This window comes from Fischerella thermalis PCC 7521 (genome assembly GCF_000317225.1).
In the GTDB taxonomy this organism is placed as follows: Bacteria; Cyanobacteriota; Cyanobacteriia; order Cyanobacteriales; family Nostocaceae; genus Fischerella; species Fischerella thermalis.
The window spans coordinates 1-57671 of the sequence record NZ_AJLL01000081.1 but is presented as its reverse complement, the minus strand read 5'-3'; the positions used below and the strand labels follow the sequence as shown (position 1 = coordinate 57671).

Here is a 57671-nt window from a genome sequence, read left to right as displayed (position 1 = left end):
TTACAATTTAACCTAATTATTTAGACAAGGCGTGTATCTTCGACGCTCACCCAGCTAGGAAAGAATCACAGAATCAATTTCCTTGCATAAAGGAAAAGGAGCAGAAATTATGAGAGCCAAGCATATTATGACTCAAGATGTAGCTACTATTCGTGGTTCGGCTACTGTAGCAGAAGCAGTCAAACTCATGAGGCTCAAAGAATTACGGGCGTTGATTGTAGAACCTCGAAATGACGCAGATGCATACGGTATTGTGACTGAGACAGATATTGTATCTAAGGTGGTTGCTTATGGAAAAGATCCCAAAAAGGTACACGTCTACGAAATCATGAGTAAGCCTTGCATCGTCGTCAATCCCGATCTTGATGTAGAATACGTAGCACGACTATTTGCTAATACGGGTGTTTGGCGTGCGCCTGTCATTCAAGGTGAATTACTTGGCATTATTTCTGTTACCGACATTATTACCAAAGGTGACTTCCTGGAAAAACCCAAATTAGCTTTCTTGCAAAAAGAACTCCAAAAAGCCATATCAAATGCTCGCTCAATTTCCAGTAACTACGGTGCGGATTCCAAAAAAGCTGTAGAAGCTTGGGATTTTGTAGACGAACTCGAAGCAGAAGCATGTTTTTATGGCGCACCCAAGCCAGAAAAACCAGCAAGACAACTATTCTCTAATGGATGTCATCCAGTGAGCGTAGGTTAATAAATAGAAACTATGTAGCTATTATGAGGTGCGTTAACGCGGTGTAACGCACCCTAAAAATTTAAGATTTACTTTATTAATAAGCTTTTAGTGTAATTATCTTTGATAAATTTTCTCAAAACTATTTTTATAAATTAATAGTCAGTTTTTATAAGCAAAAGGCTCTTGACTGAGCCTATTAAGGTGTGGTTTTCAAAAATAGACAGTGTAGCAGTTTACTTTTATGATTTAGAACTTGAGAATTATTTTCTAACATAGATATAAAAATCCATTGATATTAACTTGGAGATCATTATTTTACCCAGCAATAGTATCAATGGATTCTTTTTTTTAATTATTTGTGTTTATTATAAATCTAGCTGGAACTATAGAAGCCTGAAGTATTGCTTTGTAGATAGAAAACATCAATAATCTATGTAAACTTGCTGCTTCAGCCTTAATCCAGACACAAATCTAAAATAAATTTTAATTTTAACGTCAGTACAACGAACCCCTCCCTCCGCTCTCCTACTCCTACAACATAGGAATGGAATAGTCAAAAATTAGGTCTGTTAGTCTCTCAGACCATGAAAATGGTTTAACGAGAGGTAAATCTATACCCTTAAAACTCACGTTAATTTTAATATATTTACTCTTGCCATCTAGAATGACTGGAGGTTTTAATGTAACCGTTGAGAGTAATAAAAACCGTAATTTCAACCATTGTGAGTGTAAATTCTATATAGTCATTAAGAGAGAAGGAGATGAATAAGGAATTTTTACCAAAGGATGATTTTCACCCTCTTCAGCTAACTTCAGCAGACATTATATTGCGCCAACAACTAGAAAATTCTATTAGTAGTTATTTTTTTAATGCTTGCGATCGCACTATTCAAAACTTATTATCTAGTTGTCGTTGGTACATTCTTAGTCATGCGAATACTTTGACTTTAGTAGTCGAATGTCCCGACCAAATTACTAACTGGCGTGTTCTGCAAAAAATCGTGCCAATGGCAGCAGTGTTAGGCAACATTATTAGTAGCGCCAAAATTCGCATTTGTCCGCCCAAAAAAGAGGGAATGCCTTTTGAGATGAGAGTAGATGAGTTATCGGTTTATCGGGATATGGCGTAGTGGTTCTTAGTTGTTTGTTGATCGATAGACACTAACTACTAACCACTAACCCCCTATTCAATCATTGCCTTAATTTCTGCAAAAACCAAGTCGGCAGAATCTTTAACAGCAGGACTCAACTCCCAACCAAAATCAAGATTCGCCGCTTCAATTAAATAAACTATCACCTCTTGGGGAAAATCATTCTGAAAGATTTTTCTGCCTGCGGCTAAAGCATTATCCCAACGAAAATCATGCAAATTATAACTTGCTTCTGGCAGGGTCTCTAGTTCTTTTCCTGGAACTTTAAATACAGCACCCGGTTCGGAACCTGTTGTACTTGCATCAATAATAATTAACTGCTTACAACCTCTTGCTTGAAACATCACTTCCATACCAGCAGTACCACAATCATAAACTTGCACATGAGGATGGGGATGTTCCGCAAGATATTGCTGTAGGCGTTGAGCGACTATGACACCCACAGCATCATCACTGCGGTTAACATTTCCGCAACCAATAATAGTTATTTGTCGTTTGTCAATTCTCATTTATCATTTGTCATTTGCTATTCGTTGTTCTTAAAGTCAGTTGGGTGCATTAGGCAAAACAAGTCTAATGCATTATCTTTTCCAAAACTCTTTCAGCACTATAACAAACGTTGAGCAAGCTAACACTGTGTTAGAGCCGACTGACCTGGAGTGACCTATGAGAAAATCGCCATTGCAGAGAAAGCGGGATGAGTTTATTTCCTCTATCAATGAAAAAACTTAATTCTTGGCGTTCTTGGAGTCTTGGCGGTTCATTCTACCCTGCGGCAAGCCGCTAGGCGTCTACATCCCCATTTTATGCAATGCCAGAAAATCAGAGAAAGCTTATAGGTGTGTTATTTTCCTAAGAAAAGCAATAAAATCTAATTCGTATTATACCATTATTTTTAATAAAAATTACTGAAAAATACTTTTATTAACTCGCAAAATTTTTATATTAATGCATTATTAATAATAGTTCACTATTCACATTTAGCAATTACAATTCTGATTAAAAAATACATTTTTTAGCTTTGTTTAAGAATATTATCGTTGTATGCTAATTATTAAGTTTTGAGTCTAAAAGTTATACTAAATTCATCCTATTCTACAACCAAGCTAACTCTTAATTAACCAGATTTCGCCGCACAGAAATTATAACCAAATTGGTTAGGTATGAATGCTGGTAATGATATTTTGAAATGCCAATCTTGGAACTTGAGCTTATATGCAGCAGATATACCCAGGAGAATTTTATGCTTGAGTATCTAACGCGTTTGAACGACCACAATCTACCCTATCCAGATACGATTCATCCAATTGTTGTTCACTTTGTCATAGCAATGGTGTTGTTTGCCTTCTGCTGTGATGTGATAGGTTATTTTACCCGCAATTCCCGGCTATTCGAGGTCAGCTGGTGGAATATGTGTCTTGCTACCGTCGCCATCTTTGTGGCGATCATTTTTGGTCAGTTTGAAGCAGGTTTGGCAAAGCCTTATCACCTAGCAAAGTCAGTACTGAATATGCATACTCTGATTGGCTGGTCACTTTCAGGAATTATTGCTGCAATCACAGCTTGGCGTTATGTAATTCGTACGCGCAACCCCCAGAAATTACCCATTGGATATTTAGGAGTAGGACTACTACTAGTGACCATCGTTGGTATGCAAGTGTATCTGGGAGATCAACTTGTTTGGGTGTATGGACTGCACACAGTACCAGTAGTTGAAGCAGTAAAGGATGGTATTTTGCGATGAACGCAGAACTGATTGATCAATTGGGGGCTAAACTAGGCGCAAACGGACTACCTTACACCATTCCTATTCATCCCAACTTAGTTCATCTGACCTTGGGTCTGTTCATCATTGGGATTCTCTTTGATATTGTCGGTGTATTTTTCCCTCTACATAAATTCGTCTACAAATATTTAGCATTACCAGTTGAACGCGCGAACTTCTTTGATGTTGGCTGGTATAACATGCTGGCTTCAGCCATTATCACTTTTTTTACAGTAGCAGCAGGCTTTTACGAAATCATGCTTGCAGAAGCACCAGTGGATGTTAAAAGTGCCTGGGGTATGCAAGCAATGGAAACAATGCTGTGGCATGGTGTGGGTGGTGTTTTACTCTTAGCGCTAATCGTTGGTATGACTGTTTGGCGCGGATTCCAGCGCTTTATTTGGCGCAAAGACGAAGATAGACAAGTGCAGCTGAGTTATCTCGCTGTCGGAATGGCAATCATGTTTGTGATGTATATCCACGGTACTTTGGGAGCGCAAATGGCTGCGGAATTCGGCATACACAACACCGCCGATCAATTGCTCAGAGTCGGTCAAGACCTCAACGCAATTATAAAAGGTTAGTGGTTAGTAGTTAGTGGTTAGCAGTCAAGCAATAACCACCAACCAACCATCAACAACTAACAACCAACTCTTGTATTGCTATGAAAATCCAGAAATTACTCAAAATTCTCACCTTTGCAACGAGTGCGATCGCACTCACAACTACCAGTCTCTGGATTGGGAAACAAGCTTACTCCTGGCTTCCTCCCCAAGCGGCTGCGGAATCGCGACTCGTTGATGATTTGATTAGCTTCTTGGTAACACTCGGAGCTTTTATCTTCCTGGGTGTCACCGGAACTCTGATGTATTCCGTAATTTTCCATCGAGCGAAAAAAGGTGAAATTGCTGATGGTCCACCCATCGAAGGAAATATCACCCTCGAAGTCGTCTGGACAGCCATCCCGATTATGCTGGTGCTGTGGATTGCTGGTTACAGCTACCAAATCTACGAACAAATGGGAATTCAAGGGCCAAATGAACACGTCCACTTCCATATGCCGATGGGGATGGAATCAGCTTATGCAGCACCAAAAGACGCACCTGTTGACACCACCACTGAACCCATAGAAAAAATCGACGTCCTTGCCAAACAATGGGCTTGGGTCTTCCACTATCCAGAAAAGAATGTTACTAGTAGCGAACTGCACCTACCTGCTAACAAAAGAGTGCGTTTAGCATTACAATCTGAAGACGTTCTGCATGGCTTATACGTACCAGCCTTTCGCCTCAAACAAGACATAGTTCCCAACCAAACTATAGACTTTGAATTCACTCCCATCCGGCTGGGTAAATATCAACTCACTGATTCTCAATACAGTGGTACATATTTTGCAACCATGCAAGCCGATGTTGTAGTTGAATCACCAGAAGATTACCAGCAGTGGCTGACCAAAGCTGCAACCCGCAAACCTTCTCCAGCCAAAAATCAGGCAGTTTCTGAATACGCTCAAGCAGATGGCTGGACAACCGTCGCCCCTGCTGCACCTCCTCTGGTTAATTATCCTGGCTAAAAGGAAACAAAGCGATGACCAACATTACTATTGAAAGTATCGGTATCGCAGGTGAACAAACCCATCACCCCAGTCCCGATAACTGGAAGCGATACTTCAGCTTTAGCACCGACCACAAGGTCATTGGTATCCAGTACCTTGTTACCTCATTTATCTTCTTCCTAGTTGGCGGTATCTTTGCAATGATACTGCGGGGAGAACTCATCACCCCGGAATCAGATTTGATTGACCGCACCATGTACAACGGTATGTTTACCATGCATGGTACAGTCATGCTGTTCCTGTGGACATTTCCATCCCTAGTTGGTATAGCTAACTACCTTGTACCTCTAATGATTGGGGCGCGGGATATGGCATTTCCTCGCCTCAACGCTGCCGCTTTTTGGATGGTTCCAGTCGTGGGAATTCTATTGATGGCTAGCTTTTTTGTCCCTGGTGGCCCAGCTCAAGCCGGCTGGTGGTCTTACCCACCCGTCAGTCTCCAGAATCCCACAGGTAACTTAATTAACGGACAAGTCATCTGGTTGTTGGCAGTAGCCATCTCTGGTGTGTCTTCGATTATGGGAGCAGTCAACTTTGTTACTACGATTGTGAAGATGCGCGCCCCAGGCATGACCTTCTTTAGAATGCCCCTATTCGTTTGGGCTGTATTCAGCGCTCAAATTATCCAACTTTTCGGACTCCCAGCCTTGACAGCAGGTGCAGTCATGCTGTTACTTGACCTCACCGTTGGTACTGGCTTTTTTAACCCAGCCAATGGCGGTAATCCAGTCATGTTCCAGCACTACTTCTGGTTTTACTCCCACCCTGCTGTGTATGTGATTATTCTGCCCATCTTTGGGATTTTCTCAGAGATATTCCCAGTTTACGCTCGTAAACCTTTATTTGGTTATAAAGTAGTCGCTGTTTCCTCAATCTTAATTGCCGTAGTCAGTGCGATCGTCTGGGTACACCACATGTATGTCAGTGGTACTCCTGGTTGGATGCGGATGCTTTTCATGCTGACAACCATGTTTGTCTCTGTACCTACTGGTATTAAAGTATTTGCTTGGGTAGCAACAATTTGGGGCGGTAAACTGCGCCTCACTACACCCATGTTGTTTGCTTTGGGTGGATTGGTGTTGTTTGTCTTCGCCGGAATTACAGGAATCATGCTTTCCTCTGTCCCTGTAGATGTCCACGTCAACAATACCTACTTTGTCGTTGGTCACTTCCACTATGTCCTTTACGGGACAGTAACTATGGGGATGTATGCAGCCATCTACCACTGGTTCCCCAAGATGACAGGCAAAATGTACTACGAAGGCTTGGGTAAGTTGCATTTTTGGTTAGCTTTCATTGGTACTAACCTCAACTTCTTCCCCATGCATCCCTTAGGATTACAAGGGATGTTGCGTAGAGTGGCTTCCTACACTCCAGAGTATGAGTTATGGAATATTGTTGCTAGTGTTGGTGCATTTATGTTAGGTATGTCTACTCTACCTTTTATTCTGAATATGATTAGTGCTTGGATAGGTGGCGAACCAGCATCGGCTAATCCTTGGCAAGCTATTGGATTGGAATGGGAAGTCTCTTCACCACCACCTGTAGAAAATTTTGCAGAGATTCCTGTTGTGATTAGTGAGCCTTATGGATATGGAAAATCAGAACCATTAGTTGCTCAAACTAACAGCCATAACTATTAAAACTTGGCGTTCTTGGCGACTTGGCGGTAAAAAATAACTATTGAACCGCCAAGACGCAGAGAGCGCCAAGAAAGAGAAAGAGAGTAAGGAGAATTTCAGGAATGGATGGTTATATGATTTCAGAAGAGTTGCATCTGCATCACGCAGAGCATACTCACGATGAAGAAGGCAATAAAATGTTTGGCTTCGTCGTGTTTTTGCTATCTGAAAGTGTTATTTTTCTCAGTTTTTTTGCAGGGTATATTGTTTATAAACTCACAACTCCTAATTGGTTACCATCTGGAGTTGATGGGTTGGAAGTGGTAGCCCCTGCTGTTAATACGGTGGTTTTGGTTGCTAGTAGTTTTGTGATTTATTTGGCAGAACGTGCTTTACAAAATCACAATTTGTGGAGATATCGCCTGTTTTTGTTGGTAACGATGGCGATGGGAACTTACTTTTTGGTTGGACAGGCGATTGAGTGGAGAGGTTTGGAGTTTGGTTTTACTTCTGGCGCGTTTGGTGGAATGTTCTACCTGCTTACTGGTTTCCACGGTTTGCATGTTTTTACAGGTATTCTATTACAGTTGATTATTTTGGTGCGTTCTTTTATTCCAGGTAATTTTGAGTCTGGTCATTTTGGTGTGAGTGCAACTTCACTTTTCTGGCACTTTGTTGATGTGATTTGGATTGTGTTGTTTGTGCTTCTCTATATTTGGCAGTAGATGTAGATTGTCAGAAAGTTAATGTTTTATAGCTGATATTGAGATCACCTCAAAATCAAAATCAACTATGAACCGTCTTGAGGATAGTTATACTCTCAAGCGGTTTATTTCAGTTTTGCTTTAAGTGCGATCGCTCCATACACAACTTTACATAAAGCTGGTCGGTTGTGCCATAATATGACTGCTCGTCGCCTATGGTTTTCTCCAATTAGAGACCAAGGTTCACTGAATTCATGCACAGCATTTGCGGCGATCGCTTTATTAGAATATTTGGGAAATAGAAATTTTGGTAAGTTTATAGTCAGATCCCTGACTTTTCCAAAAAGTCAGGGATCTTGCAATCCATCAAAACTAAGTGCAGAACACTAGTTTAACCTTAAAAAGTTTCGTAATGAGCGCTGAAGCGCTCACTACGAACTGCTAAAATTTAACCCAAATCAAACAACAAGATTTCTGCACCAATATCAGTGCTTATCTCTAGTTGTTCTTCACCATCCATTTGCACACCATCACCTGCGCGGAGTTCTTCACCATTTAATTTGGCGATCCCATTAGCAATTTGCAACCAACCATAACGGTTAGGTAGAAGATGGTAATTCACAACATCACCTGCTTCCAAAACAGATGTGTACAAATCAACATCTTGGAAAATTTTCACAGCACCATCACGCCCATCTTTGGCAGCAATTAAGCGTAATTTACCCTTTCTTTCTTCAAGAGGAAAAGCCTTTTGATCATATCTGGGTTGCAGTCCTTTTTGGTTGGGAAGAATCCAAATTTGTAAGAAGTGGCCTGGTTCAGTTTGAGATGGGTTAAATTCACTATGTAAAATTCCAGTTCCAGCACTCATAATTTGTGCTTCTCCTGGACGAATTACTGAACCGTTACCCAAACTATCTTTATGTTCTATGGCTCCTTCTAGCACATAGGTGAGAATTTCCATGTCTTTATGACCGTGAGTAGGAAAACCTGCACCAGGCGTAACACGATCATCATTAATTATACGCAAAGAACGAAATCCCATACGATTAGGATCATAAAAGTTACCAAAAGAAAATGTATGGTAACTATCGAGCCAGCCTGTTTGGGTGCGACCACGTGCATTTCTATCATGAATGAGATGGGTTTTAGCGTTGGAAACCATAGTCTAATCCTTGGAATTTATGTATTTGTATGAATTTATTTTTTTGAGTTTGATAATTAGCAAGCTACGGTGATTTACATGAATAATTGAAACTTTGCAAACTGTTATTTTGCTAAAAATTCATCTGTTTACATATATTTCACCAGAGGTTAAATTGCCTTTAATCAAATATCAATAAAGCAAGCATGAATTGATGATTTATTTTTACCCTGGTTTTTTTACCTATTTCAATATTAGAGTATATGTCTTCAAAATGAAAAGTAGATACTTAAAAGTAAGGAAGTTACCAAAAAGTTACTATTCTCACATTAAATTACAATCAAAAGTTAAAGTATAAAAAAGGGTACGTTGTATTGAGCATAACGTACCTAAAAAATTTGTTATTTGTTGATTTTTGGCAATTATTTACTACATATGCCACATAACTACTTACTACTAACTAATAACTACATTGTCTTAATTATTTAGCAGCAACTTTTTCTTTGGTTTTAGCAGTTGTAGTACCATTTTCTGATTTTACTTCTGCTGGTTGCAAATGAGCTTCTAAGAACCACAGTCGCTTGTCAATAGTGCGAGATACTTCGGTGTAAAGATCGGCTGTATCTGCATCACCTAAATCATCAGTTGTGTTGATCGCTTGTCTGATGTGTTTAGCATAAGCTGCAAAGCGCTCTGCCAATGCGGTAACATGCTGCATACCATCCAAAATGTCAACTGGATATTCTGGCAAAATTGAATTAGCTGCTGCCATCCGAGCTGTACCACAAGCATAACCACCTAAAGCGGTGATTCTTTCTGCAAACATGTCAACATACTCTTCTAACTCATCTGCAATTTCATCAAACAATTCATGCAGTTGGTAGAAGTCGGTTCCTTTGACGTTCCAGTGCGCCTGTTTTGTCTGAGTTTTCAAATCTGTTGTTGCGGCTAAAGTTTGATTGAGAAGTTCAACAATTTTGACGCGTGTATCAGCAGGAAGGTCAATGCGGCTGGGGTAAAGACGTGATGAAAGCTTATCTGCCATAGTTCTAACTCTCTTTGTTCTGGTTCTGTTGTTTTTGAACGACAAGACAAGTCTACAGATTGTACCCTGCCGTACGAAACTCTCTGGCGATAGATAGTATTTTTCTTTTGTGGATATACAATGAGCTAGAGTTGATGGTTGTTTGTTGGTGGTTAGTGGTTTATTAGTAACTAATGACCAATGACCAACGACCAATAACTATGAACTACTACGTAATCTACGATGGAAATTGCAATCTTTGCGTTACCTTGGTGCAACTACTGGAAAATCTAGACCAGGGAAACCAATTTCGCTACATCCCTATGCAAGATCAGCAAACTCTTCAACAATGGGGAATTACACCCCAAGATTGTGAGTTGGGTATGATTTTGATTAATGCTAATGCGCCAGAACAACGTTGGCAAGGTAGTGCTGCTGCTGAAGAAATTGGCGGTATATTACCATTTGGTAGTATTTTTGTGGATGCGTATCGGGCCTTACCAGGGGTGAAATGGGCAGGCGATCGCATTTACGAACAAATCCGCGACAATCGTTATACTCTGTTTGGTAAGCGTCCTAGTACATATCAATCAGTATATTGTGCTGAAAATAATTGCAAATTTTGAAGTGAGTTATCAGAGGGAACAGAGAACATGGAATTGTTATCTGTTCCCTGTTTCCTGTTAACGTTTAGAACGCTGTTGTTGATAATAGCTAACTACCTGCTGTACATACTTACCAGTAAAACCACTGTTGCAGCCTGTGTAATGACCAGTCATCCACCAACAAGCAGCCCCACGTACAGCACCAATTTCATTATTTTTGTTAGCTGCATACTGAGTATTTAACTCACGCCGTACAATACACGAAACAACTTGACGGGCTAATTGGGGACTATTTTCAAATTGTGTTGGTGTCACTTCTTTTTTCAAACAATATCTAGACCAACCTTTGAGGGTTTCTGGTTTGACTTGCCAGTCGCTGTAGTAGCCATCGTTGGCTTTACCTGTATTGGGTGCAGCTAGTCGTAATGCTTCTACCATCGCCGCAACTTGGGCATCAGATACCTGGTTTTGTGTCTGCGCTAAAACTGGCAATGGTAAAATTCCTAAGCTAGCAATGACTCCACACAGTAGAAATCGCATGTTTCTCCTCATCAATCCATCTACTTTTGCAATGTAACAAATTATGACTTCTTTATATGACGAGTTCCCTACTCCCTGTTCCCTGTTAACGACCTTTTAGTTTGTTCAGGTCATCACCACTAATAAAGTAAGCCGCACCAAAACCAATTACAAAGCGTCCCTCTTTGGGAGTGAGCTTAAACATGCGAAAATCTTGTAAGCCGCTCAATACTTCCATAATTTCACCAAAACGAGCGTGAAAATTATTCATGATTTCCCGCCACTTATCGGAATCACGCTCAATCAAAGCTGCTGTACACTCAAAAGTTAGACGACGACGGGCAAAAATTTGCTCTGTCTTATCCTCGTCCTCAATCAGCATCACACTAGCATGAGGATTAACAACTAAGTTTTGGGTGTGAGTTGACAGACCACTGATATAGATATAGATATTCTTAAACTCATCAATTACAAACGGAGCATAGCTAGCATTCGGTATACCTTGCCCGCTCGCTGTGGCAATCATAGCACTTTGAAACATTTGCATAAAAGCTTCATATTCCGCCTGGGCTTGTTCTAGACTGTTCATAAAACAATAAGGGATAAACTAATTAGCTTCCCCCTCATGTTGCCATTTCCTTTGCTTCCACTTCAATTGACTTTTACTGTTAACTGATACATGTTCCGATTTTTTAGAAAGATAAAGATCCCCAACTTTTTAGAAAAGTCGGGGATCTTACCTGAGTTGCGCCTCGCCCTGAGTACGCCTTGAACTGAAGTTCAACCCTCATAGCCCAAGTCCGTTAAAACGGACTCAAATGTATATCCAGTAAGCTTTAGCTTACTTGAGCTTTGAGCCTTTGAAATTTATTTCTTGGCGGACGAAAAAGTAGGTGCAAGATCTAAGGGATCTTTATAGTTCATGCTACTTTTTGCGTCCTATGTGGTTCGTTTCTAACGAAAGCCAAAATTAACCAATCAAATCAGCTGGTTCAACTAACTCTTCCGTTTCTCCTGACTGTTTATTAAATGCCAACCGTAAGAAAGGCGGTGCTAAAAAGGTCGTGAGAATTACCATGATGATAATCGCTGCTTGCAGAGGTTTATCGATCGCACCACTAGCTGCACCAATACCAAGGAACACCAAACCCACTTCACCCCGAGGAATCATCCCGACACCAATCGCCAAACGGTTAATTCCGGGCTGACCAAACACTGACCAACCTGTGACTACCTTACCAATAATTGCCACTACTACCAAAAAGATCGCAATTATTAATCCTTGTTGATTTTCAGGAACAATGGGATTGAGGACACCTAAATCAACCCTCGCACCCACAGTCACAAAGAAAATCGGCACTAAGATATCAGCAATGGGAATCACTTGTTGATCTAATTCTTTGCGTTTATCGGTTTCATCTAAAACTAATCCAGCAGCAAACGCGCCTAAAATTGCTTCTAAATGGATGGCGTTGCCAATAAAAGCCATAAAGAATGCAAAGATAAATGCTGGAATGATTAGTTTCCCGCGTGTTTGCAGTTTATCAGCAATAGTAACAAAAGTTTTATTAAAGAATTTGCCCAGAAGAATTGAACCAATCAGAAAAACAGTAGCGCTGACAATCAAGTAAATCACGTTCAAAATATCTACTTCGCCAGTTTTAGCCAGACTTGCTACTACTGCCAAAACAATAATTCCCAAAACATCATCAATTACAGCAGCGCCAACAATAATTTGACCTTCTCGAGATTTGAGATGTCCAAGTTCTGATAAAACTTTGGAGGTAATACCAATGCTTGTAGCGGTTAGTGCTGCACCAGCGAAAATAGCAGGAATTGCTGGGGTGTGAAAGAAAAACATCAGTCCCACAGTACCGACTGCAAAAGGAACCGCGACCCCAACACATGCTACTATTGCTGCTTGATACCCGACCTTCTTTAGTTCCCGTAAGTCTGACTCCAAGCCAATTTCAAATAAAAGAACGATTACACCCAACTCGGCTAGAATCGAAATCGCCTCACTTTGGCTTTGAAAAACAGATGTTACTGCCTCCGGACTAAGATTGCCGATGAATTGCAGTATATTCATGATTACTGAGTCTGTCGCGATCGCACCGCTTTCAGGAAATACCAGCAGATGCAAGGCGGAAGCACCAACTACGACTCCACCAACCAATTCCCCCAAAACTGGCGGAAAGTCCATCATCCTTGATAATTCACCACCGAGTTTACTGGCAAGATAAATCACAACTAAACTCAGTAATACTCCAGTAAGGACAACAGGAGCATATTCTGATTCGCTTGCTGTTGCTAGAACAGGAAACTGTAAATCAGAACTCCAGGAAGATACCCAAGTAACTGAATTAACTATTAATTCTGGAAAAATCATTTTTTATATCTCTGTAGCGACTCACTCAGGTTGCGAATGCAGGTATGGTTTTACATTTGCTAGAGACGTTGCATTCAACGTCTCTTTTTAGTTAGTTACTGCTGGACTACAGCAGTGTCACCAAAATCGCTTCGGTATGTGGTGCTTGTTGCAGTGTTCGTATCGGCTACGTAACCATTAACCAAAATAAGTGCTTGTTGCAGTGCTTCTGTACGATTCATTAGTAAGTGATGTGGAGGTAACAATTGCATAATGCCTAATTTTTCTAGGCGTCGCTTAATTTTGCCAGTTGCACCAACTATGAATACATGGCGACCTTTTTCAACTGCTTCTCTGATGGCATTTTCAATTGCCAGTGAAGCAGTAACACCCAACAAAGGTACGTCACTCAAGTCCATAATGACAACATCGCAGTCTTTGATGGCATTATGTTCACGAGCGATCGCTTTGGAAACTCCAAAAACCATCGGTCCACTCAGGTAGAACAGCAATACCCGTCCGTTGGCTTGATCTAACAACTGCTTTTCTTGTGCGTTCAAAACAATGGCATCATCAGCGTCAGTAATGGTTTTAACTTCTTGTGATTGCAAGCTAGAAAGACGTTCAATGGTCAAGATATTAGCAATAAACACCCCAACGCCCACAGCCACAATCAAATCCACAAACACTGTCAGGAACATCACCCCGTACATAATGATTGTTCCCTTCAGGGATACTTGATGAGCGCGTTTGAGGAAACTCCAATCGAGAATATCAATACCGACCTTGAGAGCAATACCTGCTAACACCGCCATGGGAATAGTTTCGGTCAAATTCGCAGCCCACAAGACCACCACTAGCAAAATAATCGCGCGAGTTATACCAGATAAAGCTGTTTTGGCTCCTGTTTGAATATTGACCACAGTTCCCATTGTGGCACCCGCCCCAGGTAGCCCACCACATATACCAGAAACCAAGTTGCCAATACCTTGACCAATCAATTCCTTGTCAGATTTGTGTTCGGTGCGAGTCAAGCTATCTGCAATTACCGCAGTTAACAAAGTATCAATACATCCCAGCATCCCCAACATTGCCCCATCAATGAGCATGACGGTGATTTGTGATGGAGTAAATGTAGGCACTTGCAATTGTGGCAGACCCATGGGGATGTCATTGATGCGTCTGATATCTGCATTCCCAAAGAAAACCAGTGAAACCACAGTACCGACAATTAATGCCACTAGTTGGGGAGGAGCATAGCGCTTCAATTTCGACGGCATTAAGAAAATAATTGCCAGTGTCAGTACTCCCAAAAGGGTTTCTATGGGATTGATATTTGATAACAACTGAGGCAGGTTTTGCACCATCCCCAGTACACCACCTTTGGGATTAGGCTGTCCCACAAAAGGAGCAATTTGCAGAATAATCAAAATTATGCCAATTCCAGACATAAAGCCTGAAATCACGCTGTAGGGCATGAGGGTGATGTATTTGCCCAGCTTGAATATGCCAAATAAAATTTGAAATATACCTGCTAGCATCACCACGGTAAATGCCATGGCCAAGCCATTCTCTGGGTTATTTGCAGTCATCGTGGCGACAATCCCAGTCATGACTACGGTCATCGGCCCAGTTGGCTCAGAAATAAGGGTCGGTGTACCTCCAAATAGCGCCGCAAAAAACCCGACACAAACAGCGCCATAAAGACCAGCCACAGGCCCAGCACCAGAAGCGACTCCAAAGGCTAACGCCAATGGTAAAGAAACAATTGCGGTTGTTAGACCACCAAAAAGATCACCACGTAAATTTCGCAAATGGATAGTATTAGTCAGTTGCATGGATGGGGATGTAATCACAACAGAACTGTGAATTCACAAACTTTCAGCCTGGATTTAGCATTCAAATACGCCAAAACATGCACCTGCCTCAAACCTCAAAAACTTGCTTGCTTAAGTTCACTGCTATCATGCTACACTTAGGATTAAATAGATATTTTTGTGCAGCAATGAATAGCCGACTCACCTGTGCAAATAATAATCTGTTTTTGAGGTAAATAGCAGTTACTATTTTGAGATATTTTTGGCAAATATGAGCTTAATACAAGATATATGAAGACATTTGTATCTAGAAAAACTTCTTCAACCTTGTAAAAACTGCTTTGTTATACAACTTTAGTTTGCCAAAACATCTTAATTGAAATATTTGATTGTGCTATTTCATTGGTCGTTCCAATCTCCACAAAGCTGAAAAGCAGGAATTGTATTTATTGCAAGCAAAACGTTACAAGAAATAAATTATATTTCTTGCTCCAGATAGCTTGTTTCCAATACAAGCGCAGCTTGCGCTGAGTTAAGCTTAAAAAGCAGACTCCCGCAATTTTATAAAATTAGCTGATGTTCGCAAAAACCGCTTTATGCGTAAAGCGTATTTAATTTTATAAAAATAGCATACAACTTTTATTGCCTAAAAAGTTAACCTTTAGGCAATAATTCTTAAATAAAAATTAGATAGCTTTGATAAGTAATTGCTTATGGTTCCTCAGGAAATGATGCTCTAAGAGTATATGCATAGATAATTATCTATGATACTCATGAATGAAGCTGAGGATAAATACTTCTTTAGCCTCTATAAACCAAAAAGACATTCAGCACATAAAATTAGTTCCTTTTCAAACGATGAAAAAATGCAACATAGAAGCGAGTTTATGCAATAGACGTCTCCAGGAATTAATTATGGGTTATGTCAAGTTCGTATGATTATCCCTGTTCTGTCACTCTCGGAAAACAATAATCTCAGCCAACTTCTGAGACTTTGGTTTCATCCGGGTTTGAGGCTTTATTTTCTAACAGAAACTAAAATTTATAGACGAAAAGTGGAAACTAAAGCCCCGTAACTATTTGAGCGATTGGATTCTCCCAAAGTGACAAATGAGGGTTATTTATAATTCCCGTTTACCTCACCCCGCCTTCGGCACCCATCTCCTTAGCAAGGAGAGGGGCTGGGGGTGAGGTTTTTGATTATAAGTGATTAACCGAACTCAATATTACCTGGAATCCTTGTAGAGACGGAAAATTTCGTGTCTCTAGATTCTTTTTCAACAAATGTCTAATTAATAGACTCTTTAGATAAACCTGCCCTATCCTACGTCATCGTGAGCATAGCGGTTAAATAGGAAATCTAGGGCATAGTTACGCAATTTGTAGTATTGCGGATCTTCCATAATCCGGAGTCTATCACGGGGACGGAGAAATGGAATCTCCATGACTTCGCCGATTTTAGCGCGGGGACCGTTGGTCATCATTACCAACTTATCTGCTAAAAACAGCGCTTCATCAATGTCATGGGTAATCATCAACACTGTACAGCGGTTTTCATTCCAGATTTTCAGCAGTTCTTCCTGTAACTCTTCTTTGGTAATAGCATCTAGCGCCCCGAAAGGTTCATCCAAAATCAAGACTTTCGGACGAATTGCTAAAGCACGGGCAATAGAAACCCGTTGTCTCATACCACCAGACATTTGAGTGGGTTTCTTGTCCATAGCATCTGCTAACCCCACCATTGCCAGGTGTTCCCTGACAATTGCTGACTTTTCTGCTTCCGGTTTGTTAGGATAAACCGCGTTGACAGCTAGGTAGATATTTTCAAAAGCAGTCCGCCAGGGTAGTAGAGCATAGTTTTGGAATACCACCATTCTGTCTGGCCCAGGTTTGGTAATGGGTTTCCCTTCTAGCAAAACTTGTCCATTGGTTGGTTGGTTAAACCCAGATACCATGTTGAGAAGAGTAGATTTACCACAACCAGAGTGACCAATTACACAAATAAATTCTCCTTCACCAACATTGAGGTTGACTCCATCTAATACGGTAAAAGGGCCATTTTTTGTGGGATAGACTTTGCTAACATCTTTAATTTCTAAGTAAGGTTGACGGTTGGAAGTTGCAGTTGCTAGGGGTCTTCCCAGGGCATTTGCAGTAGTGTCGGTAATTGTAAAATTGCGATTATGCATGGTGGATAGGTAGGAATAGGGGATAGTGTAGGGATTAGGGGAGGTGGGAGATAAGGATACTGTCTATAATTGTCTTCTTTGTCCTCCTTCCCTTGTCTCCCAAATTAGGCTACTCTCCTGACTGGTGTGTCAAGAATAACTTCCGCAACTGAAAAATCACGTTTAATCTTGAGGCTGTTAAGATAGGCGATCGGGTCATCAGCATTGAAGCTAGTGCCATCAAACAGTTTGATTGGTTGACGGGTATAACTAATATCCATACCCAATTCGCGAGCAGCAGTACTAAACACACCAACTCGACATACTCGTTCGACAATTTCTACCCAATTTCGGGGGAAAGGCACTTCACCCCAACGCGCTAATTGCGTCATAATCCATATCTGTTCTGTGCGACTGGGGCGGTTAATGGCAGATTCTCCGTAAAATTGGTGATGGGCATATTCCCGCATGGGGTGATCTAAGTCACAGGTGCCGTTATTTGGATCGTCAATTTGGATATACTCCATATCAGTGCTGACATATTCCCGTCGTGCCAAAATCTGGCGAATTTCTTCAGCGTTTTCTGGGCGTGAACAGTAATAGCAAGCTTCTAGTAAAGCTTTAGTCAATGCTATATAGGTGTTGGGATAAGCTGCTGCCCAATCTTCCCGTACACCCAACACTTTACCTGGGTGTCCTAACCAAACTTCTAAATCTGTGGCGATGGTAAAACCAATACCTTCGGAAGCAGCGCGGAAGTTCCAGGGTTCGCCTACACAATAACCATCAATACTTCCGGCTTGCAAGTCTGCTACCATCTGGGCTGGGGGAATGGTTTTAATATCGACATCTACGTCAGGGTCAACACCTCCTGCTGCTAGCCAGTAACGCAACAGTATACTGTGCATTGAGGAAGGATGTACTACTCCCATGATGTGGGGTTCGGTACGGGTACTTTTCAGATACTGTTTAAATTCAGCAACGGTTTGTATCCCTTGGTCGTAAAAGCGTTTTGCTAAAGTAATAGCGTTACCGTTGCGTGTCATGGTGAGGGAGGTAACAACAGGTAGAGGTCGGTCACCATTTCCTCCCAGAGTTAACCACATCGGCATTCCAGAGGGCATTTGGGCTGCATCTAAATATCTGTCACTTATACCATCGACAATACCACGCCAACTGGTTTCGCGGACTAAGTTGACATCATCTAAACCGTGTTTAACGAAAAAGCCTTTTTCTTTGGCTATTGCTAAAGGGGCGCAAGCTGTAAGCGGTACAAAGCCGATCTCAAGATTGACTTTTTCTAAACCGTGTTTGGAGACAATTGTAGTTTTGCGCGCCCGAATTTTTTTGATGCGTTTTTGTTGATTGAGGAAGTAAATCATTTCACTCCGCAAGCTGTAGTAGCTGGGATGTTCAACTACTTCCATCCGTTTACGGGGTCTAGGAATATCTACTTCCAAAATGCCACCAATTTTTGATTCTGGCCCATTGGTGAGCATGACTATTCTGTCAGAAAGTAGCACTGCTTCGTCTACATCGTGTGTCACCATGACGGCGGTGACTTCGTTTTCTTCGCAGATTTGCATTAATTGTTCTTGCAAGTTACCCCGTGTGAGGGCATCCAATGCCCCAAAGGGTTCATCTAATAATAGTAACTTGGGGCGAATAGCTAAAGCGCGGGCTATAGCTACCCGTTGTTTTTGTCCTCCTGATAACATTCCGGGTGGTTTGTCTGCATGGGGACGCAAACCGACCATATCTATATGTTTTTCGACAATAGCCCGACGTTCTCCCGCAGGCAAATGTGTCATCACAGAATCTACTGCTAAGGCGATGTTTTCTCTGACTGTTCGCCAAGGTAATAGAGAATAGTTTTGAAACACCACCATTCGATCTGGACCTGGTTTGGTGATGCGTTTTCCTTCTAAGGTGACTAAACCTTCTGTTGGTAAATCCAAACCTGCAATCATATTTAATAAGGTGGATTTACCACAACCAGAGTGACCAATTAAGGAAACAAATTCGCCTTTTTTAATTTGGAGGTCAATTCCTTTAAGGGCAATATATTGACCGCCGCCAGTGAGATTAAAAACTTTATCAATTTGGTCAACAGCAACAAAAACAGACATAATTCTTGAATTCCTAAGTGATAGAGTGATGGGGTAATGGGGTGTTATTCTCCCTACCTCCCCATCTATTTTTGTTCTGCTGGCACAATTAGAGTTTGAATCCAAGCCATGAGTTTGTCCAGCAACAGACCGACAATACCGATATAAACCAGGGCTAGTATGACTTCGCTGACGTCGTTGTTTTGATAAGCATCCCAGATGAAAAAGCCAATTCCCACAATCCCGGACATCACGATTTCCGCAGCAATAATTGCCAACCAAGCAAGACCGATCGCAATTCTTAAACCAGTGAAAATGTAGGGCAAAGCAGCAGGAATGAGGATATTAAAAAAGTAATCTTTTTTATTGAGTTGCAGAACTTTGGCGACGTTGTTGTAGTCTTGGGGAATTTGAGTCACACCTACATAGGTATTGATCAAGATTGGCCAAATAGCGGTGATAAAAATCACGAACAATGCAGCAGGTTCGTTTTGTCTTAAAGCTGCCAAAGAAATGGGAACCCAAGCTAAAGGTGGTACGGTTCGTAATAACTGAAATAGAGGATCCAATGCTTTGTAAATTGTTTTATTAACACCGATCGCAATCCCCACTCCAATACCAACGATCGCAGCTAAAGTGTAACTAATTGCAACCCGTTGCAGACTTGCCCAAATCTGCCAAAATAGTCCCTTATCGATACCACCTCTGTCATAAAAGGGATACATAATTAACATCCAGGTATCTTGAATAACCTGGATTGGGCCAGGTAGTGTTGCCCCCGGAAGCCAAGAGAAAGCCTGCCAAGCAACAAGAAAGATAATAAGGGCGATCGCAGGAGGTATCAGATCAGGAAATTGTTTTTGTAAACGGGATATTAAATTATTATCAAAATTTGTATTATTACGGCGTCTGCTGGCTACTGTCATTGCTCTTTTCCTTTATGTGGTGGTTGATGCTTGGGGGATAGTAAATAGTGGTTGGTGGTTGATGGTTGATAGTTAGTTCCAAACAACAAACAACAACCAACTAAACACTGACTTTCTTGATTTGCAAACTCTTTAAATATGCTTCTGGTTGTTTGGGGTCAAACTCAACGCCATCAAAGAATTCTTCTACACCACGAGATGTACTGGTGGGGATATCAGCCGCTGCTATGCCTGCTTCTTTTGCTGCTTCTTTCCAAATATCTTCACGGTTGACTTTATCAATTAATGCATTGGCTTTTGTTAAATAATCTTTTGGTAAGAAACCCCAACGAACGTTTTCGACGATAAACCACAAATCATGGCTCTTGTAAGGGTAAGAAACGCTTCCTTTTTCATCTTTCCAGTAGTAAGGAGCCATTGATTTATCATCAATTGTGCGACCATCTCCCATGTCGTACTTGCCTTGGAATGGGCCTGCAAGAATTTCTTCTGGCAAATTGAAATAGTTGCGTCCCGCCAGAATTGCAGCGGCTTCTTTACGGTTGTCAAAGTTATCCAACCACTGCTGTGCTTCCATAACGCCTTTAAGCAGTGCTTTAGTCGCTTTCGGATTTTTATCAACCCAGTCTGCCCGTATGGCAAGGTACTCTTCGGGGTGATTCTTCCAAATTTCTGCTGTTAATGCTGCCATGAAGCCAATTTTATCTCTAACAATTCGATAAGGCCAGGGGTCGCCTGTACTGAAGGCGTCCATTGTTCCTGTCTTCATATTGGCGACTGTTTGGGCTGCTGGTACTGTCAGCAGTTTCACATCTGCATCTGGGTCAATTCCACCAGCAGCTAACCAGTAACGAATCCACAAATCTTGATTGACGTGGGGGAAAGTAAATGCTGCGGTGAAGGGAGTTGACGATTTCAGTTGCGTAAACAGAGATTTAGCACTAGCAAGTTGTAAACCAATGCCCTTTCCTTGATGCTTGCTAGCAACAGCAATTCCATTCCCGTGGGTAATTAACTGTGCTAATACATACATGGGAATTTTTTGATTGCCTTTGGTAATTAAACCTTCTGTAATTAAATGTGGCATTGGCATTTGCCATTGACCGCCATCAATACCGCCACCAGCAGATCCAATTTCGACGTTATCTCTTGCTGAACCCCAAGAAGCTTGCTTGGATAGTTCAACATCAGTCATGCCATATTTAGCAAAAAAGCCTTTTTCTTTAGCAATAATTAAAGGCGCTGCTTCCACAATTGGGACATATCCCAATTTGACAGTTTTCGTTTCTGGTGTTTGTTCTGGGCTAATATTGGCAACTGGCTGTGCTCCTGATTGGGTTTGAGCGCTACCTCCACCTGTTTCTGGTGGATTACCCAAACAGCCCTTGAGAAATACTGCACTCGCAGAAGCAGTAGCTGTAACTATAAACTTGCGGCGAGAGATTTGATGAAAAAATTCTGACATAACATCTCCTTTTAGTGAATTTCATCTTTATACCCATGAAAACTAGGCACAGGAAACACTGGATGTTTCTTGCACAAAAAAACCTGTTTAAAACTATGCATGGCGATTTACATTAGCCCATATCATTCAAAGAAAGGCGACGGAAATCCCTTGTAAAAACTTTGCGTTTGCAAGTACAGTCGTGTGTATCTTACTGAAACAATCATTAAACAATCATTAAGCCTGTTGAAAATAGCTTACAGCTTTTCCCATCAAAATGGTTGATTTATAAACCATTTTTCTTAAAAAAATATTGGATTAATTAGATAAGAAAAAGTTTATATATACAGTCAAACCATAGTTTGAGATGTATTGAATATTTAAAAAATTATGATGTATATAAATTAGAGTCTATGCTTAATCCAAAGCTCAGTAAAATCGAGGTTCAGAGATAAAAATCAACAACATGCACAGTCTTGAGCAAATTAATAGATTTGTGGATTGTAGATATTAAGAGATATGAAGTTAAGTAGCGATCGCGCACATAAACTGCATATTTAATTTTGGCAATTCTGAAAGTTGTTGAATTTAATATAGTTTATGAAAAATCTATAGTAATAAGAGATTTTTTCTATGAATTAGGTAAGACTAAAAAACCTACCTCTTTGAGAGTGTGTTATAGTTCTTGACCTCCAAACTCAATGGTGATCACACTGATAAATTTGCATGATAACTCTTGTGCATCATCACTTCAATCAGGCGGTCACCAACCTTTATGACGACAAATTAATGTTTTGGAAATTGACCACCGATCTAGACGCGACACGAAGCGGCTTGTTGTAGATGGGTGAGATTTAGTTATTCTTTGTCAATTGTTTGCCAATAATATTAATGGCGTTGACGACTGCTTGCGGCTGGGTTTGGGGAATGGCATGGCCTGTGTCGGGTAAAATAATCAATTGCGAGTGAGAGAGGCGATCGCGCAATCGGTAAGAATTTTCTTTAGCAGAGACAAAACTATCACTGTCACCCACAACAATCACAACAGGAACATCAATCTCGCTGTAGCGCTTTTTCATTTCCTCTAAAGCTGATGGCAAGTTTTTACTGTCTTCTAGGGAAGCTTGAATTTGAATTGGTCTTGTCCACAAAGCTTGTGCTGCTTTGAAATAATCTACATTTGGGGACTGTGGTAAAAATCCTTTATTTAAGTGTGCAAAAAGAAAATACCCTACCAAACCAGGTGGAATAAACTTGAGCAAAAATTCCAATAATGAGGACTGGGCAAAATTAGCTAGCGGTAAAAGTGCATGATCAGCCTTATAAGCTATTGCAGAAAGGAGAACAATACCCGCAACCTCTTCAGGATAACGCAGTGCATAGGTAAGAGCGATCGCGCTACTCCAAGAATATCCAACTAATATAGGTTTCTCGATACCAATTTTTTGCAAGGCGCTACGCAGTAATTGAGCTTGTACAAGTGGTGTGGCTATAGCTGGACGGTCACTGTAACCATGTCCAGGCAGATCAAAAGCATAAACACAATATTCTTGAGCAATGCGATCAATAGTTTCGGGTGGGTAATCTTGCACAGAACCAGGATTACCATGTAACAAAACCACTGCTTGCTCAGAACCTTTGCAAACATAGTGTAATCTTACTCCAGCCACTTTCACATATTTTCCCTGGGGAGGAAAATCAGCTTCAGCTTGTCGGATAGCTCGGTCGGTGTAAAAAGAACCAGCGATCGCAACTGCTATCAAAATCCCCAATAGGGGTATCATAAGTATCAGCCAGAGCATTGATTTACCTTTGCAAATTTTCTGCTTTCAGCTCCAGTCTACTCCCTTAAAAAACTATCTTGCAGCAATGCAACTACACAGAAAAAATAAGTAATACTTTTTTTACAAAAACCTAGCTCCACACAACAAAAGTTAACCAGTCAGACTCATCAATCCACCGAATCAACAGTAATTTGATCATCTCTGTCTCTTCGTGTCTTAGTGCCTTAGTGGTTCAAAAAAATCAAAAAAATTTTTACCACAAAATTACAAAGACACCAAGTCTTTTCATCAGCTAGACTGGTGATCGGGTCTATGACTATTCCCCAGATGTGATAATTAAGCGATGAAAGCTGATGGTTTGACGATCAAAGAACTCACTGAAGCAGTCGGGGGTGGGATTACGCCCCGGATGGTACGACATTACCATCAGTTAGGATTATTACCCCAACCCATGCGATCGCACAGCAACTATCGTCTCTACACAGAGACAGATGTCATTCGGTTGCAACGGATTGTGGCGTTAAAGCAACAGGGTTTTCAACTTAACCACATTCGCCAAATTCTAGAAGTCGAACCACCAAACAATCCCAATACCAATTTGATGTTGCAACTACAACAGCAATATCGAGCAGTTATCCAGCAAATTTCCCAGCTGCGGCAAACTGCATCAGCATTAGAGGGTTTGTTGGGACGCGATCGCGATTGTCAAATTATCCAAGCTGAAGTCCTTGCCCAACTTAAGTTAATCGAGGTAGAAACAAAAGTCGGACTAGGAGAGTTAGAAAAACTCTGGAGTGGTTTAGACGCCCAAATTCATGCTCACCCAGAAGATTTTCATGAATCATTAAAGCATGTATTACCAGATTTATCGGCTCGTTCTGAAATTGAACAAGACCTGATTTCTCAACTAGTGTTAGCGTGTGGAGATGTGAGTTTAGCCTCGTTTGTCAAGTTGAGTCAGCAAGCGATCGCAGCAAGTCGTGATGCTCTCAAATTAGGATGTGAGATTATTGCAGATATTCCTACGGTCGCAGCTGCTTTGGATCAAACCCGACTATTTCATTTGGGATGTCGTATCGAAACCTTAATTGATAATCCTCACGTTACTACTGCTGTTGAGGCAGAACAAGCTTTTTGGCAGCAGCAACAATGGCGGAAAAAGTTACAGCAAGTAAAAAAAGGTTGCATTTTTGTGGTTGGCTATGCACCTTCAGTATTACTATCTATCTGCCAAGCTATCAAACAACAGCAAATTCAACCAGCATTAGTTATTGGTATGCCTATCGGCTTTAGCCATGCACCTGCTGCCAAACGGCAACTTATGCGAACAAACGGTGCTTGGATTGTGGTTGAGGGAACTATCGGAGGTGGCTTGTTAGCAGCTACTGCTCTCAATTCCTTGGTTGAGTCAGTGATTGAGAAACCTGATTGTCATTGTTATTTGAGCCATTAGACTTGTTGCAAAGGTCAAATTAACCCCCATTTAAGGGTTACGGTGTACACACAAATCTGAATTTTACGCCAATACAGCAATGTAGAGACGTGCCATGGCACGTCTCTAACGTCTGGTTAAATAACGAAAAATCGTTCAATGAAGGGTGTCACCCCTGATTTGCCAGCTGCATCTTGTAAAGGGTAGGAAACTGGACTCTGGTAAGTATTTATTACAGACTGATTGACAACTTGGGCTACACAGATAATATGTTAATTTCAATACAAAAATTTTGTTAAACATATTGCTATACAAATGTATCTTGATAAAAACCATTACACTGGCATAAGTTGACAAAGTATGCTTTTTAGCAAAAAATTCTGTTTAGCCACGCCAACAATCAAATATTCTAAAAAAATTTATTTTTAAAGGAGAATGTCTCAACTATAATACAACCCAAAAATCATATGTCAAATAACTCTCGACAATCAGGCATTATCTGCAAAAGTCACTCAACAAGTATTTAATGAGATTGTCTGATATCCTGGTATTCGTTTAAAGTAAAGCCTTAAGCATTGAATACAATTCTCCGCTCAGAAGTATAATTAGCGCCTTTACTCTACCTAGTTTCCTCTAACTACTTGATCAGAGGGCATATGTGGCAAAAAGAAAAAAAAGATAACTCAATAGTCAGCTTGGTGTTATTGCTAACATTAGCAACAACCCCAATGGCGGCTTCTGTTGTAGTGTCCGACTTAGCACTGGCACAATCTAATGATGTTCCGTCTTTTGAACTGCCCAAAGCAGTGCAACGCGGCACTACAGTGCGGATTGATGGCTCGAGTAGCTTGTATACAATTAATCAAACCATGAAAGAACGGTTTGAGCAGAAGTTTCCTGGTACGAGAGTGGAAGCTGCTGCTAATGGTGCGGATGTGGCTTTAATAGCTTTGAAAGAAGGATTAATAGACATAGCAGCAATTGGTCGTGGTTTAACGCCAGAGGAAAAAAAGCAAGGTTTAGAACAACTGCGCTTACGTCGAGAAAAGATTGCGATCATAGTTAGCGAAGAAAATCCCTTCCAAGGAAACCTGACTAACCAGGGATTTGCCAGAATTTTTCGAGGAGAAGTTACAGATTGGTCAGAATTAGGAAGAGCTAGTGGTAAGATTCGGGTTATAGATCGTCCGCTTAATAGCGACACACGCGAGTCTTTTCGCAGCTACCCAGTCTTCAAGAATGCCAAGTTTGAAACCGGTGCAACTGCTGTTCAGCTCAATGAAGATAGCCCAGTTGAAGTAATCAAACAGTTAGGCAGAGACGGTATTGGTTATGTTTTAGCCCATCAGGTATCGAAACTCCAAGGTGTGCGTGTCCTGAGGGTGAGTCGAACCTTACCAGACAATCCCAATTATCCTTTTTCCCAGCCTTTGGTGTATGTCTACAAAAAAAATCCTGGTGTGAATGTGGCTGCTTTTCTTGGCTTCGTCACAAATGCACCAGGACAGGAGGCTATAGAAGCAGCAAGAACAACAGAAGCAGAAGCGATCGCAGCTGCAATGACTGCTGAGTCTCCAACAGCAACCACAACTGACACCGCTACTACTTCACCCAGTGCCGATATTACATCTGCTGCTGATAGTTATACGTTAGCGGCTCCCACCCAAAGCAATCAAACAAGCCAAGATCACAAATTGCTGTTGTGGTCAATTTTGGCAGTATCAACTGTAGCTATTTTCGGATTATTATTGTGGTTTTTACGTAAAAAGCGCCCAACCGACAGCAAAACCACAGATACTACGATTAAATCTAGTCCCCCCGATTCTCCTGTAGATGCAAGTACACCACAGTCAACAGCGAATGTCAGTTCTGCTACGCAAGCAACACCTAGTGATCTTACACAAGACACAACTATTGTCCCATCTGAGCAAAATACAGCCAAACATTTGACTCCTACTATAGCTGCTAGCGTTGCAGGTGGCGCTGCAATAGCAGCAGAAAGCACATTAGTATCAAAATGGTCTGAAAAAAATTCAGAAATCACGGCTGAAGATCAGACAGAGGTAAATCATTCATCTTCTGTGCAAGTTCCATCAACTGATGGATCTCCATTAGACTTAGAAGCACCAGTAACGGTTGTTAATGCTCCCTATCCGCAGGTGTCGGATAGTTTTCATGCTTCTAATCCGGAAGCAACATTATTGCAAGACAATACTCAGATATTATCTGCCCATCACTCAGATGTCACAGATCACCAGACACCAGCAAATGTTGATGTCACCGAAGTGCAAGCCCCACCAGCAGGAACGGAAAATTCATATTCTCCACTGCCAGATCTTTGGGAAGATGCAACCCAAGTACAAATACCGTTAGCATCAGCATCACAACCTGAAATTACCGAAATCACATCTACGGAAGAAACACCAACTATTCCCCAGCAGCCAGATTTAGAGTTACCTGAAATTACCGAAATCACATCTACGGAAGAAACACCAACTATTCCCCAGCAGCCTGAGACAAATCAAGCAGCTTTGGATTTAGAAACGCCGCCGACAGTCGTAAATACTGTATATCCTCCACTTCCAGATGTTTGGGATGATACACCCACCCAACAAAATAATACTGTTGTCCCAGATGGAGAAACGACCCCAGAGCAACCACAGGTATCCGGAGAGTCATTAGATGTGGTAGCGGATACAGCCGAACCTACTGTTAATTTAACGGAGGAAGTAGCCCAAACTACCCCAACAGCAGATTCCTCTGTAATTAACTCGCACCCCCCAGAACAAGCAACTCCATCGACAGGTGCAGAAATTGGTACATGGGCTACTATTTATGGGATTAGCAACAATCAAAACTTAAATGCTGACTCACCACAAACACATAATATTGTGGATGAAGCTACCCCAGCCACCACAGCAACTGCCAAACCAAAAGATGTAGAGTCAGAAAATATTATTGTTCTCACACCGCGTACTCCCAAATGGGCTTATGTTTCTTGGCAAGTGTCTGATGATGCCAAACAAACACTGCGATCGCAAGGTGGATCGCAATTTACACTGCGACTATATGATGTTACTGACATTGACCTGAGTTATCAAACTCCTGTACTTGTGCAGCAGTATGAATGTGAAGAGATAACAGAAGACCGATATGTAGCAATTCCGACGAGCGATCGCAATTACATGGCTGAGATTGGTTATACTACAGCAGATAATAATTGGTTATTACTTGCCCGTTCAGAAATTGTTCGTGTTTTCAGTCGTCCAGAGAAAGATTTCTGGTTTATTGCTGACACAGAGTTAATTATTCATGGGGCGACTGAACCTGGTTCAAGTGTTGCTGTTGCTGGTCATAACATTAAACTCAAACCAGATGGTACTTTCCACCTGCGTATTCCTTTTACAGACAGCTTAATTGACTATGTGATGACTGCAACAGATGCTGATGGTCAAAATGCTAAAACCATTCGTATACATTTTTCTCAGGATGATCCCGAAGGTTGAAGAAGGCAGGAGGCGGATAATAAATAGTTATAGTTCCCATGATTACTTAATAATTCCCGTTTAACCTCACCCTAATCCCTCTCCGCGAGTTCGGAGAGGGGTGCTGAAGGCGGGGTGAGTTTTTTTATTATTAAGTGATTAACCAAACTCGATATTAATTGTTTGCTGTATGCATCCTCTAGGCGCAAAGCGCCCTATGAACAATCAACAACCAACTTCCAACACTAACATTTTTGTGTTAACTCCAGATAAATATGCTCTAATCTGATTGGCTGTCGTGAAATAGAGTCAATATGAATGCCATCAAAACGTGCAATAATTTCCTTTAATTCTAAATGCTCTGGTAGCCAAAAAGATAAATCACTACCATAACGCCGGGGTGTAAAACCACATGCAATTGCTCGTGCGATCGCTTTTTCTGCTTCTGAAGTTTGCACCACTAAAATTTCTTTAGCTGGAATACAAGTACGTAACTCCTCAAGGCTACCTTCTGCTAAAATCTGACCATTTTTTAAAATACCAATTTTATTACACAGGCGCTCTGCTTCATCTAAAAAATGAGTAGTTAATAAAATAGTAATTCCTTGATTTTTTAATTGTCTAATTAACTCCCAAATCTCATATCTTGCTTCAATATCTAACCCTGTAGTTGGCTCATCTAAAATCACTAACTTCGGCTGATGCACCAAAGCTACAGCTATATTTAGGCGTCGTTGCATTCCCCCACTGAGGGTTTCTACTGGACTTTTGGCTCTATCTAATAAATTTACAGCCTTAAGAGTTGCCTTAACTTGTTTTTGTCTTTCTATTCTGTTTAAACCATAAATTTTGGCAAAAAATTTGACGTTTTCCTCACAAGAAAGACCTCTGTATAATAAATTTTCTTGTGGGGCGATACCGATGATTTTTTTGGTTGCTTCTGAAACTAACTGATGATTAACTTTGACTATACCGCTATCCGCTTGTAATAAATTACAAATAATATTGATTGTAGTAGTTTTTCCTGCTCCATTTGCACCTAGTAAACCATAAATTTCTCCAGGGGCAACATATAGTGTTAAATCCTGAAGGACTTGCCTATCTTTAAAAGACTTATTGAGCTTTTCTATATACAGCATATTTAATTTAATAAGTAGCTCTAAAATAACTGCTTACACTTTTGATCCTTCACCCCTTCACAGCCTTTTTTCTAGCATTACCATCCTTCGATAAGAAAACCATCCACCCAAGATCATCATCAAAGTAAACCCTGATAAAAATTGGAAGTGAGACGCAATATCTTGTACATTATCCCCCTGGGTTGATACTGCTAAAAGAGCTTGATTCATGTGATAAATAGGATTTATTTTGGCAAGTTCAAGTAGTGTTTCTGGTAAAAAACGAATTGGGAAAAAAGCTCCCCCTAAAATCAACAAAGGTACACCAAAAGCAGCTACCAGAGAATTTACATCTTCAGTACGGCGTGCTAATTGAGTACCCAAAATAAAGCCTAAACCAACATAAGCGACAATACTCATTAAGATAATAATTGCACCCAAAAATACAGAACCTTTAAACGTAGTACCCCAAAAAGCAGCAATAGTATAAATAATTAGTGTTTGCCCAAAACCAATACAACTATGAGCTAAAAAAATCCCCAAAAAATAGGATGTACCACTTAAAGGCGAAATAAATAAGCGTTTGAGAGTTTGCTGTTCTCGTTCTGAGACTACAGTGGCGACACTACCACCCAAACAACTAAAAAATAGTGCTGCTCCTACCAAAGTTGAGGGCGCAGCATATGCAAAACCCTCTTCTATGGATAGCTGCATACTTTCTGCTAACACATATCCATTGATCAGCAGAATAGAGATAGGGAAAATAATCCAAAAAATTAAACTGCGTCTTCGCCGCAAAAGTTCAATTAAAATACGCTGAGTTATAGCGATCGCTTCACGCCAGAATTTCATATTCTTAATTTATTTGCAACAGTATCTAGTTAACAGTTCAATTTACCAGAGTACCAGTCCCCTATCTGACACTACTTTGCTAAGTGTTTTTGTGATTAATAATACTAAGTACTCTGGTTTTGCCTGAGCAAAACCAACTTTTTTCAACTAGATACCCTCAACTTAACATAAATGTTAAGTAATGTTGCCTAGGCTTTTTTGTAATACCAAAATAAAGTAGTAGTCCGCTATGCAAATTATAAGAGGTCATAGATCCCCGACTTTTTTAAAAAGTCGGGGATCTGAACACCCGCGACCTGTCAAAATTTATCGGGTGGAGTAGTAGTGGTCTGTGTCATTAGTTCTGAGGGGTAAAAAAGAACCGCAAAGACGCCAAGTACGCCAAGAGAAGAGGAGAGGAAAAGGGTAATTTATAAAGTTATTTAACCCAGCAAAATTAATGGGACAGACCAGTAGTGAACTGACACAACTAAATTTCTGCAAACATCTCTTTTTCTATCTCTGTGTTCTCTCTTGCTTCATGCGGTTTATTAATTCATCGAATCTAAATCGAGGGATTGCATTCCTCGCCGTTCCACGAAAGACATCATGCTTCCTAACTGGAACCATACTAGCAGTGAAGTCAAAATAGTTACTGGTATACCGACTGCATAAGCAAGCAAGGGTGGAAAACCAAATATTTCAAACCCAGAACACATAAATAACGTCACACCGACAGTTATTCCTAGAAATGGTATAGATAACTGTTTAATTGACAACTGAGTACTGGATTTCTCTGCGCCATCACTCTGCCATTTGTTTACAATTACCTTTAGTGTTCCGGCTAATGCCAAACCAGAGGTTAATGCAGTAAATAAACCAATAATGAGTAGTAAATATGGCGGTTGTGAAGGATAGTAGTACATAAAACTCCTGATTGGTATGGATTTTAAAAGGTAAAAGTGCAGATTAAAAAGTCAAGAGTCAAATATTGACTTTAAATTGTTGACTCTTGACCCTCGAGTGTCTTTCTGTATAAGGGTTTTTAGCGTTTCATGCCAAAAGTGGTGATCGCAGTTACTGAAGGTAATATGGCTGCAACTCTCTGTTTGGATAAATCTGTCAAAACTCCGATCGCCACATCTAATAATCGATTCGGTTTTAAATCATCTTTGACTAAGTTCCACAAACTTTGAACTTCTTCGGTATGTAGGCGATCATCTTCGGTAAGAGCTAATATCAGCTGACGCCATAGATATTTACCTTCATCAGATAGGAGGTATTGCAGCCCCAGTTTAGCTGTAGGTAAGACATCAAAATTCTCATCGGTACGGGCGATCGCAATTAAATTTTCTAAGCGCTGCCATTGGAATTTACCATCTTTGAACAGCACGTCTAATAACCGTCGGCGTAATTGTGGAGATTCGCCTGTCAACAGACGCCTTGCGACGTAGGGATAAGCTACTTCCACAATTTTAAAGTTGGGGTTGAGGCTGAGGGCAATACCTTCTTGAGTCACCAAAGAACGAATAATTAAAGCAAACTTAGCGGGGACTCGGAAGGGATAATCATACATCAATTCTGAGAATTGATCGGTGATGGTTTTAAAGTTAAAATCTCCGACATTTTTGCCGATCGCATTGCCTAATGTTGCTTCTAGGGCTGGTACTATAGGACGAATATCTGTGTCTGGTGTTAAAAATCCCAGCTTGACATAATCTTTGGCTAGATCGTTGTAATCTTTGTTAACTAAATGTACAACTGCATCTACTAGAGTTTCCTTAATGTTTTCATCTAGCTGATCCATCATGCCGAAGTCAATGTAACCCATTCTGCCATCTGGCATGGCAAATAAATTGCCGGGGTGGGGGTCAGCATGGAAGAAACCATGTTCTAATAATTGTTGTAGACCTGAAGTCACGCCGATTTCGATGATCGCTTCTGGATCTAAACCAGCTTCCTTGACTCTTTGAGTATCGGTTAACTTAAATCCATTTAGCCACTCTAGAGTCAGAACTCTGGTGGAAGTATAGCGCCAATAAATAGCCGGAACTTTGACACGTGGATCGTTGCGGAAGTTAGTAGCAAATTTTTCGGCGTTGCGACCTTCGTTGAGATAATCTATTTCCTCAAATAATTTGGTGCCAAATTCATCCACGATCAACCTCAGATCGTGACCAAGATTCAGAGGTAGCCAAGGGGCTAACCAACCCGCCGCCCACCGCATTAAATAAAGATCGAGGGTAATAACTGGGCGTAGGTTAGGGCGTTGTACTTTCACTGCTACTTCTTCACCAGTGTGCAAACGACCCCGGTAGACTTGTCCCAAGCTAGCAGCAGCAACGGGACTAGGTGACAGTTCGCTGTATATTTCCTTGACTGGACGACCGAGTTCGGTTTCAATCAATTGGTAGGCGATCGCATTATCAAACGGCGGTAACTGGTCTTGCAATTTCACCAGTTCTTCTAAAAAATCTTTACGTACTAAATCTGGTCTTGTCGATAAAGCTTGACCTACTTTAATAAAAGTTGGTCCCAGGCGCGTTAGTAACTGACGTAATTGGGCTGCGCGTTTTGATTTGTTCTGTTCAACTTGATTTTGCCACTCATCCCACTTCAAGCTAAATATAAACGCAGCAAAAGACCAAATGATGTTCAGCGCCCGCGCCCAAGCTAGCCAAGGACGATAGCGGTAATAACTAGCGATCTCATCGGGATCGTAACGTCGATTGTTTTGTATAGGGGTTTGCAGGCTCACTCCCTTATTTACCTCTTCATTTAAAATAAGAATTTACCTCTTTCGAGGTCAACAAATATCTACCTGACTATTTCTCTGTAGCTTTATAGAATTTAGTCAAGCTTTACTAAAAGTTACTTTCTTATCTTTTATTTTATATTACTACATAAAAGTATATATACTTATTGCGATAGAGAAAATTTTTGCTGTTAGTCATCTCAAAAATCAATACAGTGATAATTTTATCCTGTATGTCGGCCTGGAATCATAGAAATATGGCTCAATTAGCCTATTTGCAAAACATACTATCTTTTCAAGATAGTATGTATAATTAATGACCTAATATTAAAATATTCAGTAATTACACCAAAGCATTCGATTCATCGAATATATTGATATTTCCTGAGCCATGAATTTAGAAGGTTCAGGGATCAAAGTTAAAGTTATAGCTATCAAATTAATCTAAGTAGCTACTTAACAACAAATATAAGCGTTTTCAAGCTACGAGAATCAAACTTGATTTACTTAGATTAAATGTATATTTAAAGTTTTATTTAGAAAAATTGCAATTTAAAAAGTAATTGTTATTGAACTACATAATCCCAATAAGTATAAAGACGCCAAATTACTGTTGCGAGTAATGGGGAAAAACACCAATTACCCATTACCCATTACCAATTACCAATTACCCATTACCCATTACCAATTATGGTTGTTTTGTATACACCTAATTTTGTAGTAAATACACTACAAATAGAATCATAAGCTACTGCAAGTAATATCACCTCAGCATTTAATCAGAGATAATCTTTAAACCCTTAAAAAAATTATGTTAAGTATCTCTATAAATAAGCACTTACCAAGCTCACCTTACTTAGCTACTTCTTTACCGGGACCGCGTGCGAGAGAAATTATCGAACGCGATCGCGCTGTGACTTCTCCTTCCTATACCCGTGACTATCCCTTAGTTGTGAGTCGTGGTGAAGGTTGTATGGTCGAAGATGTAGATGGCAATGTCTTCTTAGACATGACGGCGGGAATTGCTGTCACCGCCACAGGACACGCCCATCCAGACGTTGTGCAAGCTATCCAAACACAAGCCAGTAAGTTAATACACATGTCTGGTACGGATTTTTACTACAAACCGATGGTAGAACTGGCGGAAAAGTTAGCTGCACACGTAGAATTTCCTGGCGGTGCGAGAGTATTTTTTACCAATTCTGGCACGGAATCTAACGAGGGTGCAATCAAACTGGCTAGATACTACACCAAACGTTCCCTAATTATCGCCTTTTTAGGAGCATTTCACGGGCGCACCTATGGAGCAATGTCTCTGACTGGTTCCAAAGCTGTACAGAGAGCAGGTTTTGGTCCTCTCGTTCCAGGAGTGACGCATATTCCTTATGGGACTCACGCCAGTTTAGATTACCTAGAAAAACAACTATTTCCCGCCATGCTACCACCCCATGAAGTAGCAGCAATTGTCGTTGAACCCATTCAAGGCGAGGGTGGTTATGTTGTACCAGAGGATGGATTTTTACAAAGGATTCGGGAGATATGCGATCGCTACGGCATTTTGATGGTAGTGGATGAAGTGCAATCGGGAATGGGGCGTACGGGTCGATTGTTTGCGATCGAACATTGGGGCGTCACACCTGATATTATTACTACTGCCAAGGGTATCGCCAGTGGTTTACCTCTAGGTGCAATTCTTGCCCGATCAGAAATCATGACTTGGCCACCTGGTTCCCATGCTACTACTTTTGGTGGCAACCCTGTTGCTTGTGCTGCTGGGCTTGCGACTTTAGAACTATTGGCAGGCGGCTTGATGAGAAATGCTACCGAAATGGGAGAGTTATTGCAAGCTGGCTTAGTAAAGTTACATCAACAGTTTCCCAGAGTTTCCTTACCTCGTGGTAAGGGTTTGATGGTGGCAGTAGATTTATTAGATGATCAAGGAAGTTTGGATCGGGAGTTACGCGATCGCATTTTACAAGCAGCTTTTTTGCGAGGTTTATTATTGCTTGGTTGTGGGAAAGCAGCAATTCGCTTTTGTCCACCGTTAGTAATTGATAGTGAGCAGGTTGAAACTGCTTTGGAGATTTTCGCTAGTGTATTAGCAGAGGTTTAATACTGTAGAAATCGAACACCGATGGACGCAGATAGATCATGCGTTAGTGGTTAGTGGTTAGTGGTTGGTTTTTCTTCCTTTTCTCCCTTGTCCCCCTTGTCTTCCGCAGTTCACAAAGTCTGATATGAATCCTGAAATTGCTTGTCATCTATGGGAATTACTTTGGCGAGAATATAGCAGTAGGGTAAGTTATGCTCAAACCTACGCACAAATGATCACTAAAGCAGGCGGTACTGTTGCTAATGATCACATCGCCTTTCGGTCTTTACGTATGACTGTGGATAGTCCACAGGGTAAAGTCAATTTGGGAATTGAGTATTTGGGGGAAGTTGCCGAAGCTTTAGGTTATGAGGTGGCTGGAGAGTATAGTTTTAGTGAAACCCATCTCTATGCTCGTCATTATCGCCATCCGCAACAAGAAGAATTTGACTTACCCAAGTTGTTTATTAGCGAGTTGATTGTAGATCAATTGCCAGAAGAGACTATTCAACTCATTCAACAAACGGTAAAAGGTGTCAATTTACTCAGTCCTTCGGCAATATTTAAGAATTTTGATGATAATATAAAACGTCTTGCCAAGGAACTGTGGAAAATTTTTACTTGCCCTTGGCAACCTCCCCGACGTTCTGTAGTAGAACAGGTGAATAAAGTCACTCAATATGGTGCTTGGGTATTATTGCACGGTTACGCTGTGAACCACTTTACAGGCTATGTGAATCGCCAAAATACCCCAGAATATCCAGACATTGATACTACCGCCCGTCGTTTGGAGAATTTAGGCGTACCGATGAAACCAGAAATTGAAGGGGATGTTGCTTGTGGTTTACGACAAACAGCAACGCAAGCAGTAACGGAGATAGTAACAGTATTGGATGAATTGACTGACACAGAAATTCAGATTCCTTGGACTTACGCCTATTATGAAATTGCCCAGCGCTACATGGTGGAAGAATCAGGTAAACAAGTATTGTTTGATGCTTTTTTAGGCAGAAATGCCCAACAGTTGTTTGAAATGACTCGAATACAGAATTAGTTTGTTGTTGGTTGTTTGTTGGTTGTTGTTGGTAAAAATCACCAACAATTAACTATTTTGATCTGGAATTTTATCTTTTGATAGTTGATACGATTCCAAAATGCCACTGCGAATTATTAATTGTGGCCAGATTAATAAGAAAAAACCCATCCATGTAAGCACAGGAATGGCAATCAGAACTGTTAGCCACACTGTCTTGAATATTACCCAGCTTGCACTAATTAGCATTGTACCTGTGAGCAGGATAGACCAAGGCTGACACCACCAAGGTTTGAATTTCCAGGGACTTATAGATTTGCGTTCAGACATTTGCTTCAGTTCTCAGTTCGGTAAGACTGGGAATTCACTGTTGCTGGTAATGGGTAATAGGGAAGAAAACTACCAATTACCAATTACCAATTACCAATTACCAATTACCAATTACCAATTACCAATCACTGATTTAATTGGGTTTCCATTTTTCTAAGGTTACGTATTCATTCTGGATGATATCTAAAACTTGGATATCACCACTCGGACTTAAGACACGAAACCAATAAATCGTATCAATGTAATCTACATGATTTTCATATACTTGAACTGTGTAGTAGGGTGCTTCTGGAGTTGGAGAACCATCAACCATCGCTGCAACACGTATTTTTCCCTTTGATAGTCTTTCGATTTCTCTGGCTTTACGTTGTACTTGTGGCAGTTTCCAAACTAAATTGAGGGCTGTTTTTTCGTCAATGGCTTGAGTAGCCTGAGAAATCTTGATAGGTTGAGGGGGTTTTTGCTTAAGCTGAAAATATTTACTGTGACTCTGAGCAATGGTTGAATTACACGTTAACCCGATGAGCAAGGAAGCCATAAAAGGATAACATAGCGATCGCTTGATGAAGTTACCCATAAGCACAGTTGTTTGCTGTTGTTAAAAGTTGGTTTTAATTCGTAACATTTCTATTTTCCTCTATTTTTCTACTATTTCCCGCACTAACTGGGCTAATTTCTCTGCACTATCAGCAGGTGCAATAGTTTTAGCTTTTTCTCCCATTGCTTTTAACTCTTGTGGTGACTGTAACAATCGCAAAACTTCTGTTTGCAATTTCTCAACTGTCAATTCTCTTTGTTGAAACATCAACGCTGCACCCACTGAAGTAAATACTTGGGCATTATAGGTTTGATGATCTTCCGCTGCAAACGGATAAGGAATTAAAATTGCAGGTGTGCCGCACACTGCTAATTCTGTTAAACTACCTGCACCAGAACGACTGATGGCTAAATTTGCCCGTTGCAGTAACGCCGCCATGTTGTTATAAAAGGGCAGAGAAATATACTGCGGATGTTTTAAATTTTCTGCATCTGGATCTTTATCTCCAGTCAAATGCACAACCCAAGCACCAGCATCAAACCAAACTGTTGCACACTCACGCACCAACTTGTTAACAGCGACTGCGCCTTGACTACCACCAAAGACGACGATGACAGGTACATTCTCTGGAATACCTAAATCTAGTGATGAGGCGACACCCGGTTCTAAAAATTCCGAACGTACCGGAGTACTAGTGTAAATCGTCTGGGCGCGGGGTAAATACTTCGCAGCAACTGCAAATCCTAATGCTACTGCATTGCACCAAGGACCGAAAAAGCGGGTGACTTTTCCTGGGAAAGCATTTGCTTCGTGGAGAATCACGGGGATACCTAGCGATCGCGCCGCAATCACCGCCGGTCCAGCAATATATCCTCCTGTGGTAAATACTCCCTGAAATTGACCATTTTGTAAAATCTTTCTAACTTTAAGAACGGAACCGACTAGTTTACCTAACGTCAGTAGCGATGATATACCAAAACCTTTTTGAAATCCTTCAACAGAAATAGTATTCAATTTATACTGTTGGGGGACAAGCTGAGTTTCTAGCCGATTGGGTACACCTAACCATTCGATTTGATAATCTGGCAATTCTTGCGCCAATGCGATCGCTGGAAATAAGTGTCCACCAGTTCCACTTGCTGCTATCAATAATTTTGTTGCTGCGTTTACCATCTACCCACTACCATGTCAACGCTTAGTTTCACTAAGATAAAACAATTTCCCTACCTTGTTGTAAACTGTTTCGGAAATTAATCTGCAACAGCTTTACATTCATGGGTTTGATTTTAAGATGGAAATTTCTTTTGTAGTCAAACTACCAACCTAATACCAATGCGTAGACTGATTCTCCTACTCTCGAAACGCCAATCACGCTTTGCATCCAGCCATTGGCTACTTTTGCTACTACTGACTCTCGGTTTTACTGCTGGTTGGAAATGCGCCCAAGCTAGTACACCCACTAACGCACCCCCCCAACTCAAAAACCTCTTGACGCAAATTGATACAGCAGCAAACCAGCGTAATGTCAAAGCGGTAATGCAATTCTACAGCCCCAGTTTCAAGCACGGGGATGGATTAAACTATCAAACCATGGAACAAGCTTTGAATGCGCTTTGGAAACAATATCCCCAGCTTAGATACAGTACACAATTGCAATCGTGGAAACCTCAAGGTAATGTGATCATTGCCGACACAGTCACAAAAATAACCAGCCTACCTTCCCCAAACAATAATAATATAGCTCTATCAGCCACAATTACCTCACGACAGCAAGTTTCTGGGGGAAAAATCCTTCGTCAAGACATTTTGTCCGAACGTACCCAAGTTACTTCTGGCAGTAAACCACCCCAAATTGATTTTAAATTGCCACAACAGGTAACAATCGGTCAGCAATATAACTTTGATGCGATCGTCCAAGAACCCTTAGGTGAAGATTATATTTTGGGAACAGCTTTGGAAGAACCAATCCAAGCAAACAAATATCTCAGCCCTACACCCGTAGACTTAGAATTACTTTCATCTGGTGGACTTTTCAAAATTGGTAAAGCACCCATGACTCCTGGTAGTCAATGGGTATCGGCGGTGATTATGCGCGGAGATGGTATGACAATGATCACTCAACGAATGCAAGTGGTGAAAAAATAATATTATGTCCGCTTGAGAACTAATACTATCCGTCGAGGTCAGTAATGGGTAATGGGTAATGGGTAATTGGTGATCATGAGTTATTTTTTCACCATGCCCAATGCTCAACCTCCAAGCTTTATATCATAAGCAATTAGTCGGACATGATATAACTTGTCAATAATCCAGAGTTTTTACCAATGACCATTGATACTTAACACCAGTCCTTTCAAGGTGAGTAAAAAATCTGCTTTCATTACCCAATTTTTCCAGATTCGACTTAGTGTCTTAGTGTCTTGGTGGTTAATAAATATTTCTTTTTTCACCACAAAGACACCAAGACACGAAGAAAACTTATTGCTTAGGTTTACACAACCAAAGAACTAACCCTTGACAATTGACCAAAAATGCTTTTTCTACAAAATCAAATCGTTCTGATTACCGGCGCCAGTAGTGGTATTGGTGCTGCTTGTGCGACAGTATTCGCTAGTGCTGGGGCAAAACTGATTTTAGCAGCGCGACGTCAGGAACGTTTGCAAGAGTTGGCAGATAGTCTTGTCGAAAAGTACCACAGCACATCTGAACAGATACATTTATTACAGTTAGATGTACGCGATCGCTCTGCTGTAGAATCTGCTATTTCTAGTCTTCCCCCTGCTTGGTCAGAGATTGATATTCTCATCAATAATGCTGGTTTAAGTCGTGGTTTAGATAAACTGCATGAGGGCGAATTTGCAGATTGGGAAGAAATGATTGATACCAATATCAAGGGTTTACTTTACCTCACCCGCTATGTTGTACCTGGGATGGTAAGTCGCGATCGCGGTCATGTGATCAATATTGGTTCGATCGCTGGCTATCAAACTTATCCTGGTGGTAATGTTTACTGTGGTACAAAAGCTGCAGTCAGAGCGATTTCTGAAGGTTTAAAACAAGATTTGTTGGGAACTTCGGTGAAAGTCAGTTCTGTTGATCCCGGTATGGTAGAAACGGAATTTAGCGAAGTGCGCTTTCATGGTAATACAGAACGCGCCAACCAAGTTTACCAAGGAGTAACTCCCCTCACCGCCGCAGATGTCGCTGATGTAGTGTTTTTCTGTGCCACTCGACCATCCCATGTCAATATTAATCAAGTAATCTTGATGCCTGTTGACCAAGCTAGCACAATACTTGTAAATCGTCGTAGATGATCAAAAGGGATCGGGGATCGGGACTGACTTGCAAGTAACCTCACCCCGTCAAGAGAGTACACCCCTCTCTTTGGTAAGGAGAGGGAAGGGGTGAGTGAGGTTTTTCATGACAAAGCTCGTGAAGCTTGTTTCATCGAGACTGCCTTCTGAATTAAGATAACTGGATTGTTATACTTATGGGAAATACTGCTAACGCGGAAAAATCAGGATTGACAGCATTGACGGCGATTAACATAGCCAAGGTTTTGACTATTGTCTTGTTACTAATTTATAGCTTTGTTTTTGGTATCCAAGACTTCCGACAAGTAATATATCTGTGTCTGCATGTCAGCTACTGTCTCTGGTGGTTGCTGGAACAGTGGCTTTTCCCCCAACGTCGACAGATATTTAGTGAACCTGTAGGGATTGGTGGGTTAATCTTGTCCCTCTTATTTGTCGGTGCTTTTTATTCATTACCAGGATACCTAGCATTTACTAATCCTGTTCCCTTATCAGCGATCGCTACTGCTGTCGCATTACCTTTATACATCTTTGGCACTCTTATCAACGCCACCGCCGATATCCAAAAACTGACAGCCAAGCAATACGGTGCAGAATTAGTTCGTGACGATATCTGGCGCTTTTCCCGCAACATCAATTACTTTGGTGATTTGTTGCGGTATCTGAGTTTTGCAGTTGTAGCTGGTTCTGTTTGGGCTTATTTAGTTCCAGCAGTGATATTAATTATTTATTTGCAGCGTGTTTCTCAAAAAGAACAGTCTATGTCTGTCAAGTATACAAACTATGCTGATTATCAGAAATCTAGTAGTCGTTTAATTCCGTTTGTTTGGTAATAATGACCAACCATATCATGTCCTTTTGAAGACTTATCATATCTGTGAAGGTCGGTAATTGGTAATTGGTAATTGGTAATTGGTAATTGGTAATTGGTAATTGGTAATTGGTAATTGGTAATTGGTAATTGGTAATTGGTAATGAGAAAAATCAATTACCTGTTACCTACAAGACCAACTATATCGTAAGTAATTAGCCGGACTTGATATCATTCCTTTATCGTACAAGAAAGCGGACCCGTCCGTGGGGTCAATCCAAAATCCAAAATCGGATGACACATTTCCATCAAGTTACAGCAATAAAAAGTCGGGGATCTTGTCTGGAGTGAATGATTGAGGAACAATTACGTTTTTTAGCCCCGACGATTAGAAGTTTGAGGTTCTAAGCGAGAATTTTTGAGTTTCAAACAAAAACGTTGAGGTTTGAAGGGAGAATATTGAGGATTTGCGGGTGTAATTGCAGCCAAAAATTGTTCCAGTCGATGATTATGGGGATTTGTATGAGTGTTTGGAAAGCGATCGCTCAAAATTTCCCAATCAAAAATCCAAAATGGCATTGATTTGGTTTATTTGCTCTTGTGTACACTCTCGTAATAGTAGAGAATCATTGCAGCTGAAAAATTAGGTATTGAGTTCATCCGATAATTTTTATGAGAGTTGCAGTCTTCAGCACCAAGTCTTATGACCGCGAATTTTTGGATGCAGCAAATGCAACAGCCCAAGCAAATCATGAGTTGGTTTACTTTGACACTAGACTCAACCCGAAAACAGCTTCTCTGGCGGCTGATTTTCCAGCAGTTTGCGCTTTTGTCAATGATGATGTGGGTACTGAAACCTTAAAAATTTTGGCTGCACAGGGTACTCGTTTTATAGCACTACGTTCTACTGGTTTCAACAATGTAGACCTAAAAACAGCCGCAGAATTGGGAATTAAGGTAGCACGAGTCACGGTTTACTCTCCCTTTTCTGTGGCGGAACATGCTGTTGGTTTGGTTTTGATGTTGAATCGCCGCCTGTATCGCGCTTACAACCGAGTGCGGGATGATAATTTTTCCCTAGAAGGGCTACTAGGCTTCGATTTGCATGGTAGCACCGTCGGCATTATTGGTACAGGCAAAATCGGGATTATTTTTGCTCAAATTATGCAGGGATTTGGCTGTCATTTGCTGGGGTATGATGTATATCCCAATCCCAAATTTGAGGCGATCGCTAATGCGCGTTATGTAGAATTACCAGAGTTATTCGCCAAAGCAGATATTATTTCCTTACACTGTCCTCTTACACCCGAAACCTATCATTTAATTGATGCAAATGCGATCGCGCAAATGAAACCTGGTATGATGCTGATTAATACTAGCCGAGGTGGACTAATAGATACCACAGCAGTAATCGAGGGTATCAAATCTGGCAAGATTGGTCACTTGGGTATTGATGTTTATGAACAAGAAGATGAACTCTTTTTTAGAGATTTATCTGATACTGTGATTCAGGACGACGCTTTTCAACTGCTGCAATCATTTTCTAATGTTGTAATTACAGCCCATCAAGCATTTTTTACCCGTAATGCTTTAACTGATATCTCCACTACCACAATCTCCAACATCACGGATTTTGAGCAGGGTCATCCCCTAAAAAATGAAATTTCCTATCAGCCTCTAGTTTCTACCGCTACTTCTAGTTAAGCCAATTAGATCAACCTTTACCTGTTTATTAATACACAAATTTAGTCTTGCCATGCCAGTAGGGTGCGTTATTGCTTCAGCCTTACACACCCTACACCTATCTAAATAACCGTATTCAAGCACTGTCCATCCCAGTCTAAAATAGTAGCCTGAACAAGAATTAACCATAATTTGTGTTTTTATGACTGCTGCTACAACAGTAAAAACAGAGTACGAAGCGATAATTGGTCTAGAAACCCATTGTCAGCTGAATACCAAAACCAAAATTTTCTCTAGTAGTTCCACAAAATTCGGAGCTGACCCCAATACTAATATTGACCCTGTTTGCATGGGTTTGCCAGGGGTTTTACCTGTACTCAACGAAAAAGTTTTAGAATACGCCGTCAAAGCCGGTTTAGCACTCAACTGTCAAATTGCCAAATACAGCAAGTTTGATCGCAAACAATATTTTTATCCTGACCTTCCCAAAAATTACCAAATTTCTCAATATGATCTACCCATTGCCGAACACGGTTGGTTAGAAATTGAGTTAGTAGACCAAGATGGAAACCCCATCCGTAAAAAAATTGGTATCACCCGTCTGCACATGGAAGAAGATGCAGGAAAATTAGTACACGCCGGTAGCGATCGCCTGTCTGGTTCTTCCTATTCTTTGGTAGACTACAACCGTGCTGGTGTCCCTTTGGTAGAAATTGTCTCAGAACCAGATTTACGTTCTGGACAAGAAGCTGCGGAATACGCCCAAGAATTACGCCGGATCATGCGTTATCTCGGTGTCAGTGATGGCAATATGCAAGAAGGTTCACTGCGTTGTGATGTAAATATTTCTGTGCGTCCTGTCGGTCAACAAAAGTTTGGCACGAAAGTAGAAATTAAAAACATGAACTCGTTCAACGCCATCCAAAAGGCGATTGAATATGAAATTGAACGACAAATCGCAGCCATAGAAGCCGGTGAACGCATTATTCAAGAAACACGCTTGTGGGAAGAAAGCACTCAACGCACAATTAGTATGCGAACTAAAGAAGGTTCTAGCGATTACCGCTACTTCCCAGAACCAGATTTAGCACCCATTGAAGTCTCAGAAGAACAATTACTAGAATGGCGAAATGAATTACCGGAACTACCAGCCGAAAAACGCCGTCGCTACGAAGATGAGTTGGGACTTTCAACTTATGATGCGCGAGTTTTGACAGAGGAACGTGCTACTGCTGAGTATTTTGAAGCGGCGATCGCTAGCGGTGCGAACCCCAAAGCAGCTGCAAACTGGATTACTCAAGATATCGCTGCTTACCTCAACAAAAATAAACTCAGTATTACCGAAATTGCTCTTACACCTACCAATCTCGCTGATGTCATCAGTCGGATTGAAAAAGGCAAAATTAGCAACGCCCAAGCTAAAGAAAAATTGCCCGATTTACTAAGTGGTGTTGCTCCCGAAAAAGCGTTTGCAGGTCAAGAGTTAATCACTGACCCCGATGTTTTAGAACCCATCATTGATGAAGTGATTGCTGCAAACCCCAAAGAATTAGAGAAGTACCGCAACGGTAACGTCAATCTCAAAGGTTTCTTTGTCGGACAAGTCCTGAAAAAGACCAACAAACGCGCTGACCCCAAGCTGACTAACCAATTGGTAGAGAAGAAGTTGAATGCTTAGGGATTGGGGTGATGGGGTGATGGGGTGATGGGGAGTGTGTAGACGCGCTTTGCGCGGCTTCCCGTAGGGTGGAGTGCAATATTTTCCTTGTCTCCCGTGTCCCCGATCCCTTCCCTCACAGATACTTTTACAATTTTTTAATAAATCAATTCAAAAAAGGGGTGTCACCCCTCATGCCTATAATGCTATACTGTGCTAGTTAGATGCACCCTGATGATCTGGAGAGCTGCCCAAGTGGCTCTCTTTTTTTTATGATTAATTTTTACTCAGGTTATTTACTGGGTATCTTTGAAGAATTAAAATGGCAAAACAAACTGTTGTTCTCCCCAATAGTGCATTTACGGAGATTTTTCAGGAAATTTTGATAAAAAACTCAATAGGGGGTGTTGCCCCACATCCCAGATGTGATATATTGTGATAAGTAGATGCACCCTGATGATCTGGAGAGCTGCCCAAAAGGCTCTCTTTTTTTATTTTTGTTGCGATCGCAGTACGATTTAGCAACTATCAACACAAAATATTTTTCCTCATTATTTCCTTATTACCTTTGCTACATCCAGTCGTTTAACTAGAAACAAAAGAAGTTCATTGAGGTGTATTGCCCCTCACCCCAAACATGGTATACTATGCTATATAGATGCACCCTGATGATCTGGAGAGCTGCCCAAGTGGCTCTCTCTTTTTTTTGGTTAGTTGTTGGTAGTTGGTGGTTATTTGCAATAAGTAACAACCAACAAACAACAAAAGCTTGATATAATCGCCAGTCAACCGGGTAATAGTTGCAAGGGGAAAATCATGGCAGACTGGCATGAAATTACTGGTGGTGTGACTGCACCGAGAGGATATCGAGCAGCTGGGATTAAGGCAGGATTAAAACCTTCGGGGTTGCCAGATTTGGCATTGATTTTATCAGATGTAGAAGCGATCGCCGCCGGAGTATTCACAACCTCTCAAGTGAGGGCGGCGTGTGTAGATTATTGTCGCCAACGTCTACAAGTTAAGCACAGCGCCCGTGCTATTCTCTGCAACGCCGGACAAGCAAATGCTGCTACAGGTGAGCAAGGCTGGCTAGATACCTTAGAATCTGCAATGGCGATCGCTCAAGCCTTGAATATCTCCAGTGACTCTGTGCTACTGGCTTCGACTGGGGTAATTGGTCAGCGCATACCGATGGATAAACTCAAAGCCGCAATTCCCCAACTAGTCGCAGCACTATCAGAAACTGGTTCCGATGCTGCCGCAGGTGCAATTATTACTACAGACTTAGTACCAAAATCAATCGCCCTAGAAACAACAATCAGCGATCGCCCAGTCAGAATTGGTGGTATTGCCAAAGGTTCTGGCATGATCCATCCAAATATGGCCACAATGCTAGCATTTGTCACCTGTGATGCCGCCGTTTCCCCTCATCTTTGGCAGCAAATGTTAACTAGAGCAGCAGATAAAAGTTTTAATGCGATTACTGTTGATGGCGATACGAGTACTAATGATAGTTTAATCGCCCTTGCCAATGGTGAATCCCGCACCCCAGCAATTACCGAAATGGGACACGAAGCCGAAAAATTAGAAGCGATGTTAACAGCAGTATGCCAGCATTTAGCAAAAGCGATCGCTCGTGATGGTGAAGGTGCAACTTGTTTGATAGAAGTACAAGTCACTGGTACACAGGATGAACAAGCAGCACGTCAAATTGCCAAAACTATTGCAGGCTCATCTTTAGTCAAATCTGCGATTTTTGGCCGTGATCCTAACTGGGGACGCATTGCTGCTGCTGCGGGACGTGCAGGTGTGCCTTTTGAACAAGAGAACCTTAAAATTCAGTTAGGGAATTTTTTAATGATGGAAAATGGTCAACCCCTAGCTTTTGATCGCAAAGCAGCAAGTGAATATCTACAAAAAGCAGCTGCGGGTGCGTATCTCAAGGAAGATACTGTGTTAATTTCTGTAAGTGTTGGTAACGGTCATGCTTCCAGTAAAGCTTGGGGTTGTGATTTAAGTTATGACTATGTGAAAATTAACGCTGAATATACTACTTGAAGATTGGGATTTGTTTCAGTTGCAACCCTCATTGTGGTATCATTAGGAGTTATTTTTATGTTTCAATTCTGATGTTAGCTTTAAGCGCGAAGTTTATTTCAGCGCTTAACAAGTGTGGAATTCGTTTTAATTCTTGGCGTTGCACACATTAGGGATAAAGATTGAACCACTAAGTCACGAAGACACCAAGAATAAAATTTTATTTTGTAATAGCAAATACATTCATCCCGTAAATATGCAACGCCCAATCCCTAATAGGGATTTGTGTTAGTTGCAACGGCAGATTGTAATATTTTCCTTTGAGCGATCGCAGTGTCAAGGGTGACCCGGAAAAATCACCTCAAAAGCTTGACTGGTGAGAGTTTTAGACATTGCGCCAATCTCTGATGAGATGTGAGGAGTTCAAACCCAGAACTGACAAAGCTTTCAAGTATAAAATGTTCCTCTGTGTGTCAAACACCTACAGGTTGGCGCAATTAGGGAAACTCAATATTTCCCATTGATGATCATTAATTATTATCTGATTAAAAAAGCTTTGAAGTTCGCTTTCTGCCAAAATGCCAATTGCTAGGTCAGTGATCCTGTTATTTTCACTCGTTTTTGTAGATGATATTAGATAGATCATTAGGGAGCATCTTATGAAAATTCAAGCGTTTGGGCAGTATGTGGCTAATATCGATAGTGATGGCCGTGGCAGTGGCAGATAAAAAGACTATCAATAATTGGGATGATTTTAAGGTGTTGCATGATTTTGGGATGATAGCGGATAAAATCTCACCCCATCGATTTTGTGGAGACGTTGCAGTGCAATGTCTCTACATATTTTGACAAATTACTGTTGATGATTTTCGTCCCTTCGAGGCTGTAACCCCATTTTAAGAAATTTTTTGTTAACAACTCGATTATATAAGTTATGAGGCTAATTGCTTACAATATTACGCTTCGCTGTTGGTTATTGGGCATTGGAAAATTATCAGTATCTTAATTACTCATTACCAATTACCCATTACCTATATGGTCGAGATTGCTTTTCATATTCTCAATCGCAAAATGCGATCGCACACCTTTTTTAGCAATATGACGTTTGAGGTAAATATATGCGATCGCGTCTAACTCACCATTTTCCTCAGCAACTGCTTCTGCGCGAACAGTATTTTCTTTTCCTGGTTCGTTAGAATAAACTGCTATCAGCTAATTTATTCAGTCTGAATTTGTCACCTACGATATCAATATCTGGTGAGTAGTTGTGTCTGTCCATGCATTCCAATAATATGATTGACTAGTTGTTAACTCTAGTTAATCAACTTGAACTGTTGGCTCTGTATAGCCTAACGTAGATATGCAGTAGCTTTTTGATGAATTATCAGGAAGATGTTTGTGTCCAAATTGACAGATTAAAATTTAACCTTTAAGGGGTGCTATATACCGAGCTTGAATTAAGTTACCTGGAGATACAAATCGTGATTATTTCGGCGGGGAAAATTAACTTGATTGATAAAATCAAGTTATTAGATTCATGGGGAAATAACAAAAAATCTATTTTAAATTCCATAGCTTTACTTATGGAACTTGCTCATTTATGACTTATTCTTCCTTCTAATTTTATTAAATTCTCTGCACAACTAATTGCTGGCGCTATAAGGTTGCAGTACCCTTGCGAGGTTTTCGATGGATTGGATTAGCTTACTCAAAGCTCAACAAGCTGATTTCCTTCAACGGGTGAAAAAACCAAGGACTCATGACGTATCTTTGCTGGAAACTCAAGTCAGAGGTTGCCACACTGAAATCATGACATTTTCAGGCGAAGCACTGGAAAAAATGTTGACAGTTGCTTGTCAACAAGCAGAAATTCTTGGTAAAAATCCACCTCCTACACCACCTGATTATCCAGAATTTTCCGATTGGAATATACCTTTTTCAGCATACTTTCAGCAGCAAGTAGAAGATTATATTTTGCGAGAGCAAATTGTGGATCAAGTCATGTCTCAACGCTTGGGTAAGTCTGTGAAAAAATTACCACAAGATGCTGTGAAAAGTATGGTTTTAGATGATGAAGGAAATTTACGTGGTGAAAGTAAATTTCCTTATTTATTGGTAGATAATCCCAGAAAGAAAATTCTGGTTTGTGTGGCTGATGGAGAAAGTTTTAATGGTATAAAAAAAGATAAAATTAAATGGTCAGTCATTCAAGAAGATTTAAGAGATTACAGTGTATTAATTTTTGTCTGTTTGTTTTATCCATTTCATGGTGAGAGAGGTTACGAGAAACAAGCGATAGTTACTGGTTTTTTACCAACAAATCAAATTGAATTTAGTGAACCAAAAATTTATGTATCTCCCAGTTACTTGTTGTATGCGGGTGGATTGAGTTGGTATTTAGCAACAGGAATTAGCAAACAAGATACGCCGTCATTATTTGATGAAATGTTTGTGGTAGAAAAAACTCAAACTGTGCCACCAGAACATCCTCTCAAAGGCGTAATCGGTGATTGGGAATGTTGGCAAACACTCAAAGGGCATAGTAGAGGAATAAACTGTCTTGCCTTCTATCCAGGAAGTGAAAAAAGTGGCAATTCTACTTTAGTAGCCAGTGGAAGTCGCGGAGAAACAAAATTATGGGATTTGACAAAGGGAGAACTAGTAGGTACCTTATCTGAGCATCCCTGGATGTTGTCTGGACTAGTAGATGAAGTAAATGCCCTTGCTTTCAGTCCAGACGGTCATACTTTGGTAAGTGCAGGTGCAGATTCCACGATCAAAATGTGGCATGTCGGCGCTAGGGATTTGATCGATATTCTGCACAAACACAATGGCATGGTGCGCTGCGTTATTTTTACTCCAGATGGACGCCTGTTAGCAACAGGAGGAGACGACAGAACAATTTGCTTTTGGGACTTAATGCAACGCCGCGTTATAGTTGCCCTCTCTTTAGATGATACTGCTGCTCATTCTCTAGCTTTGAGCCCAGACGGAGAAATTTTAGTTACAGGCAGTTACCGCAAAATTAAGGTATGGCGAGTTTGCCAACAAGAGGGTAGGACTCCCAATGCTCAATTGTTAAATACTCTGACAGGCCATAGTCATATTGTTTGTTCTTTAGCGATGAGTAGCGATCGCCAAATTCTTGTCAGTGGGAGTCGGGATAAAACCATTAAAGTTTGGCAACTAGAGACAGGGGAATTATTGCATACTCTCAAAGGACATAGAGATGGAGTTTATGCGATCGCCCTTAGTCCCGATGGACAAACTATTGCCAGTGGTAGTGCTGACAGAACGATTAAACTATGGCACTTACAAACGGGTGAATTACTAGGTACCTTTACTGGGCATCTGCACACAGTAACGGCAGTAGCATTTACTACATCTGGAGAAATTTTAGTAAGTGGGAGTTTGGATAAGACGATTAAAATTTGGCAACGAAGTTGAACGAGAAGGGGGAAATTAGACAGATGCATCAGCCTTGGAATTTATTCCAAGGCAGGTCTATTACGCCCTGACAGGTTGAGCAGATATTGGCATCATGGATGGATCGATCACAATTCCTAAAGCCTTCTGCCACACGACGACCGTAATTTATAATAGTCGCCGCCCGCGATCGCTTCAAACAAATCACGGGTTCCATGGTCTGGGTCTTTTCCTTTAACCCGAAGTGCGATCACCCGCTGCCTCAAAATTTGGCTTAGATTTGAGCCTGGGAGATTCAGCCTGTTCTCTCAGGCGGCTAATTCCCCCAATCGCTTATCCACCTCACCTTTGACCTGGGAAATCGCCGCTTCTACTTCCTGTCTCACCATCTCTCTGATATCTACACTCGTAGACACTGTAGACGCAGGTGTAGACGTGCCAAGAATACCCCTGAGCAACCTAGCCGCAGTTTGGTTTAGTGACTCATCCTCGGAAATTTGCAACGCTGACAGTGCTTGAATTTCGAGTTCACTTAGCCGAAACGAGATTACTTTACTAGCCATTGTGTAGACTTATGTATACGTAATTGTATACATAGTAAAGTCTTGTCTACAAAATGTCTACGTTTTTGTAGACAATGTTGTAGACAATTTGTAGACAATAAAATAGAATAATTAGCGATTTCACAAAAGAACAACTATTATGGCTATGGCATTTGCCGAACCGAACCCTAATGAGCCTAATAATCCTGAGTTGCATTCCTCAGCGGATTTTGGGCAAGCAGGGCAAGAGAAAAAAACTTCCCTAAGCTCCCCAGATCAATCTCTACAAAATTCCCCGACTTCAGATGAGGCTGCTTCTTTGCTGCAAAGCCTATCTGAGGATGAGCCAGTTAATCAGGATGCTGAGTCACAAATAGATATTGAAGATCCAGGAGCGATATTTCAAGCTGTTGGGATAATTACCGGGGAAGTTAACTTAACTGAGGACGGTAAAAGCACTGTTACTATCGGTCGCTCTCAATACCCGCTTTTCTATGTTCCGCGCAAACGCAAAGTATTTGAAGCTCTTCAAAAAGAAATAGAAGCAACAGGAAACCGCAATCAACGTTTAGTTGTTTATCCAAAAGCAATTCATTTTCCACGCAAAGAGCAACCGCATCGCATCGCTTTTCAGCTAGTTGGCTTTGACAGAGGGCGAGTTGAAGAAGCAGTTTCAGGAGAGCTACTAGACCTAGAGTTTAAATTCTCAGGACTATGGCAGTTTATTCCTGTTTGTTCTACTCCTTGCATTTCCGTGTTCCGCAACTTTACTCACGAAAGACTGGAATATATTAAGCAAGCCGAACCTGCCCAAAAAGTAAAATTTATGAAGGCTAGCCATTTACCCTTGCTTTGGAAAGATGCGCCAGTCAGACCCTTTAGATTTAATCCCAAAGCTGCTAAAGAAGACCAAGGCCACCCGGCCTTTGTCACCCTCAAAGCGAAATTTCTGCCAGGGCGTGATGTCTTCGGTTTTGTAGCACTATTAGCTCCACCCCAAGAAACTCCACCCAAATTTCTCAAAGCATCCAAAAAGGATAAAGCTACAGTTCAGCAAGCATCTAAGAAAGACAGACCTAGAGTACAGCAAGCACCTAAACCTAAAAAGGATAATTTCGAGCGCAGCCATCCTCAGCAAAAACCAATTTTGAAGAAAAAACTAGAGTTGTGAAACAACCTGTATCAAAGTTTCGCTCGTTGACTGATACTTCTTTGATGGAACAAGAAAATCGAATGACTGCGAGATGTAAAGGTATAAACAAGTTCTAGAATGTCACCAAAAAGTAACTTAACTACCCATTTAATGAGCGATGGTAGACCGATGAATATAATGCCCAAAATTTTACCTCAGGAACATTAGTATTCATCACTTATAGATTAAATAGCAACTAAATACCAATTGGAAAAATGATTGCGACAGATGGATAACTCCAAAGCTTATCCAGTAAATGTTTCACAATCTAAAATCCAATTTAGGGTATAACTACTGTCGTCATTGCAATTTGAAAGTTTTAGAGAATTAGTAATGACCCACAAATACGACCTACTTTGCTAACGCAAGCTTAGAGCGCGTAGCTATGGCTAGCGTTGATGTTGTTTCGTGTATAGTAGAAAGATTTTATCCCTTTCTCCTTTGAGCTTTTTGCGACTTCTACAAAAAGTTTGATCGGCGATCGCTGATCATTATTCTCTCATGGCGGATGGAGGGGCAATTCCCCTCAAACAGCCTCAAAAACTATCGTTTAGGATTTTATAGAGTATAATTTGATTTTTTTAGGAGAAAATCATTGCAGATAAATTTAGAAACAGGTTCAACATGTCCAGTAGTTAAGTATTTTTATACACATAACTAATAAGTATTTATTTATCTACGATCCGTTTCAAGCTGTTTGGTTTATAGGCGAAACAGGAGATTAGGGATATTATTATGACACATAAAATCTCTTTAAGACAGCCCAGGAATATTATTAACGCGCTCGCAGGTTGTTTAACCTTCTTAGCTGCTGTAACAGCGGTCAAAAGCGAAAATCCTAATGCAAAAACACTTGCTTGGATAGTAGCTGTCAGCAGTGCTGCGATCGGCATAGTCAATGAAGCCAGTTCTCATCTCTATGAAGACAATGCCAATAATCAGATAGAAGCTTTTATTAAACCCAAAGATGAGAAAATTGCTGAATTAACCAAGGAAGTAGAGATCAAACTCGGAATTGAGAACCGATTACGGCTAGAGCAGTCAGTTAACAAAAAATTGTTAGATACAGTTGCCAATCTCAAGGCAGAGTTAGAAGTTTATCAAGGTAAAGCAGAAGAAGAAAAGTTATTTGCCGATGCTGTTATAGACAAATTTTTATTCAATATCAAAGAAATTTTAAATTCCCATATAGAACAGTGTATTGAAAAGTTGAAAAAATCAATAGATACCAAACTGAGGCAAATTAAGGATGAAAGAATTATCACTAGATTAAATAAATTTCAGAGCGATCTTGACGTGAAATCTATTCACTATAAAAACTTGATTACACAAATAGAACGCGATGAAAACCTTGGTTTCGTGAATGATACTATCGAAATTTACAGTCGAATTCACGAAGACTTAGCATCTTTGAAAGTTAAATTTATCAGAACATTGAATATTAGCGATCGCTTGAAACTTTACAATGCTGTCAATCAGGAACAAGCCAAAAGCGGGTTAGCTAACATAAGAAATCCAAAGCCTAGCTACGCCCAGGTCTTAGCAAAACTAGAAGAGTCGGAGCGAGTAGCCGCTAAGAATGAGCAATATATAAAAAACGTGATTGCAGAGTTAGAAAAGGCTATGGAGCGGCTAGCTCAGAAAGAAGAGGAAATTAAAGCTCTCAAACGTCCTCAGTATTGGTCTACACCGACTCGTGACGATCAATGGTTAGCAAACATTATTATTGGTTATTTTGAACAGTTAGGAATTATTCTAGACCGCGCTTACAATGATTACGAGCAATGGCAAGCAACTCTATATTTTCACATTGATAGAAATAGACGTTTAATCACAGCAAAAGACCTCAACGAACACTCGCAAAATATAGAACAGCTAGGCTATACACTCAACAGACCCGAATTTAAATTTGATAGTGAATCAGGATTGATGAGTGTTTGGGTACAAATAGCTAGTGATCCTGCTCAGAAAATCATTCCATTCATCAGAATTGCGAGGGATTGATACTCCTTTGGCTAAAATCTTACCGTGGCAGGAACGCGGATTCTCGGTAAGGATTCGTATTCTTATATCTTGCACCAGCCCAAAATACCGCCCTCAAATAAATTTGGGGCTAAAAGTTTAAGTAAGCTCAAAGCTTACTCAGACAAAGGTTAGAAAGAGTTTTAACTCATGGCGTGCTTTGGGTTCAAAACTTTAGTTTCGACCTTGGTGCAAGATGTAAGTATTGTTTACTTAATGATAAGAGGGTTCATTGCATAGTTATTTGACTTCTAAGATGCGATCGCTCATCACCCCACAATCCCGATTTGTTTTAATACGGTCAAAGGTGATCTGCCACTGAACTCAATCGTTAATAATAGTGAAGTGTCCAACAGCGACTAATAGCTGACAGCACTAAACTAAGGTGGTAAATGATGCAAGAATTTTTGGAAGAGCCGCTCACTGAAGAGGAGAGCTTATTACTACAGCCTTTTATCACAAATTCGGATCGTGCTGTCTTTGGTTTGCGGAATTTACCTGAGGTTGTCAAGGGTGCATTGTTCTCCCGCTATAGCCGTAGCGATAAAAGTTTACGGCGTATTCTACTGGATGAGTTTATCAAAGCACCAGAAGCTAGTTTTACTCGCATTGTCGGTGGAGGATCTGACAATAGTGCTGATCAATTAGTGGCGATTCAACAAGCAGAGGCTTTTTACGATCGCGTGTTGATTGGTTATGGTGATGACTCAGTAGCAGAACTAGGAGGCGCACACCTTGCTTGTGAAGGAATTAGTAATATTGCAGCAAAAGCTCTTGAAGACAGTCGTTTAGGAATTTCTCCATTAGAAAAGTCAACAAGATATGTTCCTTTTAATCGCAAAATCAACGGGCGCTACCGCTACTATCGCGAACCGTCTATTATGGCATCAACTCATGCACAGCGTTATGAGGCAACATTAGATTATTTATTCGACACTTACACCGATTTAATTGAGCCTTTGTTGAGTTGGGTACAAGAGCGTACCCCTAAAGATAGGACTACTTCCGAGCGAGCATATAACAATGCAACAAAAGCTAAAACTTTGGACTTGTTGCGTGGTTTACTACCCATGGCAACTCTAACTAATGTTGGATTGTTTGGTAACGGACGGGCATTTGAGTATTTGCTAGTCAAGCTTGCTGCTTCACCTCATCCAGAAGTGCGTATTCTTGGGGCTTCTATGCAACAAGAACTAGATCAAATCATACCTTCATTTGTCAAGCGTGCTAAAACTGAACGAGGCGCTCAATATTCCCGTTACATATCAACAAATTGGAACCGTACAAAATATTTGGCACAACAACATTTAGGGCAAATTCAACCAGCAGCAAGCTCAACTGTGCAGTTAGTCGAGTACGATCCAGATGCTGAGGTCAAGATTGTTGCAGCCATCCTTTATCCTCACACTGATTTGACATGGGAGCAAATTCAAGAATATGTTGTTGGTTTATCTACCCAAGAGCGAGTAGAAATTATCAACACCTATGTAGGCGATCGCGAGTCGCGATTTCATCGACCGGGACGTGCTTTTGAGCAGACCTACTACACATTTGATGTACTAGCTGATATTGGTGCGTACCGTGATCTACATCGACATCGTGTTCTCACACAAGAACGTCAACACTACTGTGTTCGTCATGGGTACGTAATACCAACAGAACTGGAAGAAGCAAACCTTGCCCAAACCTATCGCAAAGCTTTGGAATACGCAGCCGAAACAACCGAGTTGATTAGTCAAGACTTACCAGACGCAGCACAATATGTTGTACCTTTCGCCTATCGAGTGCGCTGGCGAATTAAGTTGAATCTCCGGGAAGTTTATCATCTTGTGGAATTACGAAGTTCGCGACAAGGACATCCTTCCTACCGTACAGTTGCCCAAGAAATATATCAGCAAATAAATGCTGTTCACCCAACATTGGTAGCTAATATGCATTTTGTAGACCTCAATGACTATGCTTTGGAACGATTAGCAGCAGAGCAAAAAATTGATACAAAATTGCAGCAATTAAATCAAAACTAAGCTTCAAGTAGCTAAGTGGATTGGGGGTGGAGTGTGAGGAGAATAAGATAGTAACTAATTCCCCTTTTTTCCCTTGTTCTTGTTGTCTTCCTTTTCCTGTTGTCCCTATTCCACCGATAGGCTCAGTTCGGAATTTTGAGTAGTTTCTGAATTCTGGGTGAAGCGTTGCCAAAAACTCAACATTTGCTCGCCTACCTGTTGCGGATAGAAGTAGTGAAAGAAATGATATCCTTTAGGACATTCCCAGAGTATATCTTCTGGCTTCAACCAGTTCTGCCAGTCTTGCAACTCTGGTGGGCTGACAACTGGATCATTGTTGCTACCACATACGAACATTGGCATAGAAACCCCACCCTTGGGTAAGTGAATCAATCGAAACAGAGAATGGGGTGTGGGAGATTCGTCTAAATCTCTGATCAGAGCAGTCAGTAGCTTTTTGGTATTTGCCGGAGATTGATTGCCAAACAGAGTCCGCACACTGTTTACTAAAACTTGTTCACGACTGAGAGGAAACAAGAGGCGTTGTTGATAATAGTGTGCTTGCCAGGTGTTTGCGCTTTGAGATGCAACAGCCAACAACGATAGCGATCGCACTTTTTGCGGATAGCGACGGGCAAATAATAAAGCGATCGCCCCACTCATACCATGACCAGCCAAATGCACTGGGCGATCGTGCGATTTTAAAAAATCGTACAGCAGTGCTACTGCTGCATCTAGGGAACAAGCTTCGTCTTTAGTTTGAAAGTATTCCCATCGTGCCACCACAACATACTTAGATAGGTACTGAAGTAATGGTTTGTCTAAACCTTTCAAACTTGGACTAGCATTTAACCAAAGAACATTGCAGAACTCAGACATAAATACCTATTTAGATTTCATCTTAACAGTTTTGAATTTTTATTTTTTAGTAATACAAACGCGTATTTAAAAATTTTTTGGCTGACCAATTTAATTAGGAGTTATGAATCTATATCAAGATTTTTGTGTATTCTTTTCTCAAATCGAAGTAAAAATATAGAAAATATTTTTTATCCTCAACTCTTCGATTGAATTAGATAAGCTCATAATTCTATCTTCGCAATGATTAATCATGAATTAAATTTATATATCTAAATAAATCAACTCAGAATTCTGTGTTTAATATTATTCTAAGTCTTAAATTATCAATTTTGGTTTTCTTACTCAAAATTTAAACTTTTGTACAAATAAAAGTTTCATTTTTTGAGACGAATTTAGCTATAAAACACATTTATAAGCAAAAATATTTATATAATTTATTTAATCACGCTTTTACTCGTTCTGGCGTGGATTAACTTTCATTATCTTTATTTATTGGTAGTGGAATAGCCTCACTATTTCTCTGTAAAGTTCATCAAGATTCCAAGTTGGACAACCAATGGTTAAATAACCATACCCGTTAAAAACACTGATATCTGATTGAGAAACATCGTGTAAATTTACTACATTATTACCGAACTTATCCTGACCTGAATCATTTCAGCAAGTGTGTTTCTTGAGAGCCGACCACTAGCGGTGATCGCAATCCGTTATAGCCCTGTTCTGTCACTCTCGGAAAACAATAATCTCATCCAAATTCTGAGACTTTGATTTAATCCGGGTTTGAGACTTTATTTTCTAACAGAAACTAAAATTTGTAGACGAAAAGTGGAAACTAAAGCCCCGTAACCATTTGAGCGATTGGATTCTCCCAAAGTGACAAATGAGGGATAGAATAATCGAATTACCCTAAACCCCGAAAAACCTCACCCCGCCCTATCGGTCACCCCTCTCCTTACCAAGGCTATGGTGTACACACAAATAATCGAATCACCCTAAACCTCAAAAAACCTCACCCCGCCCTATCGGTCACCCCTCTCCTTACCAAGGAGAGGGGCTG

The 57671-nt window shown here is 40.7% G+C and carries 47 protein-coding genes; 23 read left to right on the top strand and 24 right to left on the bottom strand.

Annotation, left to right across the window (positions count from 1 at the left end):
* Positions 1-109 precede the first annotated feature (109 nt).
* A complete protein-coding gene (locus UYK_RS0117135) occupies positions 110-706 on the top strand; it encodes a CBS domain-containing protein (RefSeq protein ID WP_009459200.1) in 597 nt (198 codons plus the stop codon).
* Positions 707-1449: 743 nt separating this feature from the next.
* The gene (locus UYK_RS0117130; protein WP_009459199.1) at positions 1450-1818 is read left to right on the top strand and encodes a hypothetical protein; all 369 of its coding nucleotides are present in this window, start codon (positions 1450-1452) and stop codon (positions 1816-1818) included.
* 53 nt (positions 1819-1871) lie between these two features.
* Here the strand turns inward: UYK_RS0117130 and UYK_RS0117125 are convergent, their stop codons facing one another.
* A complete protein-coding gene (locus UYK_RS0117125) occupies positions 1872-2348 on the bottom strand; it encodes a hydrogenase maturation protease (protein ID WP_009459198.1) in 477 nt (158 codons plus the stop codon).
* A 734-nt stretch (positions 2349-3082) separates the two neighbouring features.
* Here UYK_RS0117125 and UYK_RS0117120 point away from each other — a divergent pair.
* The 5 genes from UYK_RS0117120 (at position 3083) to UYK_RS0117100 (ending at position 7566) form a co-directional block, all read left to right on the top strand.
* Entirely contained in the window at positions 3083-3583 is a 501-nt protein-coding gene (locus tag UYK_RS0117120; protein WP_009459197.1) for a DUF2231 domain-containing protein, read from the top strand.
* A complete protein-coding gene (locus tag UYK_RS0117115; RefSeq protein ID WP_016871831.1) occupies positions 3580-4188 on the top strand; it encodes a DUF2231 domain-containing protein in 609 nt (202 codons plus the stop codon). Before UYK_RS0117120 ends, UYK_RS0117115 begins: the two co-directional genes overlap by 4 nt.
* 80 nt (positions 4189-4268) lie before the next feature.
* Positions 4269-5177: a cytochrome c oxidase subunit II gene (locus tag UYK_RS0117110; protein WP_016871830.1), complete on the top strand. Its 909-nt coding sequence runs from the start codon at positions 4269-4271 to the stop codon at positions 5175-5177.
* 14 nt (positions 5178-5191) lie between these two features.
* Positions 5192-6862: a cytochrome c oxidase subunit I gene (gene ctaD, locus UYK_RS0117105; RefSeq protein WP_009459194.1), complete on the top strand. Its 1671-nt coding sequence runs from the start codon at positions 5192-5194 to the stop codon at positions 6860-6862.
* Between the two features lie 101 nt (positions 6863-6963).
* Positions 6964-7566, top strand: a complete 603-nt coding sequence (locus tag UYK_RS0117100; RefSeq protein WP_009459193.1) for a cytochrome c oxidase subunit 3 — start codon at positions 6964-6966, stop codon at positions 7564-7566.
* A gap of 104 nt (positions 7567-7670) precedes the next feature.
* Here the strand turns inward: UYK_RS0117100 and UYK_RS27590 are convergent, their stop codons facing one another.
* The 3 genes from UYK_RS27590 to dps all read right to left on the bottom strand — a co-directional run bounded on the left by UYK_RS27590 (position 7671) and on the right by dps (position 9734).
* A complete protein-coding gene (locus UYK_RS27590; RefSeq protein ID WP_268741951.1) occupies positions 7671-7805 on the bottom strand; it encodes a hypothetical protein in 135 nt (44 codons plus the stop codon).
* A gap of 188 nt (positions 7806-7993) precedes the next feature.
* On the bottom strand, positions 7994-8710 hold the full coding sequence (locus UYK_RS0117095; RefSeq protein WP_009459191.1) for a pirin family protein: 717 nt from the start codon (positions 8708-8710) through the stop codon (positions 7994-7996).
* A 460-nt stretch (positions 8711-9170) separates the two neighbouring features.
* Complete coding sequence (gene dps, locus UYK_RS0117090) at positions 9171-9734, bottom strand: DNA starvation/stationary phase protection protein Dps (RefSeq protein WP_009459190.1); 564 nt, start codon at positions 9732-9734, stop codon at positions 9171-9173.
* 200 nt (positions 9735-9934) lie between these two features.
* Between dps and UYK_RS0117085 the strand changes: the two genes are divergently transcribed.
* Complete coding sequence (locus tag UYK_RS0117085; protein ID WP_009459189.1) at positions 9935-10339, top strand: thiol-disulfide oxidoreductase DCC family protein; 405 nt, start codon at positions 9935-9937, stop codon at positions 10337-10339.
* A gap of 57 nt (positions 10340-10396) precedes the next feature.
* Here UYK_RS0117085 and UYK_RS0117080 read toward each other — a convergent pair whose 3' ends face one another.
* The 9 genes from UYK_RS0117080 to UYK_RS0117040 form a co-directional block, all read right to left on the bottom strand.
* A complete protein-coding gene (locus UYK_RS0117080; protein WP_009459188.1) occupies positions 10397-10858 on the bottom strand; it encodes a hypothetical protein in 462 nt (153 codons plus the stop codon).
* A gap of 85 nt (positions 10859-10943) precedes the next feature.
* Positions 10944-11426, bottom strand: coding sequence for a HugZ family pyridoxamine 5'-phosphate oxidase (locus UYK_RS0117075; protein WP_009459187.1), 483 nt, complete (start codon positions 11424-11426; stop codon positions 10944-10946).
* Between the two features lie 381 nt (positions 11427-11807).
* Positions 11808-13226: a cation:proton antiporter gene (locus UYK_RS0117070; protein WP_009459186.1), complete on the bottom strand. Its 1419-nt coding sequence runs from the start codon at positions 13224-13226 to the stop codon at positions 11808-11810.
* Positions 13227-13321: 95 nt separating this feature from the next.
* A complete protein-coding gene (bicA, locus tag UYK_RS0117065) occupies positions 13322-15043 on the bottom strand; it encodes a bicarbonate transporter BicA (protein WP_009459185.1) in 1722 nt (573 codons plus the stop codon).
* 1298 nt (positions 15044-16341) lie between these two features.
* Positions 16342-17211 (bottom strand): nitrate ABC transporter ATP-binding protein, encoded by an 870-nt coding sequence (locus UYK_RS0117060; RefSeq protein WP_009459184.1) that lies wholly within the window; start codon positions 17209-17211, stop codon positions 16342-16344.
* Positions 17212-17315: 104 nt separating this feature from the next.
* Positions 17316-19319 (bottom strand): ABC transporter ATP-binding/substrate-binding protein, encoded by a 2004-nt coding sequence (locus tag UYK_RS0117055; RefSeq protein ID WP_009459183.1) that lies wholly within the window; start codon positions 19317-19319, stop codon positions 17316-17318.
* Between the two features lie 65 nt (positions 19320-19384).
* A complete protein-coding gene (ntrB, locus tag UYK_RS0117050) occupies positions 19385-20224 on the bottom strand; it encodes a nitrate ABC transporter permease (protein ID WP_009459182.1) in 840 nt (279 codons plus the stop codon).
* A gap of 100 nt (positions 20225-20324) precedes the next feature.
* The gene (locus UYK_RS0117045; protein WP_009459181.1) at positions 20325-21689 is read right to left on the bottom strand and encodes a CmpA/NrtA family ABC transporter substrate-binding protein; all 1365 of its coding nucleotides are present in this window, start codon (positions 21687-21689) and stop codon (positions 20325-20327) included.
* 833 nt (positions 21690-22522) lie between these two features.
* Complete coding sequence (locus UYK_RS0117040) at positions 22523-23470, bottom strand: alpha/beta fold hydrolase (protein ID WP_235182349.1); 948 nt, start codon at positions 23468-23470, stop codon at positions 22523-22525.
* A 325-nt stretch (positions 23471-23795) separates the two neighbouring features.
* Here UYK_RS0117040 and UYK_RS0117035 point away from each other — a divergent pair, with 325 nt between their 5' ends.
* Positions 23796-24905, top strand: coding sequence for a precorrin-8X methylmutase (locus UYK_RS0117035; RefSeq protein ID WP_009459179.1), 1110 nt, complete (start codon positions 23796-23798; stop codon positions 24903-24905).
* Between the two features lie 635 nt (positions 24906-25540).
* Complete coding sequence (locus tag UYK_RS0117030) at positions 25541-28390, top strand: DUF4912 domain-containing protein (RefSeq protein WP_016871828.1); 2850 nt, start codon at positions 25541-25543, stop codon at positions 28388-28390.
* 224 nt (positions 28391-28614) lie between these two features.
* Here UYK_RS0117030 and UYK_RS0117025 read toward each other — a convergent pair whose 3' ends face one another.
* From UYK_RS0117025 to UYK_RS0117010, 4 genes are all read right to left on the bottom strand, one after another.
* On the bottom strand, positions 28615-29508 hold the full coding sequence (locus UYK_RS0117025) for an ABC transporter ATP-binding protein (protein WP_009459177.1): 894 nt from the start codon (positions 29506-29508) through the stop codon (positions 28615-28617).
* Positions 29509-29565: 57 nt separating this feature from the next.
* Complete coding sequence (locus UYK_RS0117020) at positions 29566-30339, bottom strand: ABC transporter permease (protein WP_009459176.1); 774 nt, start codon at positions 30337-30339, stop codon at positions 29566-29568.
* 530 nt (positions 30340-30869) lie between these two features.
* Positions 30870-31244, bottom strand: coding sequence for a hypothetical protein (locus UYK_RS0117015; RefSeq protein ID WP_009459175.1), 375 nt, complete (start codon positions 31242-31244; stop codon positions 30870-30872).
* Between the two features lie 119 nt (positions 31245-31363).
* Complete coding sequence (locus tag UYK_RS0117010; RefSeq protein ID WP_009459174.1) at positions 31364-33076, bottom strand: ABC1 kinase family protein; 1713 nt, start codon at positions 33074-33076, stop codon at positions 31364-31366.
* Positions 33077-33884: 808 nt separating this feature from the next.
* Between UYK_RS0117010 and UYK_RS0117005 the strand changes: the two genes are divergently transcribed.
* Both UYK_RS0117005 and UYK_RS0117000 read left to right on the top strand, forming a co-directional pair.
* Entirely contained in the window at positions 33885-35186 is a 1302-nt protein-coding gene (locus UYK_RS0117005; RefSeq protein ID WP_016871827.1) for an acetyl ornithine aminotransferase family protein, read from the top strand.
* 124 nt (positions 35187-35310) lie between these two features.
* Positions 35311-36219: a DUF1338 domain-containing protein gene (locus UYK_RS0117000; RefSeq protein ID WP_009459172.1), complete on the top strand. Its 909-nt coding sequence runs from the start codon at positions 35311-35313 to the stop codon at positions 36217-36219.
* Positions 36220-36267: 48 nt separating this feature from the next.
* On the opposite strand, the gene UYK_RS0116995 is transcribed toward UYK_RS0117000, so the two are convergent.
* From UYK_RS0116995 to murG, 3 genes are all read right to left on the bottom strand, one after another.
* On the bottom strand, positions 36268-36528 hold the full coding sequence (locus tag UYK_RS0116995) for a DUF6737 family protein (protein WP_009459171.1): 261 nt from the start codon (positions 36526-36528) through the stop codon (positions 36268-36270).
* A gap of 133 nt (positions 36529-36661) precedes the next feature.
* Positions 36662-37105: a hypothetical protein gene (locus tag UYK_RS0116985; protein ID WP_009459170.1), complete on the bottom strand. Its 444-nt coding sequence runs from the start codon at positions 37103-37105 to the stop codon at positions 36662-36664.
* Positions 37106-37165: 60 nt separating this feature from the next.
* Positions 37166-38239: an undecaprenyldiphospho-muramoylpentapeptide beta-N-acetylglucosaminyltransferase gene (murG, locus tag UYK_RS0116980; protein ID WP_016871824.1), complete on the bottom strand. Its 1074-nt coding sequence runs from the start codon at positions 38237-38239 to the stop codon at positions 37166-37168.
* 159 nt (positions 38240-38398) lie between these two features.
* On the opposite strand from murG, the gene UYK_RS0116975 reads away from it, so the two are divergent.
* The 3 genes from UYK_RS0116975 (at position 38399) to UYK_RS0116965 (ending at position 41213) form a co-directional block, all read left to right on the top strand.
* Positions 38399-39211: a hypothetical protein gene (locus tag UYK_RS0116975; RefSeq protein WP_009459168.1), complete on the top strand. Its 813-nt coding sequence runs from the start codon at positions 38399-38401 to the stop codon at positions 39209-39211.
* 386 nt (positions 39212-39597) lie between these two features.
* Entirely contained in the window at positions 39598-40380 is a 783-nt protein-coding gene (locus UYK_RS0116970; protein WP_009459167.1) for an SDR family oxidoreductase, read from the top strand.
* Between the two features lie 176 nt (positions 40381-40556).
* Positions 40557-41213 (top strand): DUF1295 domain-containing protein, encoded by a 657-nt coding sequence (locus UYK_RS0116965; protein ID WP_009459166.1) that lies wholly within the window; start codon positions 40557-40559, stop codon positions 41211-41213.
* A 353-nt stretch (positions 41214-41566) separates the two neighbouring features.
* Here the strand turns inward: UYK_RS0116965 and UYK_RS0116960 are convergent, their stop codons facing one another.
* Positions 41567-41770: a hypothetical protein gene (locus UYK_RS0116960; RefSeq protein WP_009459165.1), complete on the bottom strand. Its 204-nt coding sequence runs from the start codon at positions 41768-41770 to the stop codon at positions 41567-41569.
* A 93-nt stretch (positions 41771-41863) separates the two neighbouring features.
* Between UYK_RS0116960 and UYK_RS0116955 the strand changes: the two genes are divergently transcribed.
* From UYK_RS0116955 to UYK_RS0116930, 5 genes are all read left to right on the top strand, one after another.
* Positions 41864-42895, top strand: coding sequence for a 2-hydroxyacid dehydrogenase (locus tag UYK_RS0116955; RefSeq protein ID WP_009459164.1), 1032 nt, complete (start codon positions 41864-41866; stop codon positions 42893-42895).
* A gap of 181 nt (positions 42896-43076) precedes the next feature.
* A complete protein-coding gene (gene gatB / locus UYK_RS0116950; protein ID WP_016871823.1) occupies positions 43077-44552 on the top strand; it encodes an Asp-tRNA(Asn)/Glu-tRNA(Gln) amidotransferase subunit GatB in 1476 nt (491 codons plus the stop codon).
* A 795-nt stretch (positions 44553-45347) separates the two neighbouring features.
* Positions 45348-46589: a bifunctional ornithine acetyltransferase/N-acetylglutamate synthase gene (gene argJ / locus UYK_RS0116940; RefSeq protein ID WP_016871821.1), complete on the top strand. Its 1242-nt coding sequence runs from the start codon at positions 45348-45350 to the stop codon at positions 46587-46589.
* A 948-nt stretch (positions 46590-47537) separates the two neighbouring features.
* Positions 47538-47702: a hypothetical protein gene (locus UYK_RS26270; RefSeq protein ID WP_157221835.1), complete on the top strand. Its 165-nt coding sequence runs from the start codon at positions 47538-47540 to the stop codon at positions 47700-47702.
* A gap of 555 nt (positions 47703-48257) precedes the next feature.
* Positions 48258-50015, top strand: a complete 1758-nt coding sequence (locus tag UYK_RS0116930; RefSeq protein ID WP_016871818.1) for a WD40 repeat domain-containing protein — start codon at positions 48258-48260, stop codon at positions 50013-50015.
* 28 nt (positions 50016-50043) lie between these two features.
* Here UYK_RS0116930 and UYK_RS26265 read toward each other — a convergent pair whose 3' ends face one another.
* Positions 50044-50211, bottom strand: a complete 168-nt coding sequence (locus UYK_RS26265) for a hypothetical protein (protein WP_157221834.1) — start codon at positions 50209-50211, stop codon at positions 50044-50046.
* 91 nt (positions 50212-50302) lie between these two features.
* The gene (locus tag UYK_RS0116925; protein WP_009459160.1) at positions 50303-50557 is read right to left on the bottom strand and encodes a hypothetical protein; all 255 of its coding nucleotides are present in this window, start codon (positions 50555-50557) and stop codon (positions 50303-50305) included.
* Positions 50558-50696: 139 nt separating this feature from the next.
* Here UYK_RS0116925 and UYK_RS0116920 point away from each other — a divergent pair, with 139 nt between their 5' ends.
* The 3 genes from UYK_RS0116920 to UYK_RS0116910 all read left to right on the top strand — a co-directional run bounded on the left by UYK_RS0116920 (position 50697) and on the right by UYK_RS0116910 (position 55774).
* A complete protein-coding gene (locus UYK_RS0116920; protein WP_009459159.1) occupies positions 50697-51707 on the top strand; it encodes a hypothetical protein in 1011 nt (336 codons plus the stop codon).
* 756 nt (positions 51708-52463) lie between these two features.
* Entirely contained in the window at positions 52464-53732 is a 1269-nt protein-coding gene (locus tag UYK_RS0116915) for a hypothetical protein (protein WP_009459158.1), read from the top strand.
* 413 nt (positions 53733-54145) lie between these two features.
* The gene (locus tag UYK_RS0116910; protein ID WP_009459157.1) at positions 54146-55774 is read left to right on the top strand and encodes an FAD-dependent thymidylate synthase; all 1629 of its coding nucleotides are present in this window, start codon (positions 54146-54148) and stop codon (positions 55772-55774) included.
* Positions 55775-55879: 105 nt separating this feature from the next.
* Here the strand turns inward: UYK_RS0116910 and UYK_RS0116905 are convergent, their stop codons facing one another.
* The gene (locus tag UYK_RS0116905) at positions 55880-56632 is read right to left on the bottom strand and encodes an alpha/beta fold hydrolase (protein ID WP_009459156.1); all 753 of its coding nucleotides are present in this window, start codon (positions 56630-56632) and stop codon (positions 55880-55882) included.
* Positions 56633-57671 lie beyond the last annotated feature (1039 nt).

Bases quoted from the DNA above. Each gene is read 5' to 3' on its own strand.
- UYK_RS0117075 (WP_009459187.1), bottom strand. From the start codon at position 11,426: ATGAACAGTCTAGAACAAGCCCAGGCGGAATATGAAGCTTTTATGCAA.
- UYK_RS0117040 (WP_235182349.1), bottom strand. From the start codon at position 23,470: ATGCTCTGGCTGATACTTATGATACCCCTATTGGGGATTTTGATAGCA.
- murG (WP_016871824.1), bottom strand. From the start codon at position 38,239: ATGGTAAACGCAGCAACAAAATTATTGATAGCAGCAAGTGGAACTGGT.
- UYK_RS0117025 (WP_009459177.1), bottom strand. From the start codon at position 29,508: ATGCTGTATATAGAAAAGCTCAATAAGTCTTTTAAAGATAGGCAAGTC.
- ntrB (WP_009459182.1), bottom strand. From the start codon at position 20,224: ATGACAGTAGCCAGCAGACGCCGTAATAATACAAATTTTGATAATAAT.
- UYK_RS0116930 (WP_016871818.1), top strand. From the start codon at position 48,258: ATGGATTGGATTAGCTTACTCAAAGCTCAACAAGCTGATTTCCTTCAA.
- UYK_RS0117030 (WP_016871828.1), top strand. From the start codon at position 25,541: ATGTGGCAAAAAGAAAAAAAAGATAACTCAATAGTCAGCTTGGTGTTA.
- UYK_RS0116965 (WP_009459166.1), top strand. From the start codon at position 40,557: ATGGGAAATACTGCTAACGCGGAAAAATCAGGATTGACAGCATTGACG.
- UYK_RS0117100 (WP_009459193.1), top strand. From the start codon at position 6,964: ATGGATGGTTATATGATTTCAGAAGAGTTGCATCTGCATCACGCAGAG.
- UYK_RS0117070 (WP_009459186.1), bottom strand. From the start codon at position 13,226: ATGATTTTTCCAGAATTAATAGTTAATTCAGTTACTTGGGTATCTTCC.
- UYK_RS0117045 (WP_009459181.1), bottom strand. From the start codon at position 21,689: ATGTCAGAATTTTTTCATCAAATCTCTCGCCGCAAGTTTATAGTTACA.
- UYK_RS0117080 (WP_009459188.1), bottom strand. From the start codon at position 10,858: ATGCGATTTCTACTGTGTGGAGTCATTGCTAGCTTAGGAATTTTACCA.
- UYK_RS0116910 (WP_009459157.1), top strand. From the start codon at position 54,146: ATGCAAGAATTTTTGGAAGAGCCGCTCACTGAAGAGGAGAGCTTATTA.
- gatB (WP_016871823.1), top strand. From the start codon at position 43,077: ATGACTGCTGCTACAACAGTAAAAACAGAGTACGAAGCGATAATTGGT.
- UYK_RS0117060 (WP_009459184.1), bottom strand. From the start codon at position 17,211: ATGCATAATCGCAATTTTACAATTACCGACACTACTGCAAATGCCCTG.
- UYK_RS0117135 (WP_009459200.1), top strand. From the start codon at position 110: ATGAGAGCCAAGCATATTATGACTCAAGATGTAGCTACTATTCGTGGT.
- UYK_RS0116985 (WP_009459170.1), bottom strand. From the start codon at position 37,105: ATGGGTAACTTCATCAAGCGATCGCTATGTTATCCTTTTATGGCTTCC.
- UYK_RS0117005 (WP_016871827.1), top strand. From the start codon at position 33,885: ATGTTAAGTATCTCTATAAATAAGCACTTACCAAGCTCACCTTACTTA.
- UYK_RS0116970 (WP_009459167.1), top strand. From the start codon at position 39,598: ATGCTTTTTCTACAAAATCAAATCGTTCTGATTACCGGCGCCAGTAGT.
- UYK_RS0116975 (WP_009459168.1), top strand. From the start codon at position 38,399: ATGCGTAGACTGATTCTCCTACTCTCGAAACGCCAATCACGCTTTGCA.
- UYK_RS0117130 (WP_009459199.1), top strand. From the start codon at position 1,450: ATGAATAAGGAATTTTTACCAAAGGATGATTTTCACCCTCTTCAGCTA.
- UYK_RS0116920 (WP_009459159.1), top strand. From the start codon at position 50,697: ATGGCTATGGCATTTGCCGAACCGAACCCTAATGAGCCTAATAATCCT.
- UYK_RS0117125 (WP_009459198.1), bottom strand. From the start codon at position 2,348: ATGAGAATTGACAAACGACAAATAACTATTATTGGTTGCGGAAATGTT.
- UYK_RS0117015 (WP_009459175.1), bottom strand. From the start codon at position 31,244: ATGTACTACTATCCTTCACAACCGCCATATTTACTACTCATTATTGGT.
- UYK_RS0117115 (WP_016871831.1), top strand. From the start codon at position 3,580: ATGAACGCAGAACTGATTGATCAATTGGGGGCTAAACTAGGCGCAAAC.
- ctaD (WP_009459194.1), top strand. From the start codon at position 5,192: ATGACCAACATTACTATTGAAAGTATCGGTATCGCAGGTGAACAAACC.
- UYK_RS0117035 (WP_009459179.1), top strand. From the start codon at position 23,796: ATGAAAGCTGATGGTTTGACGATCAAAGAACTCACTGAAGCAGTCGGG.
- UYK_RS0117110 (WP_016871830.1), top strand. From the start codon at position 4,269: ATGAAAATCCAGAAATTACTCAAAATTCTCACCTTTGCAACGAGTGCG.
- UYK_RS0117000 (WP_009459172.1), top strand. From the start codon at position 35,311: ATGAATCCTGAAATTGCTTGTCATCTATGGGAATTACTTTGGCGAGAA.
- dps (WP_009459190.1), bottom strand. From the start codon at position 9,734: ATGGCAGATAAGCTTTCATCACGTCTTTACCCCAGCCGCATTGACCTT.
- UYK_RS0117085 (WP_009459189.1), top strand. From the start codon at position 9,935: ATGAACTACTACGTAATCTACGATGGAAATTGCAATCTTTGCGTTACC.
- UYK_RS0116960 (WP_009459165.1), bottom strand. From the start codon at position 41,770: ATGCCATTTTGGATTTTTGATTGGGAAATTTTGAGCGATCGCTTTCCA.
- UYK_RS0116995 (WP_009459171.1), bottom strand. From the start codon at position 36,528: ATGTCTGAACGCAAATCTATAAGTCCCTGGAAATTCAAACCTTGGTGG.
- UYK_RS0117095 (WP_009459191.1), bottom strand. From the start codon at position 8,710: ATGGTTTCCAACGCTAAAACCCATCTCATTCATGATAGAAATGCACGT.
- UYK_RS0116955 (WP_009459164.1), top strand. From the start codon at position 41,864: ATGAGAGTTGCAGTCTTCAGCACCAAGTCTTATGACCGCGAATTTTTG.
- bicA (WP_009459185.1), bottom strand. From the start codon at position 15,043: ATGCAACTGACTAATACTATCCATTTGCGAAATTTACGTGGTGATCTT.
- UYK_RS0116905 (WP_009459156.1), bottom strand. From the start codon at position 56,632: ATGTCTGAGTTCTGCAATGTTCTTTGGTTAAATGCTAGTCCAAGTTTG.
- UYK_RS0116925 (WP_009459160.1), bottom strand. From the start codon at position 50,557: ATGGCTAGTAAAGTAATCTCGTTTCGGCTAAGTGAACTCGAAATTCAA.
- UYK_RS26265 (WP_157221834.1), bottom strand. From the start codon at position 50,211: ATGGAACCCGTGATTTGTTTGAAGCGATCGCGGGCGGCGACTATTATA.
- UYK_RS0117120 (WP_009459197.1), top strand. From the start codon at position 3,083: ATGCTTGAGTATCTAACGCGTTTGAACGACCACAATCTACCCTATCCA.
- UYK_RS0117020 (WP_009459176.1), bottom strand. From the start codon at position 30,339: ATGAAATTCTGGCGTGAAGCGATCGCTATAACTCAGCGTATTTTAATT.
- UYK_RS0117055 (WP_009459183.1), bottom strand. From the start codon at position 19,319: ATGTCTGTTTTTGTTGCTGTTGACCAAATTGATAAAGTTTTTAATCTC.
- argJ (WP_016871821.1), top strand. From the start codon at position 45,348: ATGGCAGACTGGCATGAAATTACTGGTGGTGTGACTGCACCGAGAGGA.
- UYK_RS0116915 (WP_009459158.1), top strand. From the start codon at position 52,464: ATGACACATAAAATCTCTTTAAGACAGCCCAGGAATATTATTAACGCG.